Annotated in this window: 55 protein-coding genes and 1 tRNA gene (2 of these 56 running past the window's edge); 31 read left to right on the forward strand and 25 right to left on the reverse strand. The window is 41.7% G+C overall.

Features of this window, described 5'->3' with window-relative positions; translation table 11 throughout:
• From PSE60_RS02680 to PSE60_RS02725, 10 genes are all read right to left on the reverse strand, one after another.
• Nucleotides 1-815 carry the 5' portion of a hypothetical protein gene (locus tag PSE60_RS02680; protein WP_272664497.1) on the reverse strand. 595 nt of this gene lie to the left of the window's left edge, so the window shows 815 of its 1,410 coding nt (coding positions 1-815); the start codon lies at nt 813-815; the stop codon falls past the left edge of the window.
• A gap of 222 nt (nt 816-1,037) precedes the next feature.
• The gene (locus PSE60_RS02685) at nt 1,038-1,487 is read right to left on the reverse strand and encodes an IrmA family protein (protein WP_272664498.1); all 450 of its coding nucleotides are present in this window, start codon (nt 1,485-1,487) and stop codon (nt 1,038-1,040) included.
• Nucleotides 1,488-1,551: 64 nt separating this feature from the next.
• Nucleotides 1,552-2,040: a hypothetical protein gene (locus PSE60_RS02690; RefSeq protein ID WP_272664499.1), complete on the reverse strand. Its 489-nt coding sequence runs from the start codon at nt 2,038-2,040 to the stop codon at nt 1,552-1,554.
• Nucleotides 2,041-2,183: 143 nt separating this feature from the next.
• Entirely contained in the window at nt 2,184-2,657 is a 474-nt protein-coding gene (locus PSE60_RS02695; protein WP_272664500.1) for a hypothetical protein, read from the reverse strand.
• Between the two features lie 4 nt (nt 2,658-2,661).
• The gene (locus PSE60_RS02700) at nt 2,662-2,838 is read right to left on the reverse strand and encodes a hypothetical protein (RefSeq protein ID WP_272664501.1); all 177 of its coding nucleotides are present in this window, start codon (nt 2,836-2,838) and stop codon (nt 2,662-2,664) included.
• Nucleotides 2,835-3,542, reverse strand: coding sequence for a WYL domain-containing protein (locus PSE60_RS02705; RefSeq protein WP_272664502.1), 708 nt, complete (start codon nt 3,540-3,542; stop codon nt 2,835-2,837). The genes PSE60_RS02700 and PSE60_RS02705 overlap by 4 nt, the downstream gene beginning before the upstream one ends.
• Before the next feature lie 211 nt (nt 3,543-3,753).
• Nucleotides 3,754-4,590, reverse strand: coding sequence for a DUF932 domain-containing protein (locus PSE60_RS02710; protein ID WP_272664503.1), 837 nt, complete (start codon nt 4,588-4,590; stop codon nt 3,754-3,756).
• A gap of 13 nt (nt 4,591-4,603) precedes the next feature.
• Nucleotides 4,604-5,029, reverse strand: coding sequence for an antirestriction protein (locus PSE60_RS02715; RefSeq protein WP_272664504.1), 426 nt, complete (start codon nt 5,027-5,029; stop codon nt 4,604-4,606).
• A 91-nt stretch (nt 5,030-5,120) separates the two neighbouring features.
• The gene (locus PSE60_RS02720) at nt 5,121-5,984 is read right to left on the reverse strand and encodes a GTPase family protein (RefSeq protein ID WP_272664505.1); all 864 of its coding nucleotides are present in this window, start codon (nt 5,982-5,984) and stop codon (nt 5,121-5,123) included.
• A 52-nt stretch (nt 5,985-6,036) separates the two neighbouring features.
• The gene (locus tag PSE60_RS02725; RefSeq protein WP_272517996.1) at nt 6,037-6,804 is read right to left on the reverse strand and encodes a hypothetical protein; all 768 of its coding nucleotides are present in this window, start codon (nt 6,802-6,804) and stop codon (nt 6,037-6,039) included.
• A 489-nt stretch (nt 6,805-7,293) separates the two neighbouring features.
• Between PSE60_RS02725 and PSE60_RS02730 the strand changes: the two genes are divergently transcribed.
• The 10 genes from PSE60_RS02730 to PSE60_RS02775 all read left to right on the forward strand — a co-directional run bounded on the left by PSE60_RS02730 (nt 7,294) and on the right by PSE60_RS02775 (nt 21,714).
• Nucleotides 7,294-7,881, forward strand: a complete 588-nt coding sequence (locus tag PSE60_RS02730) for an inovirus Gp2 family protein (protein ID WP_272664506.1) — start codon at nt 7,294-7,296, stop codon at nt 7,879-7,881.
• A gap of 105 nt (nt 7,882-7,986) precedes the next feature.
• Nucleotides 7,987-8,196: a helix-turn-helix transcriptional regulator gene (locus tag PSE60_RS02735; RefSeq protein ID WP_154602982.1), complete on the forward strand. Its 210-nt coding sequence runs from the start codon at nt 7,987-7,989 to the stop codon at nt 8,194-8,196.
• 192 nt (nt 8,197-8,388) lie between these two features.
• Entirely contained in the window at nt 8,389-8,778 is a 390-nt protein-coding gene (locus PSE60_RS02740) for a hypothetical protein (RefSeq protein ID WP_336298603.1), read from the forward strand.
• Nucleotides 8,779-9,028: 250 nt separating this feature from the next.
• Nucleotides 9,029-11,878, forward strand: coding sequence for an SNF2-related protein (locus PSE60_RS02745; protein ID WP_336298604.1), 2,850 nt, complete (start codon nt 9,029-9,031; stop codon nt 11,876-11,878).
• 21 nt (nt 11,879-11,899) lie between these two features.
• Entirely contained in the window at nt 11,900-12,877 is a 978-nt protein-coding gene (locus tag PSE60_RS02750) for an AAA family ATPase (protein WP_272664509.1), read from the forward strand.
• 12 nt (nt 12,878-12,889) lie between these two features.
• Nucleotides 12,890-15,277 carry a S8 family peptidase gene (locus PSE60_RS02755; RefSeq protein ID WP_272664510.1) on the forward strand — a complete coding sequence of 796 codons (2,388 nt, stop codon included), beginning with the start codon at nt 12,890-12,892 and terminating at the stop codon, nt 15,275-15,277.
• 9 nt (nt 15,278-15,286) lie between these two features.
• Nucleotides 15,287-16,900 (forward strand): site-specific DNA-methyltransferase, encoded by a 1,614-nt coding sequence (locus PSE60_RS02760; RefSeq protein WP_272664511.1) that lies wholly within the window; start codon nt 15,287-15,289, stop codon nt 16,898-16,900.
• Complete coding sequence (locus PSE60_RS02765) at nt 16,897-19,755, forward strand: DEAD/DEAH box helicase (protein ID WP_272664513.1); 2,859 nt, start codon at nt 16,897-16,899, stop codon at nt 19,753-19,755. Before PSE60_RS02760 ends, PSE60_RS02765 begins: the two co-directional genes overlap by 4 nt.
• 242 nt (nt 19,756-19,997) lie before the next feature.
• Nucleotides 19,998-21,164, forward strand: coding sequence for a hypothetical protein (locus PSE60_RS02770; protein WP_272664514.1), 1,167 nt, complete (start codon nt 19,998-20,000; stop codon nt 21,162-21,164).
• A 16-nt stretch (nt 21,165-21,180) separates the two neighbouring features.
• A complete protein-coding gene (locus PSE60_RS02775; protein ID WP_272664515.1) occupies nt 21,181-21,714 on the forward strand; it encodes a hypothetical protein in 534 nt (177 codons plus the stop codon).
• 253 nt (nt 21,715-21,967) lie between these two features.
• Here PSE60_RS02775 and PSE60_RS02780 read toward each other — a convergent pair whose 3' ends face one another.
• A complete protein-coding gene (locus PSE60_RS02780; RefSeq protein ID WP_272664516.1) occupies nt 21,968-23,224 on the reverse strand; it encodes a tyrosine-type recombinase/integrase in 1,257 nt (418 codons plus the stop codon).
• A 197-nt stretch (nt 23,225-23,421) separates the two neighbouring features.
• Nucleotides 23,422-23,506, reverse strand: a tRNA-Leu gene (locus PSE60_RS02785).
• A gap of 414 nt (nt 23,507-23,920) precedes the next feature.
• Here PSE60_RS02785 and ampH point away from each other — a divergent pair.
• Both ampH and PSE60_RS02795 read left to right on the forward strand, forming a co-directional pair.
• Nucleotides 23,921-25,144, forward strand: a complete 1,224-nt coding sequence (gene ampH, locus PSE60_RS02790; RefSeq protein WP_210835624.1) for a D-alanyl-D-alanine-carboxypeptidase/endopeptidase AmpH — start codon at nt 23,921-23,923, stop codon at nt 25,142-25,144.
• Nucleotides 25,145-25,346: 202 nt separating this feature from the next.
• Nucleotides 25,347-25,790, forward strand: a complete 444-nt coding sequence (locus PSE60_RS02795; RefSeq protein WP_272664517.1) for a hypothetical protein — start codon at nt 25,347-25,349, stop codon at nt 25,788-25,790.
• A 636-nt stretch (nt 25,791-26,426) separates the two neighbouring features.
• Here PSE60_RS02795 and lptG read toward each other — a convergent pair.
• Nucleotides 26,427-27,503 (reverse strand): LPS export ABC transporter permease LptG, encoded by a 1,077-nt coding sequence (lptG, locus tag PSE60_RS02800; protein ID WP_004907535.1) that lies wholly within the window; start codon nt 27,501-27,503, stop codon nt 26,427-26,429.
• Complete coding sequence (gene lptF, locus PSE60_RS02805; RefSeq protein ID WP_004907533.1) at nt 27,503-28,600, reverse strand: LPS export ABC transporter permease LptF; 1,098 nt, start codon at nt 28,598-28,600, stop codon at nt 27,503-27,505. Before lptF ends, lptG begins: the two co-directional genes overlap by 1 nt.
• A 339-nt stretch (nt 28,601-28,939) precedes the next feature.
• On the opposite strand from lptF, the gene pepA reads away from it, so the two are divergent.
• The 4 genes from pepA (at nt 28,940) to PSE60_RS02825 (ending at nt 34,858) form a co-directional block, all read left to right on the forward strand.
• Nucleotides 28,940-30,451: a leucyl aminopeptidase gene (pepA, locus tag PSE60_RS02810; protein WP_004907531.1), complete on the forward strand. Its 1,512-nt coding sequence runs from the start codon at nt 28,940-28,942 to the stop codon at nt 30,449-30,451.
• A 384-nt stretch (nt 30,452-30,835) separates the two neighbouring features.
• Nucleotides 30,836-31,285: a DNA polymerase III subunit chi gene (locus PSE60_RS02815; RefSeq protein WP_210835681.1), complete on the forward strand. Its 450-nt coding sequence runs from the start codon at nt 30,836-30,838 to the stop codon at nt 31,283-31,285.
• Nucleotides 31,286-31,322: 37 nt separating this feature from the next.
• Nucleotides 31,323-34,193: a valine--tRNA ligase gene (locus tag PSE60_RS02820; protein ID WP_272664565.1), complete on the forward strand. Its 2,871-nt coding sequence runs from the start codon at nt 31,323-31,325 to the stop codon at nt 34,191-34,193.
• A gap of 161 nt (nt 34,194-34,354) precedes the next feature.
• Nucleotides 34,355-34,858, forward strand: a complete 504-nt coding sequence (locus PSE60_RS02825) for a GNAT family N-acetyltransferase (protein ID WP_272664518.1) — start codon at nt 34,355-34,357, stop codon at nt 34,856-34,858.
• 70 nt (nt 34,859-34,928) lie between these two features.
• Here the strand turns inward: PSE60_RS02825 and rraB are convergent, their stop codons facing one another.
• The gene (gene rraB, locus PSE60_RS02830; protein ID WP_272664519.1) at nt 34,929-35,342 is read right to left on the reverse strand and encodes a ribonuclease E inhibitor RraB; all 414 of its coding nucleotides are present in this window, start codon (nt 35,340-35,342) and stop codon (nt 34,929-34,931) included.
• A 169-nt stretch (nt 35,343-35,511) separates the two neighbouring features.
• On the opposite strand from rraB, the gene argF reads away from it, so the two are divergent.
• On the forward strand, nt 35,512-36,537 hold the full coding sequence (gene argF / locus PSE60_RS02835) for an ornithine carbamoyltransferase (RefSeq protein ID WP_272664520.1): 1,026 nt from the start codon (nt 35,512-35,514) through the stop codon (nt 36,535-36,537).
• A 45-nt stretch (nt 36,538-36,582) separates the two neighbouring features.
• On the opposite strand, the gene phnX is transcribed toward argF, so the two are convergent.
• Together phnX and phnW are read right to left on the reverse strand one after the other, a co-directional pair.
• On the reverse strand, nt 36,583-37,392 hold the full coding sequence (gene phnX / locus PSE60_RS02840; protein ID WP_272664521.1) for a phosphonoacetaldehyde hydrolase: 810 nt from the start codon (nt 37,390-37,392) through the stop codon (nt 36,583-36,585).
• 9 nt (nt 37,393-37,401) lie between these two features.
• Entirely contained in the window at nt 37,402-38,505 is a 1,104-nt protein-coding gene (gene phnW / locus PSE60_RS02845) for a 2-aminoethylphosphonate--pyruvate transaminase (protein WP_272664523.1), read from the reverse strand.
• Nucleotides 38,506-38,643: 138 nt separating this feature from the next.
• Here phnW and phnR point away from each other — a divergent pair, with 138 nt between their 5' ends.
• From phnR to phnV, 5 genes are all read left to right on the forward strand, one after another.
• Complete coding sequence (gene phnR / locus PSE60_RS02850) at nt 38,644-39,363, forward strand: phosphonate utilization transcriptional regulator PhnR (protein WP_004907519.1); 720 nt, start codon at nt 38,644-38,646, stop codon at nt 39,361-39,363.
• 127 nt (nt 39,364-39,490) lie between these two features.
• On the forward strand, nt 39,491-40,504 hold the full coding sequence (gene phnS, locus PSE60_RS02855) for a 2-aminoethylphosphonate ABC transporter substrate-binding protein (protein ID WP_272664524.1): 1,014 nt from the start codon (nt 39,491-39,493) through the stop codon (nt 40,502-40,504).
• Between the two features lie 6 nt (nt 40,505-40,510).
• Nucleotides 40,511-41,620: a 2-aminoethylphosphonate ABC transport system ATP-binding subunit PhnT gene (phnT, locus tag PSE60_RS02860; RefSeq protein ID WP_272664566.1), complete on the forward strand. Its 1,110-nt coding sequence runs from the start codon at nt 40,511-40,513 to the stop codon at nt 41,618-41,620.
• 1 nt (nt 41,621) lies between these two features.
• A complete protein-coding gene (gene phnU, locus PSE60_RS02865; protein ID WP_272664525.1) occupies nt 41,622-42,482 on the forward strand; it encodes a 2-aminoethylphosphonate ABC transporter permease subunit in 861 nt (286 codons plus the stop codon).
• A 2-nt stretch (nt 42,483-42,484) separates the two neighbouring features.
• Nucleotides 42,485-43,282, forward strand: coding sequence for a 2-aminoethylphosphonate ABC transport system, membrane component PhnV (gene phnV, locus PSE60_RS02870; protein ID WP_210835638.1), 798 nt, complete (start codon nt 42,485-42,487; stop codon nt 43,280-43,282).
• 61 nt (nt 43,283-43,343) lie between these two features.
• On the opposite strand, the gene PSE60_RS02875 is transcribed toward phnV, so the two are convergent.
• Nucleotides 43,344-43,700: a hypothetical protein gene (locus tag PSE60_RS02875; protein ID WP_272664527.1), complete on the reverse strand. Its 357-nt coding sequence runs from the start codon at nt 43,698-43,700 to the stop codon at nt 43,344-43,346.
• 276 nt (nt 43,701-43,976) lie between these two features.
• Here PSE60_RS02875 and PSE60_RS02880 point away from each other — a divergent pair, with 276 nt between their 5' ends.
• The 6 genes from PSE60_RS02880 to nrdG all read left to right on the forward strand — a co-directional run bounded on the left by PSE60_RS02880 (nt 43,977) and on the right by nrdG (nt 49,146).
• Nucleotides 43,977-44,108 carry a hypothetical protein gene (locus PSE60_RS02880; RefSeq protein WP_272664528.1) on the forward strand — a complete coding sequence of 44 codons (132 nt, stop codon included), beginning with the start codon at nt 43,977-43,979 and terminating at the stop codon, nt 44,106-44,108.
• 34 nt (nt 44,109-44,142) lie between these two features.
• A complete protein-coding gene (pyrB, locus tag PSE60_RS02885; protein WP_272664529.1) occupies nt 44,143-45,078 on the forward strand; it encodes an aspartate carbamoyltransferase in 936 nt (311 codons plus the stop codon).
• Between the two features lie 13 nt (nt 45,079-45,091).
• Nucleotides 45,092-45,556 carry an aspartate carbamoyltransferase regulatory subunit gene (gene pyrI, locus PSE60_RS02890; protein ID WP_004907509.1) on the forward strand — a complete coding sequence of 155 codons (465 nt, stop codon included), beginning with the start codon at nt 45,092-45,094 and terminating at the stop codon, nt 45,554-45,556.
• 162 nt (nt 45,557-45,718) lie between these two features.
• On the forward strand, nt 45,719-46,105 hold the full coding sequence (gene ridA / locus PSE60_RS02895; RefSeq protein ID WP_004907508.1) for a 2-iminobutanoate/2-iminopropanoate deaminase: 387 nt from the start codon (nt 45,719-45,721) through the stop codon (nt 46,103-46,105).
• 433 nt (nt 46,106-46,538) lie between these two features.
• On the forward strand, nt 46,539-48,677 hold the full coding sequence (gene nrdD / locus PSE60_RS02900) for an anaerobic ribonucleoside-triphosphate reductase (protein WP_272664530.1): 2,139 nt from the start codon (nt 46,539-46,541) through the stop codon (nt 48,675-48,677).
• Between the two features lie 4 nt (nt 48,678-48,681).
• A complete protein-coding gene (nrdG, locus tag PSE60_RS02905) occupies nt 48,682-49,146 on the forward strand; it encodes an anaerobic ribonucleoside-triphosphate reductase-activating protein (RefSeq protein ID WP_210835642.1) in 465 nt (154 codons plus the stop codon).
• On the opposite strand, the gene PSE60_RS02910 is transcribed toward nrdG, so the two are convergent.
• Nucleotides 49,143-49,580 (reverse strand): YhbP family protein, encoded by a 438-nt coding sequence (locus tag PSE60_RS02910; RefSeq protein WP_272664531.1) that lies wholly within the window; start codon nt 49,578-49,580, stop codon nt 49,143-49,145. The genes nrdG and PSE60_RS02910 overlap by 4 nt on opposite strands.
• Before the next feature lie 291 nt (nt 49,581-49,871).
• Nucleotides 49,872-50,123, reverse strand: coding sequence for a multiple stress resistance protein BhsA (gene bhsA / locus PSE60_RS02915; RefSeq protein WP_272664532.1), 252 nt, complete (start codon nt 50,121-50,123; stop codon nt 49,872-49,874).
• 270 nt (nt 50,124-50,393) lie between these two features.
• On the opposite strand from bhsA, the gene PSE60_RS02920 reads away from it, so the two are divergent.
• A complete protein-coding gene (locus tag PSE60_RS02920) occupies nt 50,394-50,732 on the forward strand; it encodes a GIY-YIG nuclease family protein (RefSeq protein WP_210835651.1) in 339 nt (112 codons plus the stop codon).
• Here the strand turns inward: PSE60_RS02920 and PSE60_RS02925 are convergent.
• Together PSE60_RS02925 and ubiT are read right to left on the reverse strand one after the other, a co-directional pair.
• Complete coding sequence (locus tag PSE60_RS02925) at nt 50,705-51,208, reverse strand: GNAT family N-acetyltransferase (RefSeq protein ID WP_004907498.1); 504 nt, start codon at nt 51,206-51,208, stop codon at nt 50,705-50,707. The genes PSE60_RS02920 and PSE60_RS02925 overlap by 28 nt on opposite strands.
• Nucleotides 51,202-51,726 (reverse strand): ubiquinone anaerobic biosynthesis accessory factor UbiT, encoded by a 525-nt coding sequence (gene ubiT / locus PSE60_RS02930; RefSeq protein ID WP_272664567.1) that lies wholly within the window; start codon nt 51,724-51,726, stop codon nt 51,202-51,204. The genes PSE60_RS02925 and ubiT overlap by 7 nt, the downstream gene beginning before the upstream one ends.
• A gap of 514 nt (nt 51,727-52,240) precedes the next feature.
• Here ubiT and ubiU point away from each other — a divergent pair.
• On the forward strand, nt 52,241-53,236 hold the full coding sequence (gene ubiU / locus PSE60_RS02935; protein ID WP_210835653.1) for a ubiquinone anaerobic biosynthesis protein UbiU: 996 nt from the start codon (nt 52,241-52,243) through the stop codon (nt 53,234-53,236).
• A 17-nt stretch (nt 53,237-53,253) separates the two neighbouring features.
• Entirely contained in the window at nt 53,254-54,129 is an 876-nt protein-coding gene (locus PSE60_RS02940; protein WP_272664533.1) for a U32 family peptidase, read from the forward strand.
• Nucleotides 54,130-54,413: 284 nt separating this feature from the next.
• Here the strand turns inward: PSE60_RS02940 and PSE60_RS02945 are convergent, their stop codons facing one another.
• The 3 genes in view from PSE60_RS02945 to PSE60_RS02955 are tightly spaced (at most 11 nt apart) and all read right to left on the reverse strand, a layout consistent with a single transcriptional unit that may run on beyond the window.
• Entirely contained in the window at nt 54,414-55,568 is a 1,155-nt protein-coding gene (locus PSE60_RS02945; RefSeq protein ID WP_004907491.1) for an ABC transporter permease, read from the reverse strand.
• Nucleotides 55,568-56,713, reverse strand: coding sequence for an ABC transporter permease (locus tag PSE60_RS02950; RefSeq protein ID WP_004907489.1), 1,146 nt, complete (start codon nt 56,711-56,713; stop codon nt 55,568-55,570). The genes PSE60_RS02945 and PSE60_RS02950 overlap by 1 nt, the downstream gene beginning before the upstream one ends.
• Nucleotides 56,714-56,724: 11 nt before the next feature.
• Nucleotides 56,725-57,671: the 3' portion of an HlyD family secretion protein gene (locus PSE60_RS02955; RefSeq protein ID WP_004907488.1), read on the reverse strand. It continues 25 nt past the right edge of the window; only the last 947 of its 972 coding nucleotides appear in the window; its start codon lies off the right edge, out of view; its stop codon occupies nt 56,725-56,727.

The following is a 57,671-nucleotide window of genomic DNA, read 5'->3' on the forward strand; positions in this document are numbered from 1 at the left end:
ATATTAAGTGCTCTCTTCATATTTTCATACGCTCTAGCATCAACACTTAAACTAGACTTTTGAACAAACTTATCAATAGCATCAAGCTGTTTTGCAATAGGAATTATGCAAAATTGTTTTAACTCAAATGAAGATGAAATTATGCGAGGAGCCATCATGTCACTACAATTAGTGTAAATCTTTATTAAATCATCATTTAAAGCAATAAACTCATTAGTTTTCTCAAGTGTCACATTTTTTTGTTCTGATAGCTTATTATAATTATTTAAATAATTATATGAACCTAAAATACTCCCTGTAATAAAAAAACAGGTGATTGCAATCATCACACTATATTGTTTTACAGAAAACCGTTTAAAAAAACCATTATAGAATTTACGTTGTATAGACTCATTTTCACGAATAATATTTTCTATCGACTGCCAACCAAGTATATGTACTGTGAAACTACCAATTTCACGATGATCATGGTTAATTTCAAAAACTCTTTTTTCTAACTTTGTATCATCCGGCCCTGTAGTCAAAATATAAAACTGATCAATTTTAACAGGAAAACTTTTAGTACTTTTTACTGCTTTATCAATATCTTCTAATAATAAATGACTACCATATCCTTTAGCCCTTCCTTTACACTGAACAGCAATAAATTGCCCGTTATACCTGCAATATAGATCAACACCATCCTGACGTTGCCCGTTTCTACCATATTGCCGGAAACGTTTGTTAAATAATGAAGTCATGATTGCAATACTCAAACGTTCAAAGTGCTGCCAATCTGCAGGACTCGGATAATTTACTGTATTCGGCGTTGTCATTAAATATCCTAGAAAATAAATATACAATAAATATAATTTGTCTATTCATTATATTATAACTTAACATAAATTAACCAGTTTAAGTTCTTTTAATACTGAACTAATAAAAGTTATTTATTGATTTCATTAATAAAATCAATTCGTTAACCCCACCTTATTCTTTAGAGTACGGTGAGGGTTAACGAACACAATGAGGAACATTAAAACCAACAATACATTACTTTACTTATCTGCAACTGAAACCTTAGCCAACTCTGGATTATTGGCCTCAAAGATCGATAGCGGCAATTCAACCTTACGACCATTCTGATCCTCCTCCGCTTTAACCACTTCAAATTCAGCAACATCTTCACAAGGTATTTCCAATCCTGCAAACGTGGCTCGGGTTGCGCTAGAATCGCCAAAAGGTTCTACTTCCAGTACCGTATTCCCTAATACTTTTCCTTTTCCATCTTTCATTCGCAGCGTTAGTTCTAGCGCGCCAAATTCAGCGTGGTCTAAAACCATATGGCTACCGCCATTATCAAGTGTAAATGAGTAGCCACAGTAGCCTTGGTTAATAAAGTTTGAACTTGTATGTGTGATGCTCGCATAACGCTGTTGCTCTTCAGCTGAGCTAAATGCACTGACTGCTAATAAACTCATCGCAAATATACTTTTTATCTTATTCATTACGTTACCTTTTATTATCTTTTATTGTTCTCGCTACCGTAATTAGCGATAGCGAGACTGTTATTTATTGTTGATTGGTTTGCAATCCACCTTTAGTACGGTCTTTTTCTTTCCAGCGTGGTCGATTCTTGCCTGAGAACTCTTTTTGCATACTCCAATACCCAATGGGATAACGAGCTACAATTGTCCCACCAACACCAATATCGACCGAGGAGTACTGACCGTTATTAATGTATCCTTTTTGGACATAAGCATTAGGGCTGCAAGTCCCTGTATCGCGTTGTTGCCAGTTTCCGTCAGTTCTTGCCACGATATAAAAATCACCAAATGCACAACCTGATGCGGATTTATGATTCAGTACAGCAACATAATGCTTGGTTGAGCCCACAATCCTACAGGTACTGTTTTGGCTCCCACATGCTTGCCATAAGGTTTTATCGCCATCGCCTTTATATTCCCAAATGGTATTTTTAGGGGGCTGGCTGGTGGCAGAGGCGGGTGATGTCATCAACCACAGTGAGGCTAATACAGTTACAACTACATATCTTTTCATTATAAATTCCTATCAACATAAATAGAAACGTCAGATTGACGCTTGATGAACACCGTCTAATGGGTGTTTGTTTTTCCCTGACATGGCGTATTCGGTGGTTATCTGGTGAATAAGGCATTCACAACAAAAATTGCTGATCATGTTTAATGTGATGAATGATGGTTTAGTCGCACTGAAATCCAGTGACGAATTCGTCGATGAAGATAAAAGGCAATACCAGTGGCGATAAGCAAATCAACCAGCAATATCGTGGTGGCGATACCTTCAGTAAAACCGTATAGCCAAGCGGATGACATGATAATCAGTAGGGAAGAGAGGACTAATCCAATGATGATAGAAGAGATAATGGCAACTAATTTGGGGTTGAAATGGATTTTATAATCAACCCCCTTAAAAGCACTCAAAACCCATAAGCCTAATTGCGCCAAGAGTTGTGGGATAACCAAAGCCAAAAGATATAAAACGAAGTACATCAATGTGGTCCCATATGGGTTCATGATGAGAGCGATAAGCTGGAAATGTGTTAATAATACGCCAGTGATCCAAAGGTATAGCAACATACTGATAACAATAGCGATCCGTTCTAAACCCAGTTGTAAGTGTGAAACGGTGTTCATATTTTTAAGCTTCCTTATGTGGTGATGAATTCACGGTGTGAGGGTGATTTTGAATAGGTATGATCCATTCGTGACCGCAATCGCGGCACATCCAGCCAGAGCCCCATGCAATGATGTCTTGCTCAGAAGAACAGTGAGGGCAATGTGTGGGATGCGATGCTGGTGGGGTTAATAGCGTCATGGTCGGCTCCTTTCTTTGTGTGATGGAAGAGCGGTAAGTACTTGTGATATCAATCTAAAATGCGGTAATGCCGCGATAAAACTGTTTTGTTGTGACAATTGCATCACTGCGTGTTTCGGTGTGAAGGGGGTATTTAGCGGCTGAACTTGTTGGATATCCTCTAACAGCAAAACATGCACTTGCTGGTGGTATTCCGCCAGTAAATACCACTGGCCTTCGCGGTAAATCAGTTGATAAGGTTGTAGTGGATTAAAACGACGCTCTGGTGTGAGTAAGCTAATAGATTGCTTACTGGTAATGGCATACACCAATTGATAGAAATGGTCGGCATGCAAAGCCGAAATCTTATGGGCATGATGCCAAATCAAACAAGGTGCATGGGGTTGTTGGGTTAACAGTAATCCCAGTAAGCGGCTGTCTAGCCCCGGAAACAATCGAGTCATCCCAATCTGTTTCACAAAAGTTAGAATATCTTTGTCTCGGTAAGCTTTTAGCGTATTGATGGGCAAGCGATAACAACCTTGCCGACTTTCTACACCCAGATAAGCCAAGCGTTCACGTAAATCCCGTTGTAACGTGCGTTCAGAAACATTGAACTCTTGAGCTAAACATGAGAGCACAAGGCTTTCTCCTGCCATTAAGCGGGCAATCAGCGCAGAGAGTCGCACAGCAATGCGGTCATATTTTCGGTTAATCTGAAACATAACGTATTACTCTCAATAACAGACGTTAGGAAATTAAGAAGTGAGGGAGTTTAACTTAGGGGATTGACAGGTTATGTCTGTTGGGAAAAATTCTCATTGGGCTTTTTAGTGAAAAATCACTATAAGTAATTTATTGATAAATAACGTTATGCTGTTTATTTAAACAATGCGAGTGTGACGGGTAGCGACACAACCTGTCAGGGCGGGAAAATTAGTTGGGTTGGCGAGGAGCGAGTTGGTTAAATAAGGTATCCGCCATTACCCACAGCGCTTTATTAAGTTTGATATCACCATCAATACCATTGACTGAACGAGTACGAGCACGTTTTCCTTTTGCGGTTCTGCCTGATAATCCTCCTTTAATCAGGTTTTCTTGTAAACGCTGGTATACCGTCCAAAGGTCTTCTTTCTTATCTTCAAAGCGTCGAGGCTGTAGAATTTGCTCTCGTGTAACGGGCTGGAACTCTTCACCAAAGCGGTAGGTTAAAGCTGCTTCAGCAAAGGCTTGCTGGACGGGTGAAGGCAATAATAACGACTGCATACCTTCGCGTTTTTCAGCCACTTGCTCAAAGGTATCGAGTACCTCATAGGCCCCTTCAATTACTTTCCCCACGACATCCCCTTTATGGGGGACACGGACTTCACCTAATACATCGCCACATACCAAACCATTGGAACACACGGCTCTAAAGAGTCCCGGTAACATCTGATAGCTGCTTGAGCCATCATGGCTATTCAACAAAATAATTTCAGGAACTTGTATACCCGTGATTTGGTCATGACGACGCAGCCTCAACATATGCTTGGTGTGCTCTCGGCGACTGATATCACGCACCCGAGTCTGGCAGGCAAAGAACGGATAGAAGCCTTCTTTTTGCAGGCTATCTAACAAGGTAATGGTCGGAATGTAGGTATAGCGTTCACTGCGAGAATCGTGCTTTTCTTCAGAAAACACACTCGGTACAGTACGGAATAACTCTTCGATAGTGAGTGGACGCTCACGACGAATACTGTTAGCAGAGCCAAAACGCGAAGCTAATAAACTCATGATAGACTCCTGATTAATCAATTAAGTGGAAAATGGCAGCGGATTCGGGATGTTGTGAAGCGTAGTCACGCAATTGATAAAAACGGTCGCACATCACTTCGCTTTCCGTTTGGAACGACCAGATGCTGTACAGGATCAGACACACCACAATCCCTGCCGCTTCTTGACTCACAGTGGCTTCATTGCCGTTGTGCATGTTGAATAGGGTTAAGGTGTCTGCGTTGATATCGGGATAGATAAAGGCACCGCCATTATTGAGCGAGCCGTACTCCCAGTAACCGCCATGATACTCATTGCAGAATTGACCCATCGTGGTGAAGATCACCACTTCAAAGGTAGCCCAGCCTTTCACTGCACCAAAATGGTTGAGCCAAAAATCAAGGCGTTGTTCATCGGGAACGAGAGTCACTGCAATAGTGGATTCGGTTGAATGATTCATAAGTTGATACTCCAATAAAAAGAAATAAAAAAGCGCCAATCCCGTTAAGGACTGGCGCTAGATGTCATCAATGTTGTGTTAATTTAAGAAGCTAAAAGAACAGGCTCCACAGGGATTTAGCGACGGAAACGATGCTGTTTTTGACTGTACCAATCGTGCTTTTTATCAAGACAGGTAGGGGAAGGATGTCTATCAGCGTATCGACGATATCGCTGACACATTGCCCAAAATCGTTACGTGCAGAATTTTCCACAGATTGCGTACGGTAAGTGCTGTTCAGTTGCCTAGCGACACCGCTACTGGCTTGCGCTGGTAACGCCTGTATTAATTGCTCTGCTAATTCAGTGAGTTGAAAGCCTTCTGCCGCAGAAACGGCCATCACAGGATGATGCGGCTTAAATGCGGTTATCACGGCTTGTTGCTTCAATTCTAAGTTAGCTACCTGTTCAAGGGATGGCTGGTGGTTGTGTTCATCCCACTGGCGACAGGGCTCTATTTTGTCGGCCTGATTCAATACAAACAGAAATCGTTCAGATTGGTAGCCACATTGCTCAGTGAGAAAGCGATAACACTGTTCATCAGAAGACCACGCCCTATCATCCGCCTTGAGTACCCAGATGATTAAATCCAGTTCTGGCAATAAGTTACGATATAGCTGGTGGTACTCTTTATCTCGCTCGAGGCTTTCCCCTACACCGGGTAAATCTACAAAAGTGAGGGTATGGTTGCTCATTGTTATACTGAAGCGTTGAGCTTGGCGTGTGCAGCCAGAGACATTACTCACAGGCGATAGTTGGGATTGGAATAGGGCATTGATTAAGCTGGATTTTCCAGCTCCAGTTTTTCCCATTAGACCTATGGTGGGGGAGTAATTGATAAGTTTATTCAAATGAGATAAAAACACATCCTTAGTCCCTTTAGGGAGGAAAAGAAAATGATTTTCGAGTTTATTCATCGTTGCAACCTTAATATATGTTAAGTTCGCATAGATGATATATATTTGAAATTTATTTCATTTTTTCATATTCATCAATAATGAAGCTATTTAACCACTCCGACGCGGGTACACCATAGTTAAGGGCTAACTCTGTCAATTTAGTTCTTGCCTCTGCTGAAAGTTGAATATCTTTCGGTGTTTTTTTTGGTCTTACCAAACCTTTTGATTGAGTAGTTGTTCTGTGTTTTCGCTCATTTCGAGCTAGGAGTAATTTTTTATAGCGCTTATCTTTTTCATCTTGGGGTGATTGCCATAAATAAAAACCAGTCACAATGTAAAGATAAAGCTCTTCACTATCCTGATATTCGGTTTTAGTCAATGCTTTACTTTTGACCAGATAGTTATAGACCCACTTGCACATTTTTATATCGGATGGTTTTAACCAATCAAAGTACTTGTAATGGCAGGTTTTCTTAATTACGTCATTTCTTAAGTAGTCAAGCATACTATATATATCAGTAACATAATCTGAGTATTGAAAAGCATTAAGCCTAGCTACAACAAAGTTAATATATTCAATAGATTCTACATATCGCCCTTCATGACTCTTCGGTGCAAAAATAAATTTCTTATCAAAAAAACCGTTCGTTACTGTTTTTATAACACTACTAAAGTCGTCCTTAACTGTGAGATCTGTTAAGTAGTTTCGTATTTTAAACATATAAAAATTAGCGTCTTTGCTGTTGCTCAACACACGCCATATGAGGTAACAAAAAACTTTATTCTTTCTCATATAACCATAAATTTCGTTCTCTATATATGAATAATTCATCGTCATGAAAGCCTCATTTTTTTATCAATTAAAATATGATTATTATTTTATAATACGGTAATAAAAAACTATTAAAACCACCAATAAATAGCTAATTAAAATACATTTTTATTCATGATTTAATCGTGATATTCATGTTCTTTCATTCCTTAATTTTAAAGGGTTATACATAGATTATTAGGCTTATACTAATACAATAGTGCTGTTTTTATTGATAAGCATACTAAAAAAATAATTCTAATATTGTGAAAGTGACGCTGTTATCCACTTCGCGTTAGAAAATTAATATCAGAGTACTTTTTAATGAGATGAGTCACTGAGCCTCTGACAAGCAGGACTTCTGTGTGTAAAAACGGTGCTGGTATAGTTATATATTTAATAGAGTAAGAATGGCATTTTATAGACCTAAAGATCACTCAAGTAATCTTGACTAACTTATCTATTTTTTACATCCATCGAACTAGATATGACTTAAAAAACCTTAAGGAATAAATCATGTCTAGTTATACCTACAATGAGGACTATCTTCGTCAGATAGACCGAACAGTCCGTAAATCACTATTAACCTATAATCGTGTCACAGCTATTCGCGTCGATTTACGCTTCCCATCATCGACAACTTGTTACCATAAGGATTCAACTGTCATAACTCGTTTCATTGAATCCCTAAAAGCAAAAATAGATGCTGACCTAAAACGTAAAAATAAAGCATGGAAACGTAACCATTCATGCCCCTTGTTTTATGTATGGGTCAGAGAGTTTGGTGAGATAAACAACAAAAAACATTACCATGTAATTTTGCTATTAAATAAAGATGTCTATTGGGGTCTTGGCGACTTTATTAAAACCGAAGGAACGCTTTATGCATTAGTACAACAAGCATGGTGTAGTGCAATTGGTGTTAACTACTCTACGGAGCGTTATTTAGTTCATATCCCAGATAACGCTGTTACTTGGCTAGATAACAATAATGCCAACAATGAAAGTACGATATTCGAATTAAACCAGCGCTGTCGTTACTTAGCCAAAGAACATACAAAATATTATGGTGATGGTGAGCGTTCTTTTGGATGCAGCCGTTAATCTACCAATAAAAAACATGAAGGGGATATCTTTTGGAAGAGAGATATCCCTAAACACTTATCGATATCCCTTCTGCCTTTTAACTTTAAAGACAGGAGTTCAATAATGAGCACTCAAGCTATTCCCTTATTAAATGACCAATTCGTTGATATGAAATTTATTACCCGTTTAACTGGGTTAACTGATAAATGGTTCTATAAATTGATACAAGATGGAGAGTTCCCTAAACCAATAAAATTGGGGCGTAGCTCTCGTTGGTTAAAGAGCGAAGTTGAAAGTTGGCTACAAGCACGTATTGCCGAATCCAGAGCTTAATCATCACATCACTACCCTATTCTTCGTTAGCAACACCAACATTTAAATCACACCAGAAATTTAACCATGAAAATGTATCATTCCTGTCATGAGGTATAGCTACACCATTACCAACACTAATTGAATAATTTTGCTAAACTCGCTATTTGCCAGGGAATGTGCCATCCCTTCATAAAGAATAGCCACCAGCTGATGGTGGCGAACATACGCTTTCCAGATACCGACAGCGTACCCGCTGTCGTCTCCGTATGTTTGTACCGCTTAATACACGGTAAAACGTTTCCTGAGCCGTTATCTGTTCAAGCTGATATGGATGTCAGCTTAATCGTTGATAACCGTTTACTGCGCTACTACCCGATGCTAGAGGGTATTCTTCTTAGCGAGTGCATGCTACTTGGACAACGTTCGTTTGCCAACAAGCTCATTAGCTTGTTTCAGCAATTCAATAACCCTGAGCTACGTCCCAAACTAATGTGGCTGTGTTGGTATGATTTGATGATAGGTTTTCCATTAGACGATTTGCTGAATAGCCTAAAGATGAAAACTGAAGAACAGCTGGAGGAGTGGATCATAGGCAGGTAAATGGAAAACTGGGGGCTTGAGAGGATCATGGATGATTATGTGTTGTTTGAGTGTTAACAAAAATAGAATGCATTTTTATACTAGACTCAATTCTAAACTTTATTGATCTACAGATTGTCTTTTAACAGCAAAAACATCGATAACTAATGCGATATTAGATTTGGCTAATTAAAAGCTTTCATTGTATTTTCAACAATAGTGATAATATTTAATACTATTTCTGATTAATTTTTTCTCTTTAGGACTCAAAATGTATTCATGTTACCAACGTAATTATCTTGCTAACTGGTTAATATTAAAAGGTAAAGCTGAAGACTCACTAACACAGACAATTGCGAGTGCTCGAGTTGATATGAATCCACATCAAGTTGAGGCCGCAATGTTTGCGCTGGCATCACCTTTATCAAATGGCGTTATTCTAGCTGACGAAGTAGGGTTGGGAAAAACCATTGAAGCTAGTCTGATTCTGGCGCAAAAGTGGGCAGAACGACGCAGAAAGCTATTACTCATTGCACCAGCAACCCTACGTAAGCAGTGGAGCCAGGAACTAGAAGAAAAATTTTCACTACCTTCTCGCATTATTGAAGCAAAAAGCTTCAATGAAATGATCAAGGAAGGGTGTGGTAATCCATTTGATATTGAAAACGCGATAGGAGAGGCTGCTATATGCATTTGTTCATACGAATTCGCTTCCCGTAAAGAACATGAATTAGCACGAATTCCATGGGATCTGGTCGTCATGGATGAAGCCCATAAATTGCGAAATATATACAAAAACGATGGAGCTAAAACGGCAAAAAAACTCAGTAACGCATTATCTGGTAGGAAAAAAATTCTACTTTCCGCAACTCCTCTTCAAAACAGTATCCTTGAGCTTTATGGCCTAGTTTCCGTTATTGACCCTCATTTTTTCGGCAATCAGGCCTCGTTTAAGGCCCGCTATTCTCGGCAGAATATTGACGATGCAGAATTGGCGTTATTAAGGGTACGATTAAATAAGATCTGTAACCGCACACTTCGTAGGCAGGTTCAGCAAGAAGGAGGCATCAGTTTTACTCGTCGTCATTCCATAACTGAAGATTTTCGACCAACAAAAGATGAAGACGCGCTCTATAAACTGGTTTCATCATATTTGCAGCAAGATGATCTGTTGGCAATAAAAAGTGGTGCCCGTCATCTGGTAACACTAGTTATCCGTAAAATTTTAGCCTCATCATCCACGGCAATTCAGGGGACGCTAGAAACCATGATTCATCGTCTAGAAAATAAAATGCCAGTTTTAGATGCTCTGACTGATTATGAAAATTATGATGATTACAGTGATGAAGATGGCATCGAGGATGAAGATACCATAGATCCTCGGGCGCTACAGGCGGAAATTGATCAGTTAAAAAGTTATAAAGCACTAGCTGCATCAATAACTAAAAACGCCAAGGCAGAGGCACTGCTAAACGTTCTTAGCAGAGCCTTCAAATTCACAGTAGAACTGGGTGGGTTGCGTAAAGCAGTTATTTTTACTGAGTCTGTGCGTACTCAAACCTGGCTAGCACAACTGCTTTCAGACAATGGATATGAAGGTGAAGTAGTGCTGCTTAACGGTAGTAATAGCGATACTACGTCGAAAAAAATTTATAACGATTGGCTAGAGAAACATCAGAACTCTGGCCGTATTTCCGGTTCTCGCACGGCAGATATGAAGGCTGCACTGGTCGAAAAATTTCGAGACGAAGCTACTCTGATGATTTGTACTGAGGCAGGTGCTGAAGGTATCAACCTTCAATTCTGCTCTTTATTAATCAATTACGATTTACCATGGAATCCACAGCGTGTGGAGCAACGGATCGGACGAGTTCACCGATATGGGCAAAAACACGATGTCGTGGTGGTTAATTTTATTAATAAAGGGAACCGGGCTGATCAACGTGTATTTGAATTATTGAATCAGAAGTTTCAGCTTTTTGAAGGCGTATTTGGCGCATCCGATGATATCCTCGGTTCAATTGAGTCAGGTGTAGATATTGAACGCCGTATCCATGAAATTTATCAGCATTGCCGCTCTGATGAGCAAATAGAACAAGAATTTAATCAGCTTCAGGATGAACTAAAAGAGCATCTCGAAAGCAGGGAGAATGAAACTCGTCGCTCGTTATTTGAACATTTCGATGTGGATGTAGTGCGAAATCTAAAAACTCGGCGTACAACAACCACCGCCCAGTTAAACGATTACCAAGAAAATCTGTTACTACTAGCGGAAATGTTCTTGGGCGAAAATAGTGATTTTCTACGCTCTGAGACTGGTTTTCGTTCCGGTGGAAAATATTTTGATGTTAGCTGGCCTATAGCCGACGAAAAAAACGCAGAATTTTTCCGATCAAACCAGGGATATGGAAAGCAGCTGATTGATATTGCCATGCATGAGGGAACAAGCCTTTCCACCTCACCAATTTGCCAAAAACTCCATTTTTTATACCAACCCAGAGTTGGACAATTGGCTGATGTAAAACTTCTTTGTCAACAATCAGGACAGCTGTTACTGACAAAAGTCAGTATCGGGAATCAAGAACAACAACGAGAGCAACTACTTGCCGCTGCCGTGACAGAAAATGGTGAAATAGTGGCGGAGGAAACCGTATCCCGCCTGCTTCGCTTACCGTTGTCAAAGATAACATCTATCATAGAACAACCTTTGTTACCCACTTTAACGGCTCAATGTGAAGCTTTGCGAAATTCGTTTATACAGCAAGTGGAATGTGATAACGAACTTTATTACAATGAAGAAGTAGAAAAACTTGAACGATGGTCAGAAGATCGACGCATTGCACTGGATATACGTATTAAACAGTTAGACACAGAAATTAAAGATGCACGTAAAACAGCCCGCCAGCTTCCTTCATTGAAAGAGAAAATGGAAGCAAAACGTGCGCTTAAAGCGCTGGAGCACGAGCGGGACAACATCATGTTGCAGTACCATGATGAAAAAAAGAAAATCGAGCAAGAAGAAGATCGCCTACTGGAAGAAGTTGAACAAAAGCTGGCGATAGAAATAACCTCCAGCCAATTATTTGCGGTGAGCTGGACGTTAAATGCACCTTCCGCATAGAGTGTTGTTGAGGAGTCAATAATGGCTAATGGAAAAGTATTAAGACAGCTTATAAAAGCGGGCGCGACAGGCGATACCGCCACATTCCGTCGTGTTTCGGAAGCCATTATTGATGAGGAACGTCAGAAACAGCACCACCTTTTGGCTAACGATCTGGAGCATATTCTTTATGGTGATCACATTGTTCAGGCTTCGCGTTCACCTTCGTTGCCTCCAGCACCAGTAGATAAAGAAAGGGGCCTGCCACTGCTGGATTTACGGCTACCGCAGCGCAGCCTCGACGAAATGATCCTTCCAGCTATCAGCGTTACAATGATTGATGAGCTTCTTGAAGAGCACAGACGTAGCGATGTATTGCATAGCTACGGGATGAAACCAGCGAATAAAATCATGTTTTTTGGACCTCCGGGCTGTGGTAAAACACTGGCGGCAGAGATCATTGCTTTTGAGCTGGATATACCACTAGCGATCGTTCGTATCGACGTACTAGTGTCCTCCTTTTTGGGGGAAACTGCAGCCAATCTGCGTAAGATTTTCGATTTTATTGCCCAACACTCGCTGGTAGTGTTATTCGATGAATTTGATGCAATAGGAAAGGAGCGAGGCGACAGCGGTGAACACGGCGAATTACGCCGAGTCGTCAATGCTGTTTTACAAATGATGGATGCATATCAAGGTAAGAGTCTGATTCTTGCAGCTACTAACCACGAGCACATTCTCGATAGTGCCATCTGGCGTCGGTTTGATGAAGTGATTGAATTTCCGCTGCCGGATCAGACACAGTTACGTGAATTGCTGGCACTAAAGTTACGCGGTATTCGCCGTCAGTTTGAACTGGATGATAATGAATTGTTATCCTTACTTCATGGGAAAAGTGGGGCGGACATCGAGCGTATTGCTCGCCGTGCCACCAAGCACATGATCCTTCGTAATCAGGAATTCCTGATGCTTAAAGATTTAAAAAATGCGATACAGCGAGAGAACGCTAGAACTCCTTGATAAGGGACTACCATGACGGTGAATTATCAACATTTAACAATTGCAAAATCCCCTCTTCAAAACGACCGACGAACCCGCAGAGTCAATATGCCTCGTATTCGCAGAGGCGATTTACGCCAGCATGGGCAGATGCTATTAAACCAGCTCCAGACTTTGCGTTCGATGCTGGCCCAGATACCAGGCAGTGCCGATGATGGTCGGTATATCCTCAAACTTAACTACAGCGGTACAATGAATTTTTCTGCGCTGATACATCATGGTGTAGAGTTTATCAGCCAGGAAAATAAACAAGTATGCGTTGTCTTTGGTGATGAGCAAGGGCTGGCTACATTTGCAGAACACCTGGCATCTCTCGGTCTAACCAATGCAGAACTAACCTACAAACAGATCCTAGAGGCGCTTGACGGTATTGAAGGCTGGTCGACGGAAGATCGAAAAAGCTGGGCTATCAGACGTTATGGTCTCCCTGTAACAGAACGCTTTAAACTCGATGTGGAACTTTGGCCTATCGAGGTTGCACATCATCCCAAACGTATCGATCTATATACACGTTTTGAGCACTGGTTACAGGAGCAGGGTATTTCCCGCCAGGATAAAGTCAATTTGGACAGCCTGTTGATGTACCGGGTCGAAGTTTCATTCGCGCAAGCGGAACACCTGTTAGCTCATAGGGACGTCAGGTTTATAGATTTGCCACCGTCTAGTGGCATTAGCTATCAACAGATTAACCGGGACATAAACACACTTCCATCTCGTCTGAGTTCGCCTGCGGAAAACGCGGCCAGGATATGTATTCTTGATAGTGGTATTAATACTAACCATCCATTACTAAGTACTGCAATTGCCGAAAGCGCCAGCTTTATTCCAGGTCAGGATGCGTTTGATGAACAGGGACATGGCACGGCTGTTGCCAGTATTGCGCTCTATGGTGATGTTGATGCTTGTAACCAGAGCAATTTCTGGCAGCCTCAACTATGGTTATATAACGGAAAAGTTCTGAACGAGATGGCTGAATTCAATGCTGAAACAATTGAAGCTACGCTTTCAGCTGCGGTTGCGTATTTTACTGATCTTGGTTGCCGTATTTTCAACCTGTCGTTAGGAAACGCTAATGCGCCCTACGATGGCAAACATATCCGCGGTATTGCGTACTTATTAGATACGCTATCAAGACAGTACAATGTGCTCTTTGTTGTTTCTGCAGGGAATTTTACAGGTAGTGATGAACCTCCCGTACCACAAAATAGCTGGCGGGATGAGTATCCTGATTATCTGTTGCATGAAACAAGCGTTATTATCGACCCTGCACCTGCACTAAATGTGCTAACCGTGGGTAGCATTGCCAGATATAATGCAACGCAAGATGCGCAACGAAGACCTGAGGATATCCAGCACCTCTGTCCGGCAACAGAAAACCAACCTTCACCGTTTACCCGACATGGTCCATCGGTAAAAGGCGCATTTAAACCTGATGTCGTGGCGCACGGTGGCAATGTCGCTTCAAATGTGCGGCAACAGCAATGGCAGGCACATATGCGAGGTCTGGGCGTATTAAGCTGCCATCATCAATTTCAAGGCAATACCTTATTTAAAGAACTTAGTGGCACTAGCTTTGCCACACCTTATATCACGCATCTGGCAGGCCGCTTGTTGAATGAGTACCCTGAAATGTCAGCCAATATGTTAAGAGCAATGCTAGTTAATCATGCATCCCTTTCTCAGGAGATGATACAAGCTTTTCCACAGACGATGCGAGATAGTTATAAAAATACGCCTGCGACAAGAAAACGAGAGATAGAGCGTGATGTAACTGGTTATGGCATCATTGATGAAGATGCGTTATACCGTTCCTCAGAACATGTTGTTGTCATGCGATGTGAAGAGCAGATAGAAAATAACACCCATCAATTTTTTGAACTTCCCTTCCCTGTTTCATTTTTACGATCGCAGCGGTCCACTCGTGAGATCCGCGTTACGCTGGCTTATTCACCAGTCGTCCGCACCACTCGGCTGGATTACACTGCCACGCGAATTAGTTTCCGGCTGGTTAAAGGTCGCTCGCTGGATGAAGTGCAGGCCAGTTTTAATCACCAGACGCAGAATGAAACAGAAACCCGCGCTGATGATGCCCAAACAAATCGAGCTGTATCTGCCCAACAGAGGGAACGCGGTACAGTACAGTCGTCGGTATGGACTTTCCGCCAACGTAACCCGGATGAAAAATGGTTCATCGTTATTACCCGTCAGGACAGAGATTGGGGCGAAGCGTTCAGTAGCGAACAGGAGCCTTACGCACTGGTAGTAACCGCGACCGATCGCGATAATGAACAGGCTCAGCTTTATACACAAATTCAGGCGCAGATCCGAGAACAGGAACGCGTGCGAGCACGTATTGGATAAAAATAAATTATGTCAACTAAGCAAAAATTAGAACTCAACTGGATTGGTAAGCACAAGCGCCCTCGTCTGGAACCGCGTATTCTGCTTGAAGACAAAGAGTTGTCTTATGGTGATGCGGATAATGAAAATCTACTGATTCATGGTGATAATCTGCTGGCGTTGAAATCTCTGGAGCAGCAGTATGCGGGGAAGATAAAATGTATATTTATCGACCCACCTTATAATACAGGTAGTGCTTTTGGTCATTATGATGATGGAGTAGAGCATTCTCTTTGGTTATCACTTATGAGAGACCGTTTAGAATCGCTTCAACGATTACTTCATGAGTCTGGTTCTATATGGATATCCATTGACGATAATGAAATGGCATATTTGAAAGTATTAATGGATGAGGTTTTTGGAAGAGGGAATTTTATCACGACTATTTGCTGGGAAAAAATTTACACATTAAAAAACACAGCAAAACATTTTTCAACAATGCATGACTTTATTCTTGTCTACTCAAAAGACATAAATAAATTCACTATGAATCAATTACCTAGAACTGAAAAACAAAATAGCAACTTTAAAAACCCCGATAATGATCCAAGAGGTTCTTGGATAGATAGTGCCATGCACGCTCGCAATTATTACAGCAAAGGAACATATGAAGTAATTAGCCCTTCTGGCAATACATTCACGCCTCCACCGGGTAGATACTGGTCAGTGTCAAAAGAAAATTTCGATGCTCTAAATGCTGATAATAAAATCTGGTGGGGGAAAGATGGCAAGAATACTCCTAGAAAGAAAACTTTTTTGACAGAAGTCAAACAAGGGATTGTGCCTGGTACAATTTGGGGATATGAAGATGCCGGTCAAAATGCAGAAGCAAAAAATGAAATAAAGGCTCTTTTTGCCGATGATGGAGGTGTATTCATTACACCAAAACCAGAGAAGCTTTTGCAGAAAATAATTACAATTGCAAGTAATGAGGGAGATTTTATTCTTGACTCATTTGCAGGAACTGGAACAACTGGTGCAGTAGCTCACAAAATGAACCGTCGTTGGATTATGGTGGAATTAGGTGAACACTGTCATACACATATTGCCCCTCGTTTAAAGAAGGTGATTGATGGAAAGGATAATGGGGGAATTTCCAAGACTGTAAACTGGCAGGGTGGAGGCGGTTTCCACTATTTGCGTCTGGCTCCCTCGCTACTGAAAAAGGATCATTGGGGCAATTGGGTAATCAACAAAGAATACAACGCTGAAATGCTGACAGAAGCCATGTGTAAGCATATGAATTTCACGTATGCACCAAGTCAGACTCAATACTGGAATCATGGCTACAGTACCGAGACTGACTATATCTACGTCACTACCGGTTCTTTGGCTTATGAACAACTTAAAGTTATAAGTGAAGAAGTAGGGACTGAACGAACATTGCTGATCTGCTGCAAGGCCTTTATGACAGAGGGTGCTGATTTCCCTAATTTGACGCTAGTAAAAATTCCGCGCGCCATCCTAAACAAATGTGAATGGGATCAAGACGACTATAGCTTTACGCTAAACGTACTTTCTGATTCAGAGCAACCTGACGATATTGATTACGACGAAGATACTGAAGGCGAAGAACAACTATGAGCCAAAGCAGCGCCATAAAAATTGCCAATCGGATTAGTGCACGACTGTCACTGCGCGATCCGCAGGATGAATCATTGCGAATATTATGCGACGTTCTCGAACAGTTCGGTCTCAGTAAAGATCCCGATCTTAATCGCTGGATTGAATTATTACATAAACAGTATCCCACAGTGAAAGGGTTTGAACGTGCCTTCCCTTCTCTATGCTTTGCACTGGCTACTGGTGTAGGTAAAACTCGCTTAATGGGAGCAATAATTGCTTGGCTATACTTAACTGGACGCAGTCGTCATTTTTTTGTACTAGCTCCGAACTTAACCATCTATGAAAAACTTAAGATGGATTTTTTACCTGGTTCACCAAAATATGTTTTCCAGGGTATTCCTGAACTGGCACAAACCCCCCCTGTTCTAATCACTGGTGACGACTATCAGGAAGGACGAGGCATTCGTCTAGATTATGCGATTACCGAAAGTAAAACGGGTGATCTTTTTGGTAGCGAAACCGCTCCACACATTAATATCTTCAATATTTCCAAAATCAACGCGTTGGAAAATGTTAAAGGTGCGGCTAAATCCAAAGTCGCTAAAATTCGCCGTATTCAGGAGTACGTTGGAGAGTCTTATTTCAGTTATCTGGCGAACCTACCCGATTTAGTTATTTTGATGGATGAAGCCCATCGTTACTATGCCAGTGCGGGTGCACAGGCTCTTAACGATCTAAATCCAGTACTGGGTATAGAATTAACGGCTACGCCGAAAACTGTAGGCACAAACCCGCGTGATTTTAAAAATATTATTTATCACTATCCTCTATCACGAGCGCTAAAAGACGGGTATATTAAAATTCCAGCCGTTGCTACACGCAAGGATTTCCGTGCCACCAATTACTCTGAAGAGCAATTGGAAAAAATAAAGCTGGAAGATGGTATCCACCATCACGAATATGTGAAAACAGAACTAACCAGCTTTGCCAATAATACCGGAAATAAACTAGTTAAGCCTTTTATGTTAGTCGTTGCTCAGGATACCGATCATGCAGACAGGCTAAAAATACGTATTGAACACGACGATTTCTTCAATGGTTCTTACAAAGGCAAAGTAATCACCGTTCATTCAAACCAAACAGGTGAAGAATCAGAAGAAACTATGCAGCGACTTTTGGCAGTTGAGCATGATAAAGACACTGAAATCGTTATTCATGTCAATAAGTTAAAAGAGGGATGGGATGTTACTAATCTATACACTATTGTTCCACTGCGCGCTTCCGCTTCTGAAATTCTGACGGAGCAAACCATAGGACGAGGGCTACGCCTACCATACGGTAAAAGAACAGGCGTCGAAGCTGTCGATCGCCTGACAATTATTGCCCATGACCGTTTTCAGGACATTATTGACCGGGCCAATAATGATGACTCAATTATTAAGAAAGTTCTTTATATAGGGTTGGATGATGATGAAAATGGCATTCCAGAAGTAAAGCCTCAGCAAATTATAGTACCATCAATGGCTGAATTTCTATTGGGAAATCAAGTCATAGATAATAATTTGCAGGTGTGTGAACCTCAAGCAATATATCAAACGAATTCTATATCAAAACCGGTGCTCACCACGGACACAGAACGTAAAGTTGCAGAACTCACGTTCAAAGTAGTCTCAGAAGAAGCTAAACGGTTAACCAGTAGCCAGCAACTCAGCACGCCAGAGGTGAAAGCAAGCGTAACTCGACGAGTACAACAAGCCTTACGTGAATGGGAAGTTGCCCAATCTCAAATTTCATCCACTTCGGAACAGATCGATCTGACAGAAATAATTGAAAAGCAAGTTGAACAGCCGAATTTCCTATCAATGGAAGATACGGAAGTTCAGGAGTTAGTCGGAACGATTACCGAAAAACTGATGGAATATACTATCGATATTCCCCGAATCGTAGTTTTGCCAGAGCGCGAAGTCAATTACGGATTTAATGATTTCAACCTTTCCCAGCTAGATCGTATTGCGCTAAAACCAGGTAGCAAAGAACTCTTACTCACGCATCTGGAGAATAACGAACAACGTACAATCAGTTGGCAGGAAGGCGGAGAAGAGGAAGAACGACTTGAAAATTATCTCATTCGCTATCTACTCGATCACGATGAAATTGATTACGATGAACATGCCAACATGCTCTATAAACTGGCCGGACAAATGGTGAGTCATTTATGTAGTTATCAGTCCCAAGAAGACGCTGAATCCGTTCTGAAAAATGCAGGGCGACAGTTGGCAGAATTTATATGGGTGCAAATCAAACAAAATATGTGGACAACGCCAACGGGCTATACTGGACGCATAACACAGGGTTTTGATGTAATACATCCAGCCACGTTCAATTTTGCTGGTAATGAAAGACCGAGAGATTTCCGTGTTGTGATTCCAGCAGGAGAGAAAAATAAAGTTCGCCAGATGATTTTCACTGGTTTTACTAAGTGCTGTTATCCTTATCAGAAATTTGACTCTGTAGATGGGGAGCTCCGTCTCGCACAAATACTTGAGAATGATCCTTCTGTGATTCACTGGATGAAACCTCGGCCAGGTCAATTCCGCATTGAATATGCTAATGGTAAAAATTATGAACCTGATTTTGTTGTCGAAATGGATAATGGCTATTGTTTAATCGAGCCGAAAAAAGCGACAGAAATCGACACGCCTGAAGTTAAAGCCAAAGCACAAGCGGCTATCCGGTGGTGTGAGTTTGCAAATCAAAATGCAGATAAACTTAAAGGGAAAACTTGGCAATATGCCCTTATTCCTCATAATGAGATTGAATTGAGTCGTTCAATTTCCGGTTTGCTGACTGATTTTAAGATGTTATATCAATAAGATATTAATTTATAGCCTGTTCAGCCATCGTTACATCCAGATGTAACGATGGCTTTTTACTTGTCTCTCTTACGCCCCATATAATCCGCATACCATTGCATCATTTTTCTACACCTATCCATATATTAAGCATGACCATTCACTTCTTTCAAAAGAACTGTCTTTACGTAGATGAGGGAAATGATTAGTATATTATCAATATATTAACAATTGAGCTTATTAGATAAAAAAGATAATTTATTATGGATAACGGTTCTATTACTTTTTTTGATATTAACGCATTTGGTTTTTACCGATTAAAACATAAAGCTAAAGATCTTGATTATAAATTTGGTTCGTTAGAAGAAATTTTTAGCGAATTTGAAACTTGGTTAAATGGTAAAGCGATCGAAGAAACCATCCCATGGGATGTTGATACTAACCCAATGCGTTCTAAAACATATTGTCGTGGAGTTGCGATTGATCCTCAAACGAATGACATTATAATGGTTTTACTTAGGGCAGTTGGTGATGGTTCAGGTAATTTACATGGTGTTAAAATGGGTTCTGCCGTTGGGGCCAAGGAAAATGCTACTGTGAAAGCTGGAACTTCGGTAAGAGGCGAGCGAGTAATTTGGGGTGAACCATGTTATTACTGGATTATCCCAGAGCATAAAAAAATTGCTTCGATAATCTTTCCTCACTCGGGTGCTGATACTAGTAGATTTTGCCAGTACATTACTACATTTGTGAACAACCATTCCGATGTTAATAGTAGAAGAAAACAATCAACTACTAGCTATCAGCATAGCCGTGATCCGAGCCAAATGGTTAATGTAGTCAAAACAATGTTTGAGTATGGAGAAGGACAAAATAAATGCAATTGTATATTTAAATTTAATGTTGAACAGACAAAAATAAAAACTGCGGTTGGCAATTTGGAAAATATTATTCCACATATAACTCAAACCATAATCCGAGATATTGCCACATCTCGAGTAGATGATGAGCGTAGCCCTTTTCTTCAGCTAGCTAGTGAATTTATGCCTTCCCTTTTTGGGGATGCACCTCTCTTACAGTCGCCTAAACGTATCGAAGTACGCATCGATGGTGCTCCAACTGTTGAGGAAATAGCTCAATTATTTGCACAACGTTCTGAGAATACTGATTGGTCTGATGTCGGTTTTAAAGTTAAAGACTCTGAAATTCCAATATGGCTTACTAAGTATGTTGTGAAATCTACATTACTTATCGATTCTGATGGGCTTTCACATTATTCCCCAGAAAAATTATTAGAAGAAATTAACAATATCAGAGCAGATATCCTCAATTCCGTCGTGGCTCAAGAAGAAGCTATTGAAGAAGATGCTCACTTAGATGTCACCGTCGAAGATGCCAATGGTCAACTCTTTGTTAGCGGTCAAGCTTAAATAATAGGAGAATAATATGAGTCCCAAAATCAGGAAGGCATTATCAAACCTGATCAATGGCGCCAAATGGGATGTTATTGCTCTGGTTATTATCGCTATATTGATATATTTTTTAAAAGACTCTCTAAGATTTAGAGATATCAAAGATGTAGTTGGAACCTTGCAAAACATCTCTGCGGCAATATTTACTATCGTTGGGTTGTGGGTTGGTTTTTTGTATCCAAATGCAATTCAAGGAATTGTTAGTGATAATATAGATTATATTAAAAATACGAAGGATGTTCCAAGGATAGAACGATTAATATATGTAATTATCGTTTCTGCATTAGTTATGCTCGGAACTCTTGTTTTTTATATAGTTAAGGCGTTGATAGGCAATTTAAATATATATAATGAATTCAAGTGGTTCATTAAATATATTGCATTAGTTTTTGTTTTTAGTTTGTGCTGGCTACAAAGCCGTTGTATTTTTAGTGTTATCATTAGTAATTTCCGGTTCGCTAATAATTTATACTCGCGTATAAATGAATCAAAGTTAAAGCATGATTGAACTTCCTCCTCCATACAATATCGGAGGAGGAATAGAAATGCAGGTGGGAGTAATTATGAGGGATAATATCTTCTTTACATATATAGCAAAATCTCTCTTTAAAAAATAATGACCCTGTAAATAATTCTGTGTAATTACCTCCGCGTTAAAGGTGACCGCTTAAGCGGTCGCCTGAAATCAATAATAAAGCGTGTCCTGTCAGCCTTCCTTTATATCCAATCAATCCAATAATTGCCGTTGTATAATTTCACTATTAAGTACTCGACTTCGCATAGCTAAACGGCGAAATTTCCTTCCCCATGTTCGCATCCAGATAATCAGCCCACCACTGCACCATCAATCTTCGTTCCTCAATATGCTCTGCCTTGTGAATATAAGCAGCTCTTACTGAGTTGCGCTCTTGGTGGCTCATCTGCCTTTCTACTGCATCCTTCGACCACAAACCTGACTCAATCAACGAACTACAGGCCATTGTTCTAAAGCCATGCCCACAGACTTCCGTCTTAGTGTCATAACCCATCACACGTAATGCGTTGTTTACCGTGTTCTCACTCATGGGTTTTCTAGGGTTATGATCACCGATAAAGATCAGTTCGTGGTTGCCGCTGAATTGATAGATCTGTTTTAAGATCTCAATGGCTTGTCTGCTTAAAGGAACTAAATGGATAGTACGCATTTTTGATCCGCGATGTGAGTGTTTAACCCCTTCTATCGCTTCACGTTCAGCGGGGATCGTCCACATGGCATTTTCAAAATCGATTTCATCCCAACGAGCAAAGCGCAGTTCACTGGAACGAATAAAAACTAACAAGGTCAGTTTGACTGCAAGTTTAGTTAAAGGTCTTCCCTTATAATCATCGATGCGTTGTAAGAACTCGGGTAGACGTTTAAGTTCCAATGCAGCTCTATGGACTCGTTTACCTGTCGCAACAGCCCCCGCCATATCTTGTGCTGGGTTATAGTCAATTAAACCACTTTGTACCGCATAGCGCATAATGGCTGTCACACGCTGTTGTAAACGTGCCGCAACCTCAAGACGTCCAGACATCTCGACGGCTTTAATCGGTTCAAGGAGATCACGAGTTTTCAGTTCGGCAATATTACGTTTACCAATAGCAGCAAAGACATTGTCTTCAAGACTTTTTAATACTCGATGGCTATGACCTTCAGACCACTTCTTATTGGTTGCATGCCAATCGCGAGCAACCTTCTCAAAGGTATTAAATTCCTTTTGTTGCTCTTCCTTCACTTCTTTGCGTTTTTCACTTGGATCTATCCCGCTAGCGACAAGCTTTCTTGCTTCATCTCGTTTTTCGCGGGCATTCGCTAGGGAGACATCAGGATACACGCCAAATGCTAACATCTTTTCTTTACCGCCAAAGCGATAACGGAAGCGCCAATATTTAGAGCCATTAGGATGAACCAGAAGAAATAGTCCGTTACCATCTGTCAGCTTATATGCTTTATCTTCAGATTTTGCAGAACGAACCTTAGTATCGGAAAGTGCCATTTTAACTATCCTCGCAGCCGAATTGCGGGTACAAAACTTTATCGAATCGGCATATACCCGCAAATGTACCCACATCATTAACTTGATGTCGGTTGAGTTGAGTATACGTTGGTAGAGTTAAAATGCGAGAGGAACCTTGCAAACACTGGATTTCAGATACAAAAAAAGACGTCGGTTGACGTCTCTTGATGTTCTTATGGTGCCGAAGGCCGGACTCGAACCGGCACACCCGAAGGCGGTTGATTTTGAATCAACTGCGTCTACCAATTCCGCCACTCCGGCACGAAGTGATGTGTTTCTTGGAAAACGCTGTCATTATACTTGCCTTGTGTCTACTGGCAACACTTATTCGTGAAGATTCAGTTTGTTCGCTTAAAAAAAAAGCATATTCCTTAGAACTAATAAAATCACAGGGAAAGCTTCTTTTGTTTATATATCTATTAATGAGTATGTTAACTTCTCCCAAATTATTTTTCTTATCGCGAGGCTCTGTGACTGGCGGCAGGTCATTATTTTTGTTAGTTTATCTGCAATCTAATGTCAATATTTAAGGTTTAATCATGGGTTTTGTTGGGTGGATAGCAACAGGTATCTTTATTGGCATCTTAATTGGTGTGGTAATGAAGATTTTCGCGAAGAAAAAATAATATTGGCTGAAAGGCCATTTGCAAACAATCATATCGGCTGGCTTCCAACATGAAGAAATCATTTCTAAAAGTTCTGTCTGTATCTGCATTATCCTTAGCGTTAATGGCCTGTTCAAGTAAGACAGAAAAAGCACCAAAGTTTTTGCAAAGTAATGATATTGAATCCTCTGACTGGCAAGTTTTTGAGGGAGATAGAAGGACTTACGAGCGCGTCGCTAAGATTGTCGATTTATACGCTAATCGCATTTTTAATGAAAGCAATGCACGGGGCATGGCTATCATTGTTATCGATAATAATCAGGCGTTATCGCGCTATTATGGTGAAACTGCACCTGGTAATGGTAAAAAACCTGGCCCAAATTCATTAATTCGCATTGCATCAATTACCAAGTTAATGACAAGCGAAATATTAATTAAGCTTGAACAAGATAAGAAACTGCTAATTACGGACCCATTACAACAATACGCCTACCATGGCGTTACTGTTCCTGATAATGCCAGTGGGCAAGCTATTCGCTTATATCATTTAGCAAGCCATACCAGTGGCTTACCTCGCGAACAACCTGGTGGGAAATGGGGACGCCCTGTTTTTATTTGGCCAACTCAAGATAACCGCTGGACCTGGCTAAAAACAGGTAAGTTAGATGCAACACCGGGAACAGAAGCTTCTTATTCCAACTTAGCGTATGACTTATTGGCAGATGCGATGGTTAAAGCTTCAGGAGTCTCTTACCCTCAGCTATTTAACCACTATGTTACTTCTCCCGCCAAAATGACGAATACCACTTACACCCCCAATAATGCACAATGCGCACGGTTAATGGAAGGAACAAAACCTAGCCCTTGCCATAACACTCTTGCAGCTGCAGGAAGTGGTGGTGTGTATTCCACCCCTGCAGATATGCAAAAATGGATGCAACAATTTTTATCGACAGACAGTAACCTAAGAAAAGTCACAGCTGCCCGTGAACAAGGCATCTATTTTCCACGTGAAAAACTTTTAGAAATTAAAGGGATGGATGTTGCAGGCCATGCTGATGGGCTAGGGCTTGGATGGGTGTATATGAAACCGAAAAATGGCATTCCTGGTATTTACCAAAAAACAGGTGGTGGCGGTGGGTTTAATACCTATATGGCGATGATCCCACAGCAAAATATCGGTGTATTTGTCGTAATGACTCGCAAAGATGGAAGTAAATTCAGTAAGTTAACGATTGGTGTTAATGAACTAGTCGCCTCATTATCTACTAACCATGCGTATGGGAAACATTGAAGGAGTACCGCCGAAGCATTACAAACAATGGCGAGCTACACCCCGACTCTAAAACGTGGATTTACCCGCGTTATCACATTAATCGCGACAACAGCCTGAGATATTCAGGCTGTTTTTGATAATTTTACTATTCATTTTTAAAATCAATTCATTCAAATTCCCGATAATCTTTTAGCCTTCCATTAACGCATGAAGGACTAAAATGAGAACAAAAAACCACGCGATAACATCAAGCTGTCAGGCTACACAATACCCGAAAATTAGCCAATTTGAATTAGTAGAAATTTTAAATAACATTAAAGGGCATTGTGCTAAAAACCCAGAATATGTAGAAAATAAGTCTATTGCTACTCAATATCCCTACAAATATTTCGACGGCTCAGAATTACACGCTATCAAAGCTTACCGACAAGAAGAAAGACGAATATATCGGGAAAAGTGCCAAACGGCTTTTAAATTTAAACGACAGAATAGTATGAGAGGTGGAATTTTTTCGCTTGCTCAGCAATTAGCAAACCGGAGTCGCCAAAATATTTTAGCTATCGATAACCAAAGTAATATCTCAGGTACCAGAAAAAAGTTATTTCAACCGCAAACAAGGATAGTAGCCTTTATCAGTGCATTAGGTTACGCAATAGTTGGTTAATAATAACAATATTAATGTGCTATTATTCAAGCTAGTTCAAGGCTAATCTTAATCCCTCTTCAACTTCGTGAATAGGAATTAAAATGCGTATTTCTCCATTTTTTTACATCATATAACACGGCCCTGTACCACTAAACAGGGCAAAGTTTCTGAGTTAGTTCTTCAACTTAGAAAAATCTATAACCACCAAAACACATTCCCCGCCCCACAAAAACCAACATCAATAGAAATAGATCTAGAATCACTCAATGCTCATCCCTTAAAAAACAATCACAAGAAATTAGAACAAACACCTGAATATAAAAAACTTGTCAGTGAAGCACGGAAAGAATCACAAACTTCATTCACAGAGCAAGAATGCAAAAAAACTTATCTTGTTCGCCAGTCATATACGGCGAATGGCGGTATTTTTTCTTATGCTCAACAGTTAGCTAATAAAAGTCGATTTAATGTTGTTGGGATCAAAGGCCAATATATCAGTACATCTGCAAATAATAGACAACAACAAGTTTTATTCCGCCCTCAAAATAACCTATTAAGTATTATCAGTAAATTAGGGAATTTATTACTCAGTAAATGACAATAAAAAAGGCTGTGATACCCAAAGATACACAGCCTTTAATAAGCTATAAAACGTTATTTTCGTTTTACTAATAATACGATACTAACAATTAAAAACAGTAAGCTTGGCAAAATTGCCGCAACAATAGGTGGCACTGAATAAACTAGACTCCAGTTACCAAACCCTTGGTTAAGTACGTAGAAGAGGAACCCCCCCACAATACCTGAAATAACACGTACCCCCATAGGAACGGTACGCAATGGCCCAAAAATAAATGAAACGGCCATTAACATCATGACGGCTGCAGATAATGGCGCTAATATTTTTTTCCACATACTGAGCTCATAAACCGCAGCAACTTGGCCACTTTCTTTTAAGTACGAGACATATTGATACAGGCCACGGATGGAAAGCGAGTCAGCATTCAGTGAAACTATCCCTAGTTTTTCTGGAGTTAAATTGGTTTTCCAATCAACCGTTAATCTCTGTGAACCTGTGATTTTTTTCTCACTACTTAGAATTGACTCGTCCACTTGAGATAATACCCAAAGCTGATTTGTCGAGTCATACTCACCGTTCGCGGCAAACATCACTGACTTCAATTTACGTTGGTCATCAAAACGATATACCGACACATCTTGAATCGATGTCGCATTATTAATCCGCTGAATGTGGATAAAATCATTGGCATCTTTTGCCCACATGCCTTCATCTGTCACAACTAATGAGTTACCCACAATTTTTTCTGCGCGATAATTTCTTGCCCACTGCTCACCTGCAGGAGCAATCCATTCACCAATAAACATGGCGACAATGACCAATGGTACCGCCGTTTTCATCACCGATAATGCGATTTGCAAGCGAGTAAAACCGGAAGCTTGCATGACCACCAACTCACTACGTGAAGCCAGCGCTCCTAACCCCATTAGTGCTCCCAACAACGCCGCCATTGGAAAGAAAATATCAATATCTTTTGGAACAGTTAATAAGGTGAATACACCCGCACTCAATGCCGTATAGTCGCCATCACCCACTTTGCGAAGCTGCTCGACAAATTTAATGATCCCTGCGAGGGAAACGAGCAAAAATAGCGTCACTAAAATCGAATTTAAGATGGTTCGACCGATATACCTATCTAAAACACCAAACATCAGGCAACCCCTTTACTCAATTTAAGACGCATACGGCGCATTGGGACGGTATTCCACGCATTTAGGACTATCGCTAATACCAAATACCCCACGTTCACCGCCCACATGGTATATCTTGGGTCAAGGTCGCCCTTATCAGCACTGTTACGCAATGTACTTTGTAATAAAAAGAAAATGAGGTACAGCAACATTGCTGGAAGCATACTGAGTACCCGCCCCTGACGTGGATTAACCTCGCTTAACGGCACAACCATCAAAGCCATGACGACAACGGAGAAAACAATGGTTAAACGCCAATGAAACTCAGCGTTCACCTCAGGCGTATTTTCAGACCACAGTTGTAGCATATTTTTTTGCTCAACTCGGTCACTACGCGTTTCTGCAGTTTGGTGATCAACGATGGCTTGGTAATTAACAAAGTCAGTTATGCGAAAATCGCGTAGTAACGCGGTTCCTTCATAACGAGTACCTTCATTTAAAACAACGACTTGTCGACCATCAGGGTCTTCTTTCATATAGCCGCTGTCCGCAACCACAACAGAAGGTCGTTGTTCATTAGCGGCGCGTAGCTGTGCAAGAAACACATTCTTGAAGTTGTTACCTTTTACATCACCGATGTACAGCACATAGTTGCCATCTTTAGTGGTTTTAAACTGCCCTTCCACCATTGCAGCTAACCCGGGATTGGCTTTCGCATCAGCCAATACCTGCTCTTGGTATTGGGATGACCACGGCAACATCCACGTAATGTTAGCAATCGCGACCATCGCGGTAATGACTGCAAGAACTAACGCGGCTTTCACTAAAACACTTTTACCTAAACCGCAGGCGTGCATTACCGTGATTTCACTTTCAGTATAAAGTTTACTGTAGGTCATCAAAAGCCCAAGGAATAGGCTCAAAGGTAAGATAAGCTGCGCCATTTCAGGCACACCTAACCCCAGTAAAGGAAGTACTAAGTTTGAGGGAATATTGCCCTGAACCGCAGCGCCAAGAATATCTATCGACTTCTGACTAAAAAAGATTAGCATCAATACAAAAAGTATGGCTAACTGACTTTTCAGGGTTTCCCGTACCAAATATCTAATAATGATCACGCTTATTACGCCTGTGAAAACTTGTCTTTTGGGAAGAAAATGGCTAAGTTCGTTCGATGTCTGCCATTTACTAACATATACTCTAGTTTATTGTATGGCTAGAATGATATAAAAGCATTATCTATACTGATTGAAATATCAGAACATGCTTAATATTCGAGAAACCGGATATACCCGCCATACTTCATGGTGTATCGCGATTAACAGCATACAACGTGAGCTATTTCGCGTATAGATGGTTAGTTTAACATAAAGAGTTCATTCTCTATGAGGTAGATCATGCGAAACGCTAATTTTAGCGGGAGCATCGGCCTTTGTCTTTAAGATTCAGGAGAACGCATGGAGTTTAGTGTAAAAAGTGGTAGCCCGGAAAAACAGCGCAGCGCATGCATTGTTGTCGGAGTCTTTGAACCACGCCGTCTGTCCCCAATTGCTGAACAGCTGGACAAAATAAGTGACGGATATATCAGCGCCCTGCTGCGCCGCGGCGAACTTGAGGGTAAAGTGGGGCAATCCCTGCTACTCCATCATGTACCCAACGTTCTGTCTGAACGCATTCTACTTATCGGTTGTGGTAAAGAACGTGAATTAGATGAGCGCCAATTTAAACAAATTATTCAGAAAACCATCAGCACACTGAATGAAACTGGCTCAATGGAAGCTGTCTGTTTCTTAACTGAATTACACGTCAAAGGCCGCAATAATTACTGGAAAGTGCGCCAAGCCGTCGAAACAGCCAAAGAGTCGCTGTATGTATTTGATCAACTAAAAAGTAATAAAACAGAGCACCGCCGTCCGCTGCGTAAACTGGTTTTCAACGTGCCAACTCGCCGTGAATTAACCAGTGGTGAACGTGCTATTTCCCACGGCTTAGCGATTGCTTCAGGTGTTAAAGCGGCGAAAGATTTAAGCAATATGCCGCCAAACATCTGTAATGCAGGTTATTTAGCATCTCAAGCTCGTCAATTAGCTGATATTTCAGACAGTAAACTCACCACTCGAGTGATTGGTGAGGAGCAAATGAAAGAACTTGGAATGAATGCCTATCTAGCGGTCGGTCAAGGTTCACAAAATGAATCGCTAATGTCCATCATGGAATATAAAGGCAGTCCAGACCCAGAAAGCAAACCTATCGTTTTACTTGGTAAAGGCCTAACCTTTGACTCCGGCGGTATTTCAATTAAACCATCCGAAGGCATGGATGAAATGAAATACGATATGTGCGGCGCTGCAAGTGTATATGGCGTCATGCGCTTTATCACTGAATTGCAATTACCAATTAATGTGATTGGGGTTCTTGCTGGCTGTGAAAACATGCCTGGTGGCCGTGCTTATCGCCCTGGTGACATCCTCACTACGATGTCTGGGCAAACTGTTGAAGTCCTCAATACGGATGCCGAAGGCCGTTTAGTTCTGTGTGATGCACTCACCTATGTTGAGCGTTTTGAACCTGAGCTGGTTATCGATATCGCCACCTTAACAGGGGCTTGTGTGATTGCATTAGGTAGCCATTACACTGGGTTGATGTCAAACCATAATCCACTGGCTCACGAGCTGTTAAATGCTTCTGAGCAAGCAGGCGACCGTGCATGGCGTTTACCATTAGCAGATGAATATTTTGACCAAATCACACCAAATTTTGCTGATTTAGCCAATACCGGTGGACGTCCAGCGGGTGCTATCACTGCAGGTTGTTTCCTGTCTCGCTTTGCAACGAAATATAACTGGGCACACCTTGATATCGCAGGAACTGCTTGGCGCTCTGGTGCCGCGAAAGGTGCCACTGGCCGCCCTGTTTCCATGCTAGCGCAGTTCTTGTTGAACCGTGCAGGCCTTAATGGTGATGAATAACCCGATTTAGCATTTTAGCTGTACATCACTCATAAAAATATCCCGATGAGCACTTATGCGATTCGGGATATTATTTTTGGCTTTTCGATACACATAGAAGCCATTTTGAGGCAGCAATAAAAAAGGTTATAATTCAACATAGACATCATTCAGCGCTTGATCACCAAAAACGTGTAGCCCACATCTCATACAAAAGTATGTGACTAAGGCGATAGTGTGTAGCCAACACCCTACAAATTGAAGGATAGCCCTTTAAGCTATACCCTAAATAATTCAGTTTGTAGGTAGGCGGCAAGCAATTGAGACCTTAGGAGCATACAAAAGTATGTGACTCAGGCGAAAGCGCGTAGCCAACACCCCTACAAATTGAAGTATGACGGGTATATGAAAAAAGGTACGTTTTACCAACTAGAACAGGCATCACCACATCCTGAACTTGAAGCCCATGAATGGCTGGCTTGTGAGCTTGCTGCGCAAATGTGGCGCAGTGGAAAGCGTGTTTTGGTTGCTTGCGAAACACAGCAACAAGCTGAAAAGATTGATGAGGCCCTTTGGCAGCGTGATCCACACCAATTTGTCCCGCATAATTTAGCTGGGGAAGGCCCGCGTTATGGTGCACCAATTGAAATTTGCTGGCCAGCCAAAAGAGGCACAACACCTCGCGATATACTGATTAATTTACAAAATCAGTTCGCAGATTTTGCCACGGCTTTCCATGAAGTGATAGACTTCGTACCTATTGATGAAACTTTAAAACAGTTGGCGCGTGAACGGTATAAAACGTACCGTAGCGTCGGCTTCAATTTGACTATGGCGACGCCGCCAACTTACTGAATACAAAAAGATAATGGAAAAGAAACCAGATAGCCCAATGAATGAGCCCTCGCTCGATAAAACATATAACCCCGCAGAGATTGAGCAATCACTGTATGCTCACTGGGAGAAAAGCGGTTATTTTAAACCTAATGGGGATACCACCCAAGACAGCTTCTGTGTCGTCATTCCGCCACCGAACGTCACTGGTAGCCTGCACATGGGGCATGCCTTCCAGCAAACTATCATGGATACCATGATCCGTTACCAACGTATGCAAGGTAAAAATACCTTATGGCAAACGGGAACAGACCATGCGGGTATTGCAACTCAGATGGTCGTTGAGCGCAAAATTGCAGCCGAAGAAGGTAAAAACCGTCATGACTACGGCCGCGATGCGTTCATTGACAAAATCTGGGAATGGAAAGCGGAATCTGGCGGTACAATTTCACAACAAATGCGCCGTTTAGGCGACTCTGTTGATTGGGATCGCGAACGTTTTACCATGGATGAAGGCTTATCTAAAGCGGTTAAAGAAGCGTTCGTTCGTCTCTATAAAGAAAACTTAATTTATCGTGGCAAACGCTTAGTCAACTGGGACCCGAAACTGCACACGGCAATTTCTGACTTAGAAGTTGAGAACCGTGAAGTTAAAGGTTCTATGTGGCACCTGCGTTACCCACTGGCTGATGGTGCAAAAACCGCTGAAGGCAAAGACTATTTAGTGGTCGCAACCACTCGCCCTGAAACCATGTTAGGGGATACCGGTGTCGCCGTTAACCCTGAAGATCCACGCTATAAAGATTTAATTGGCAAAGAAATCATTCTGCCAATCGTTAACCGCCGTATTCCTATTGTGGGTGATGAACATGCCGACATGGAAAAAGGTACTGGTTGTGTGAAAATCACACCAGCTCATGACTTTAATGACTATGAAGTTGGTAAACGCCATCAGTTAACGATGATTAACATGATGGACTTAGACGGTAACGTTCGTAACGAAGCGGAAGTTTTCGATACCAACGGTAACCCATCCACCGCTTATAGCTGCGAAATTCCAGAAGCGTATCGTGGCATGGAACGTTTCGCGGCGCGTAAAGCTATCGTGGCAGAATTTGAGCAATTAGGCCTGCTGGTTGAAGTTAAACCGCATGACTTAACTGTGCCTTACGGTGACCGTGGTGGCGTAGTTATTGAACCTATGCTGACCGACCAATGGTACGTGCGCACCGAGCCTTTAGCTCGTGATGCTATCAAGGCTGTTGAAGATGGCCGTATTCAGTTCGTTCCTCGTCAGTACGAAAACATGTATTTCTCTTGGATGCGTGATATTCAAGACTGGTGTATTTCTCGCCAACTTTGGTGGGGTCACCGCATTCCTGCATGGTATGACGAAAAAGGCAATGTCTATGTGGGTCGTGATGAAGACGAAGTTCGTCGTGAAAACAACTTAGGTGCAGATATTGCTCTTCGCCAAGACGACGATGTACTGGATACTTGGTTCTCTTCCGGTCTGTGGACATTCTCTACTCTCGGCTGGCCAGAAAATACCGATGCACTGAAAACATTCCATCCGACAGATGTATTAGTCAGTGGCTTCGATATTATTTTCTTCTGGATCGCCCGTATGATCATGATGACTATGCATTTCATCAAAGATGAAAACGGTGAACCACAAGTGCCATTTAAAACCGTTTACATGACAGGCCTGATCCGTGATGAAGAAGGCCAAAAAATGTCGAAATCCAAAGGGAACGTTATCGACCCATTGGATATGATTGACGGTATTTCTTTAGAAGACTTACTTGAAAAACGCACTGGCAACATGATGCAGCCGCAATTGGCTGAAAAAATTGCTAAACGTACCCGTAAAGAATATCCAGAAGGCATTGAAGCCCACGGTACTGACGCCCTACGCTTTACTTTAGCAGCATTAGCTTCAACAGGTCGTGATATCAACTGGGATATGAAACGCCTGTCCGGTTACCGTAACTTCTGTAATAAATTATGGAATGCGAGCCGCTTCGTTCTGATGAATACCGAAGGCCAAGATTGCGGCCAAAACGGCGGTGAAATGAGCTTCTCATTGGCTGACCGCTGGATCATGGCGCAATTTAATCAGACTGTAAAAGCTTACCGTGAAGCGTTAGATACTCACCGTTACGATATCGCAGCGGGTATTTTGTATGATTTCACATGGAATGAATTCTGTGACTGGTACTTAGAGCTGTCTAAACCTGCAGTTCATAAAGGTAATGAGGCGCAAGTACGTGCAGCGCGTTTCACCTTGATCGAAGTGCTGGAAGGCTTACTACGCCTTGCTCACCCTATCATTCCATTTATCACTGAGACTATCTGGCAACGAGTGAAAGTCGTTAAAGGCATTGAAGCTGATACCATTATGTTGCAAGCGTTCCCTGAGTTCGATGCCGCTAAAGTGGATGAACTTGCGCTAAGTGACCTTGAGTGGATCAAAGAAGCAATTATTGCAGTTCGTAATATTCGTGCAGAAATGAACATTTCTCCAGGTAAACCATTGGATGTGATGCTACGTGGTGCTTCTGCTGATGCGAAACGTCGTATTGAAGAAAACCAAAGCTTTATCAAATCAATGGCGCGTTTAGAAAGCATTCGTGTGCTGGCTGAAGGCGAAGAAGCGCCTGTTTCTGTCACCAAACTAGTTGGTAGTGCAGAGCTCCTTATCCCAATGGCAGGTTTAGTGGATAAAGACGCAGAGCTGGCTCGTTTAGATAAAGAGCTGGAAAAAGTGGTTAAGGAGATTGAAACCATTGAAAGCAAGCTCGCTAACGAAGGTTTTGTAAGCCGTGCGCCTGCTGCTGTCGTTGAAAAAGAGCGTGAACGCTTAACTGCTAATATTGAAGCAAAAGCTAAAATCGAAGCACAAAAAGTGACCATTGCCTCTTTGTAATCATTAAGCTTTAAGTATCTGTCCCTGGCTCGTCGATGATGAGCCAGGGCTTTTTTGTATTAGGGCATTGAAAATATTAAAAATGTGCCAATATCATACATATTGCGACTACCAATGCCGCAATGAAAAACATAATTAATACAAATAAAAGAGATATTTCCATGACAACAGACGCAAACCAAACTGTCCAAGTTCGATTAATTCAACCTAAAGATAACCCAGGGATCGCCGCCGTTATTCGCGAAGTTTCCGCTGAACATGGCTTAACTGCGGACAAAGGCTTTGCCGTTGCTGACCCTATTTTAGATACCTTATTTGAGGTGTATAGCAAACCGCGCAGTGCTTATTGGGTGGTTGAAATGGATGGCGAAATTGTTGGCGGTGGCGGTGTTTCACAAGTTGCCGGTGGTGATAACGAAACAGCAGAATTACAGAAAATGTACTTATCTTCCGTACTACGCGGCAAAGGCTTAGCGAAGCAAATCGTACTGATGTCTCTGGAGTTCGCTAAACAGCAAGGCTACACCCGTTGCTACCTAGAAACAACCAAAGAGCTTCAAGCGGCTATTAAGTTATATGAAAAATTAGGGTTTGAATTTATTGATGAACCACTGGGTAATACTGGCCACAGTGACTGTGAAATTCGCATGTTAAAAGCGCTATAGTTCCTGATAAAGGCAACAAATAATAAAGGATAGCCTTCGCTATCCTTTATAGTCGAACATCAATTAAACATTAATGTACACGATCTTCAGGGTCGGTATCGTCACCGTCTTCGTCGTCATATTCTGCATCTGGGTCTTCAAAATACGTGCCCCAACCATCGTAGTTGATGCCCATTTTCTCAGCCAGTTTCATTAGTTGCTCAACTTGTGCGTCAATCAGCTCTGCATTTAAGGCACTTTCACTGATTACATCACAGCACATCAGGGTTTCACCTGTTTCAATTTCGAGTTCTTCCGCATCCGTGACTTCATAGCCTAGTTTAAAAGCTTCAACAGCCGCTTTTTCTAACAGTGCAAAGTTGTCAGCAGAGAAATGATGCTCAATCGCATACAATGCATCAGGATCGCTGCCATCTTCCAATAATTCTTCGATAATTAAGCGAGTTTCTTCGTACTGCGCATCCAATTCAGCTTTATCTACCATATCCACACCCCTTTTATTTCTTTGTCGCTCGTCTTTCTTTGCGCCATTCTCCCATACGGTTGACAGTGAAACCATATATTTAAAGATAATTTCTTTTGCATTTGGGGTTGATTTTGAATTTTTATGAATATAAATTGAATATTAATTCAAAACAAAAAGGCTACCAATTATGAATCCCCTATATAATAAACCTTTTCTAAGGTTACTTGATTTTACTTCTAGCGAAATTCATTCACTTTTAAAACTCTCTTCTTGGTTAAAATCAGAAAAAAAAGCCGGTACAGAACAGCCCCTCCTTTCAGGTAAAAACTTTGCGCTTATTTTTGAAAAAGATTCAACACGGACACGCTGTGCATTTGAAGTTGGTGCATTTGACCAAGGTGCTAGAGTCACTTATTTAGGGCCTTCTGGTAGCCAAATCGGCCACAAAGAAACCATGAAAGATACCGCTCGAGTATTGGGCAGGATGTATGACGGCATTCAATACCGTGGGTTCGCTCAAAACACAGTAGAACTCTTAGCCGCGCACTCGGGAGTGCCTGTATGGAATGGACTAACTAACGAATTCCATCCCACACAGTTATTAGCCGACCTGCTGACCATTCAAGAGCACCGACCAAATACCCCCTTCTCAGAAATTAAATTTGCCTATTTAGGCGATGCACGCAATAACATGGGTAATTCGATGCTAGAAGCCGCTGCGCTTACAGGTTTAGATTTACGCCTTGTTGCGCCAAAAAGCTGCTGGCCAGAGGAAGAATTGATCAATACCTGCCAAGAACTCGCGAAAAAAACGGGTGCGAAAATCACACTCACGGAAGATGTCGCTGAAGGTGTTAAAGATGCTGATTTTATCTATACCGACGTGTGGGTATCGATGGGAGAAGCCAAAGAAGTATGGGCACAGCGCATTAATTTATTAAAACCATACCAAGTGAATATGGATGTGATTAAGCTCACTGGCAACCCAAATGTGAAGTTCTTACACTGCTTACCTGCATTCCATAATGAAGACACCACATTGGGGGCGCAACTTGCTAAAGAATTCAATATGTTTGGTGGATTAGAAGTCACGGAAGAAGTCTTTGAATCACCTTACAGCATTGTCTTTGATCAAGCAGAAAACCGTTTACATACCATTAAAGCGGTAATGGTGGCGACATTAGCGCCAGAACTTCCTATTAATGTTTTTTAAATTCCTACCCTCAACTCAACCAAATGAGTTGAGGGTAACCTATCATTATGGATGTTCACCTTTCGCCAAACGCTGATTGATACAATCAATCACCGATGGCAAATCCGCTAACGTATCAATCACATAATGAGCACCAGCAGCATATAATTTCTCTGCGGCTTGTTGTTTTAACGAGTTAACCGCATCAACAGTCATCTCTTGATACGCTTCCCATGTTGTACCAAACTCATTGCCTGAGATAGACAAACCAACACTCCACATTCCGGCATTACATCCTTCTTCAATACCAGGAACGGCATCATCCACCTTAATACAAGCTGATACGGAGCCGATACCTAACTCAATCACGTTCTGAAGTGCCATCCAAGGCCCCGGTCGCCCACCCGCGGGAATATCATCGCTCGCGACCCAGTAGTCGGGTTGGTAGCCCAACACCTTTGCTGCTGGAACTAACTTCTCCATCACGGCACGAGGGTAACCTGAACAAGAGCCAATTTTAATATTTTGGCTGCGTAATGTAGCAATTGTGTCGATAACTCCAGCGATTGGCGCAGCAAAGTCGACCACTTTAGCAATTTGCAATGGCATAAAGGCCGCATAGATTTTATCGATATCCTCACTACTCATTGAGCGGCCAAACTTCGCGTTCCATAAAGCGTCTACCTCAGGCAATTTACCCAGTGCTTCAATATGCTGCCATTTTCCTAGCCCCATAGGAATGCGCGCTTGAGCCAGTGTGATATCCATATCGAACACAGATTTAAATGCTTCAATGAAAATCTGAGTAGGCGCAAAAGAACCAAAATCAACAGTGGTACCCGCCCAATCAAGAATAACGGCTTCAATACGGTTCATTTCTTTCCCTTATTTTTCCCAGTAAATGGCTTTTTCTATTGCTACCAACAAGGCATCAATGTCTTTTTCATAAATTTCACCAATGTTTCCAATGCGGAAACAATCACTTTGCGAGACCTTGCCCGGATAAATGACAAAGCCGTGTAATTTTAAATTTTGATAAAATTGCTTGAATTGGTAATCAGGCGAATTTGGCGAATAAAATGCGGTGATAATCGGCGAATGGAGACTATCTTCTAACAATGTGGTAAAACCCAATTGACGCATACCGACCACCAGCTTGTGTTGATTTTGTCGATAACGTTGAAAACGCGCGGCTACGCCACCTTCTTGAGCTAACTCTTTAAGTGCCTGGGCAAATGCTAATACCGTATGGGTTGGAGAAGTAAAACGCCATTTACCATGGAAATCTTCCATACAGCGCCACTGCGCATACAAATCTAGCGATAATGAACGGGAACGCCCTTTACAGACCTCAAGTGCATCAGCACGAGCAATGACAAAAGCAAACCCCGGAACTCCCTGAATACACTTATTTGCCGAACTAATGAGAAAATCAATGTTAAGCTCAGCAATATCCATGGGGATCCCGCCAAAACTGCTCATTGCATCCACGATAAAACATTTTTGATACTGTTTCGCTAACTTCGCGACTTTCTCTATCGGGTTTAAAATTCCTGTCGTGGTTTCACAATGTACCATCGCAATATGGGTGATTTGGTTATCTTGTTGTAATAACTGCTCGACCCGTTGCAGATCAGGCAAAGCTACTTCACCACAATCATAAACACAATGGGCAACACCTAAGCCTTGAGCCATTTGTGCCATTCGAGCCCCATAGGCGCCATTACTGATAATCAAAACTTTCTCTTTATCACCGATTGCACTACCTAAAACAGCTTCAACCGCATAGCTTCCACTTCCTTGAAGTAGTACCGAGGAATACCCTGCTTTGGCCGTTGCCAGTGCCACTAATTGTTGGCGAATATGTTGTACAACGCCTAAATTGTAATCATCATCCCATGTGCAGCTATCAAACAACATGGCTTCCTTCACCGTTTTAGATGTCGTGAGCGGTCCCGGTGTTAATAGCAAATAATTATTGTTTGTCATTCAATTCACCTTTGGTCTATACCAGATTGCTATTATAATGGTCGTAGGTGATTCAAAAGGTCAAAGGAAAAGTGTGCGTGAAACAAAAAATTCATATAACTATGTATAATATGACTGAAACAATGATAGGAAATAATCATGAAATTATCAGCGGATGAAACCCCACAATACTTGCTTATCAAAGCTCAACTACAGGAAAGGATTCAAAATGGTTCGTTAAAATGTGGTGATAAACTTCCCTCTGAACGCGAACTTTGCGCCATTTTCAATACTACTCGCGTCACTATTCGCGAAAGTTTGGCACAGTTAGAATCCAGTGGAGTCATTTACCGCTCTGAACGCCGCGGTTGGTTTGTCACACCTGAGCGCCTCTGGTTAGATCCTACCCAAAATACCAATTTCCATAAACTTTGCCTTGAACAAGGTCGCCAACCGAAGACAGTCTTACTGGATGGAAAGGTCATTCCCGTTCCTCTCGAAGCGATGACTCCCTTAAAACTCCAATCATTTGAACAAATTTATTTACTCACCCGCCTACGTTTTGCGGATGACAGACCTGTTTGTTACTGTGAAAACCATTGCTTACCTGCTCGCGTTCCTGAGCTGCTACGTTACGATCTCAATGGCAGCCTAACCGAGGTATACGAAGCCCATTTCAATTTAATTTATACCAGCATGCATTTGTCTTTTTACCCAACAGCAATGCCGGCGCAAGCAGCACAAGCACTGGGGGTTACCGTTGGTCGCCCAGCCCTATTGTTGCAGCGCTTAAACTATGACCAACATGGGCGAATTTTAGATTATGATGTTGAGTACTGGCGTCATGATAGCTTGCGCATCGAAGTCGATACTTTGTGATTATTTCTGCCTATAGAAAATAATTTTAGCTATTTAGCTGCATTTCATCTTTCTGTCATATAAACCCGTTAGCGTAAAAAACATCTGGTATATACCAGAATACATTTTACCTTAACAGGAGAAAACCATGAAACGCACCTACTTAGCTGGCCTATTAATGGCAACCCTTTGCTCTACCTCTGTTTTTGCTGCTGATGTTGTGACTGTTTACTCCGCTGATGGGCTTCACGATGGCAACAACAGTTGGTATAAAAATCAGTTCGAAGCATTTACCAAACAAACCGGTATCAAAGTACAGTATGTCGAAAGTGGTTCAGGGGCGATAGTTGAAAGGCTAGCTAAAGAGCGTACCAATCCACAAGCCGATGTGCTGATTACTGTTCCTCCCTTTATTCAACGTGCCGCAAAAAATCAGTTATTAGCTGAATTTACGCCAGAAAATGCAGCAAATATTCCTAATTCAAATCACTATTACACACCGTTAGTCAATAATTACCTGACCTTTATCTATAACGCTAAACTACTTAAATCCCCTCCTGAAAATTGGACTGCCCTACTCGATTCTCGCTTTAAAAATAAACTGCAATATTCAACACCGGGGCAAGCAGGTGATGGCACTGCAGTGATGCTTCAAGTTTTCCACAGTTTTAATGGCAAAGATGCCGGGTTTGATTACCTCGGCAAATTGCAAGCTAATAACGTTGGCCCATCGGCCTCCACAGGTAAGCTCACCGCACTTGTCAATAAAGGGGAACTGTATGTCGCTAATGGCGACTTACAAATGAATTTATCTCAAATGGCACGTAACCCTAATGTCCAAATTTTCTGGCCAAAAGATGCCAATGGTGAACGTAGTGCACTGGTTTTACCTTATGTTATCGGTTTAGTGAACAACGCCCCTGAAACAGAAAACGGCAAAAAGCTGATTAATTTCCTTTTAGATAAACCCTCACAAAGCCGGGTCAGTGAGCTTTCATGGGGAATGCCTGTTCGTTCAGATATCACACCATCTGATAAGCAATACCACACTGCTGTCCAAATGTTAGACGGTGTGAAAACTTGGCAACCCAATTGGGATGACGTTGAAGTTTCCCTATCCGATGATATTTCACGTTGGCAAAAAGTCACTGACGGTGAGTAACTTGTGATGTTGATGAAACGAAAAGTCACTACAGCAATGCGACAAACCGAGCACTCAGGGATCACATTAGAATCTTTACGTGTCTCGTATCATAATAATGTCGTGCTAAAGCCCCTAGACTTAACTATAGAACCTGGGGAAATATTGGTGTTGATTGGCCCATCAGGTTCAGGGAAAACGACGGTATTACGTGCTATTGCCGGGTTTGCTCAACCTGATAGCGGGCGCATCTTATTAGGTGATATGGATATCACCCACCTTCCTCCCTACCAACGTGGACTTGGTATGGTCGTACAAAACTACGCATTATTTCCTCACATGAAAGTGGAAGAAAATGTGGCATTTGGTTTACGAGCTCAAAAGCAACCTAAAGCACTCATTAATGAGCGAGTCGTTGAAGCCCTTAAAATCGTCGGAATGACGGATTACGCAACCCGCTATCCTCACCAACTTTCAGGGGGACAACAACAGCGTGTTGCAATTGCTAGAGCGATTGCCGTAAGGCCTAGAGTCCTGTTACTCGACGAACCGCTTTCCGCACTAGATGCGCAAATTCGCCATAATATGGTCGAAGAAATCGCCCGTTTACACCGCGAACTGCCTGAATTGACCATCCTTTATGTCACCCATGACCAAACGGAAGCTCTCGCGCTTGGTGATAAAATTGGCATTATGAAAGAGGGCTATTTAGTCGCGCATGGCGAAAAAAATGCCTTATATCACCGCCCTCCCAACCGTTTTGCAGCTGAGTTTTTAGGCCGGGCCAATATTCTAGCCGCGACAGCACTTGGCTTTTCAACAAATCCCGGAAAAGTCAATGTCAGTTGTGGTGGAACATTGCTGGAAGCTCATACATTGGGCATGCGAGCTGGCAGCCAAAAATGGGTGTGTATCCGCCCACAGCACATCACACTAGTGCCAAACTTCAATGCCACCAATCAACTGCAAGCCACATTAACGTCTACTCGCTGGCAGGGGGATTTAACACATTTAATTTGTGATGTTGCAGGTGAAACCGTGAGTGTCGCCGTCACTCACTTGGTCTCACCGCCTAAAATAGGTGAAAAACTCACCTTATGGTTTTCACCTGCGGATACCGTTTTAATTGAGGAATAACATGTCACATATTAGCGTGCCAAAAGGTTCATCAATAACGATAAAATCCATTTATTGGATATTGCCGCCATTACTGGTGTTAGTTACGCTGTTTTTTTATCCCTTATTGTTGATAGCGCAACAAGCACTACAAAATGAGGCGGGAAAATGGGGATTGGACGCATTTTGGCAACTTATTGAGTCAAAGCGCTTTATTAATGGGTTATGGAACACACTCTACATCACCATTTTAGCCACTTTAGGTTGCCTTGTGATAGGCAGTGTCCTATCGCTTATCTTAGTGTTTATTCCTTTCCCGGGAAGCCGGTTTATCACACAAGTGATTGATACTTTTATTGCTCTACCTACCTTCTTGATAACCCTCGCTTTTACCTTCATTTATGGTTCTGCAGGGCTACTCAATGGCACCTTGATGGCATTGTTTGATTTCGAATTGCCGCCCGTTGAGTTCCTTTATTCAATTCATGGCGTGATCTTAGCAGAAATTACCGTTTTTACCCCTTTGGTCATGCGTCCCCTTATGGCGGCGCTGCGCCAAATCGACAAGAGCCAGTTAGAAGCCGCAAGTATTTTAGGTGCACATCCTGCACGAGTTATTGCGCAAGTTATTTTCCCAGCAGCACTTCCCGCTCTATTAGCAGGGGGTAGCCTGTGCCTGCTGTTAACTACCAATGAATTTGGCATCGTACTGTTTATCGGGGCGAAAGGCGTCAATACCTTACCGATGATGGTCTATAGCAAGGCAATATTAGAGTCAGATTATGCAGTAGCATGCATGATTGCCTTAATTAACATCTTGCTTTCACTCGGGTTATTTTTTCTCTACAGAATGGCAACTACTCGGCTTGGGGGAAGGAATTAATGATGTTGATTTGGTCTAAAAAAGGGCGAGCAACTGCCACTATCATTGCCATCACCTTATTCAGTTTATTGTTTTTACTGCCTTTAGTGATGATTTTAATGTCAAGTTTCAGCCGCCAATGGAATGGTATTTTGCCTTCAGGGTTTACTCTTGAGCATTTTGTGAACGCGTTTAGTGGGCCAGCTTGGGACGCTATTTTATCCAGCCTAGTGGTTGGTTTTAGTGCCAGTCTATTTGCGTTGTTTTGTGGGCTTTGGGCTGCGTTAGCACTAAGAAGACATAGTGGGAAAATACAAAAGTGGCTGAGTATTGCATTTTACCTCCCTAGCGCCATTCCTTCTGTTTCTATCGGGCTTGGGATCCTTGTGGCATTCAGCCAAGGCTATTTACAGATGAACGGCACCTTTTGGATTGTATTTAGTGCCCATTTTGTGTTGATTTCAGCTTTTACTTTTAGCAATGTTTCTACTGGGTTAGCGCGTATTTCTCCCGATATAGAAAACGTGGCTTTTAGCTTAGGCGCTTCTCCTTGGTATCGTTTATGCCATGTGACCTTACCACTATTAATGCCATGGATGATTTCAGCATTGGCATTAAGCCTCTCATTGTCTTTAGGGGAACTTGGCGCCACGATGATGTTATATCCCCCCGGCTGGGCGACATTACCTGTTTCCATTTTCAGTTTAACCGATAGAGGTAATATTGCAGATGGTTCGGCACTAACGATTGTATTAGTTTCGATTACATTATTACTAATGATGAAATTAGAGAAAGTAGCGAAAAGACTTGGACAAAAATAAAAGTTGTCACGCTAAATAGCCTAGTAAGCCCTACCTACTGGGCTATTTAGCGGCTTGTGTGCTATTCCCACATATACTTATCTTTTTTTGTCCAGCCTTTGGATACCATGCATTCCAAGTAATAATTATTACGGGTGTCTTCATTGACATCAATCACATAGCTTTCCATAACTGGTGTTTGTTCTTTATAGGTTTTGTCTTTGCCACAATCATCATCTTTTTTGCATTTTTTTTCGACATAAGACATAACAGAGCGCTGTGCAACTTCATTTTTGATTGGGTACAAATGAAGGGCTTCAGGTTTACAAACTGCATTCGCCTCAGCTTGAGTGAATTTTGAGCCACCAGAAACAGGTACCCAAACAGATGAACAGCCAAAAAGAAGGAATGCCAATAGAATAAAAAGTCGTGATTTCATAATGATCATATTTAATTAAAAAGAAAAAATATCTTACTCGTACATAAAATGTGTGTAAATAAATGTACTGTATATTCAATCATGTGATTTAATTTTGGTTTAAAAAACACCAATGCTCAGCACATTTCCTATTGAGAGATACTATTTCTCCCATTTTTCAGTTAGTTCAAATATTCACCAAAACGCAAAAATAAAAAAAATGTATTTTTCTTTATGCAAACGCTTGCGTCATAGAATCAGATGCGTATAATGCGCCACAATTTGCCGGGAGAAACCATGAACGCTGCTGCTCTATTTTTTACAGAGAACACCTCCACTGCACTGCCTTCTGGCGGTCTGGACAGCCTGTTTTTCCCCTTCTTATTTATAAAAAAGCCCCTCAATGAGGGGCTTTTTTTTGGCCTATAGACCTAACATGTCTTGCTGACACAGGAGAACAACAATGCCGAACCCTTTATACCACCGCGATATCATCTCGATTAATGATTTAGACCGTTCAGATCTTGAATTAGTACTTAACGTCGCTGCTTCATTAAAAAAACAGCCACAACCCGAGTTCCTAAAACATAAAGTTATCGCAAGTTGTTTCTTTGAGGCCTCGACACGCACGCGCTTGTCATTTGAAACAGCTATCCACCGTTTAGGCGCTTCTGTGGTTGGCTTCTCTGACAGCACCAATACCTCCCTCGGTAAAAAAGGGGAAACCTTGGCCGATACCATTTCTGTCATCAGCCAATATGTGGATGCTATCGTCATGCGCCATCCACAAGAAGGTGCCGCACGTCTCGCTAGCCAGTTTGCAGGCCACATTCCTGTCATTAATGCAGGTGATGGCTCGAACCAGCATCCAACGCAAACATTACTCGACTTGTTTACTATCCAAGAAACGCAAGACCGTTTAGAGAACCTACAAATTGCCATGGTCGGTGACTTAAAATATGGCAGAACCGTGCATTCTCTTACGCAAGCGCTGTCTAAATTTAAAGGAAATCACTTCTACTTTATTGCTCCTGAAGCGCTTTCAATGCCAAATCATATTCTGCACATCTTAGAAGAAAAAGGCGCAACCTACAGCCTGCACAATAACATTGATGAAGTGATGCCAGAACTCGACATTCTGTATATGACTCGTGTACAAAAAGAGCGTCTAGACCCTTCTGAATACGCGAATGTGAAAGCACAATTTATTTTAAGTGCTGCTGACCTGCATTGCGCAAAACCGAATTTAAAAGTCTTACATCCATTACCTCGAGTTGATGAAATCGCGGTTGATGTGGATAGCACCCCATATGCTTACTATTTTCAACAAGCAGGAAATGGGATTTATGCAAGGCAGGCGTTGTTATCTCTGGTTTTAAATAAAGAATTAGCTATCTGAGGAGGAAATCATCATGACACACGACCATAAATTACAAGTTGAAGCAATCAGCCACGGTACAGTGATTGACCACATTCCTGCTCAAATTGGTTTCAAATTACTAAAGTTGTTTAAACTAACAAAAACAGATGAACGCATCACAATTGGCTTAAATTTGCCATCAAGCAATCTAGGTAAGAAAGACATTATCAAAATTGAAAATACCTTTTTAACCCCAGAGCAAGCTAACCAATTAGCCATGTATGCCCCTGAAGCCACCGTTAATCGTATTGAAGATTACCAAGTGGTAGAAAAGCTTGAACTCACTCTGCCTCAGTATATCGACAATGTATTAATTTGCCCAAACAGCAACTGTATTAGCCATAATGAGCCCGTATCAAGCAGTTTCCGTGTGAAAAAAATCGGCAAAGAAGTCGCACTGACGTGTAAATTCTGTGAAAAAGAGTTCGATAGAGACGCTGTGATCAATAACCAGTAAGTTGTTTTTGCGTAGACTGCGGTGTTGTCTAGGTGCAATCCATGTTTATAATAGCGCCTAATACCCCATAAAGTTATACTCAAAGTCACACCAAGCCACAAACACCGCTGTGGCTTGCCACATGACGAGTATTTTCTCTTTACGTGATGAAACGGAGTAGTTATGTCATACGAAATCAATACAGAAAACGCACCAGCAGCGATCGGTCCTTACGTTCAAGGCGTAGATTTGGGTAGTATGGTTATCACATCAGGTCAAATCCCTGTTGACCCTAAAACCGGTGAAGTGCCTGAAGATATCGCAGCACAAACTCGCCAATCACTGGCTAATGTAAAAGCGATTTTAGAAAAGGCAGGCTTAAGTGCGGCCAATATCGTGAAAACAACGGTATTTGTAAAAGATTTAAATGACTTCGCGACAGTGAATGCCACCTATGAAGAGTTTTTCAAGCAGCATAATGCACCATTCCCAGCTCGCTCTTGTGTTGAAGTTGCTCGTCTGCCAAAAGACGTAAAAATTGAAATCGAAGCAATCGCAGTACGTAAATAACGATTAGTTCGAACCAAACACCCCATGCTTTGAGTGGGGTGTCTTTATTTTTCTCCGCTGATTTTGTAATCCCCCAAACGTATTACCGTCCTCATATAACTTCCCGATTTTACACTACAGCTCTACTTTTCCTGTTTTCCGTTGATGGAAATTCGATTACACACACTTTATTTCCATGACTAAAATGAATACTGGCAACTGAAAAGATTTATTTCCTCTGCGCTTTTGATCTTCATACAAATTATTTTTTTCTTTGTTTTAAATCAAATGTTGGCGATCTAAATAAAAGCAATATCCCACATATTGTGCTTTAATTACACCAATTGACACAATATATAGTATTTATTCACATTTTATCCACAGATTAGTACCCGTGATAAACATGGCAAATAGCTGAAGTCGTATTGTGGATAACTTAACAAGGAGAATGCCCGTGGGAACGGTTGTTATTAAAAGAGATGGTTGTCAGGTCGGTTTTGACCTTCCACGAATTCAGGAAGCCGTTAAACGTGCAGCGGCTGCTGTGAATGTTAAGGATGACGATTATTGTCTTCAGATTGCTTCTGTCGTCACAGAACAACTTTGCAGCCGTGACCGAGTAGATATCGCTGACATTCAAGATGCAGTTGAAGACCAACTGATGGCTGGGCCTTATAAAGACTTAGCCCGTGCTTATATTGAATATCGCCATGATAGAGACAGCGAACGCGAAAAACGTAGCCAATTGACTCATGACATTCGTGGGCTAATCGAACAAAGCAACGTCTCTTTACTCAATGAAAATGCCAATAAAGACAGTAAAGTGATCCCGACACAACGCGATTTACTCGCGGGCATTGTTGCTAAACACTATGCAAAACAGCATATTTTACCAAGAGATGTCGTTATCGCACACGAACGCGGTGAAATTCACTATCATGACCTCGATTATGCTCCCTTCTTTCCAATGTTTAACTGTATGTTAATTGACCTTGAAGGCATGTTAACTAACGGGTTTAAAATGGGAAATGCCGAAATAGAGCCGCCAAAGTCTATTTCAACCGCAACCGCCGTTACTGCACAAATTATTGCCCAAGTCGCGAGCCATATTTATGGGGGCACAACCATTAACCGTATTGACGAAATTTTAGCGCCATATGTCGCAATTAGCTTCGAAAAGCACCTAAAAGTCGCCAAGGAATGGGGAATTGCAGACGCAGAGGGCTATGCACACAGTCGTACCGATAAAGAGTGTTATGACGCCTTTCAATCTTTAGAGTATGAAGTTAATACACTTCACACCGCCAATGGCCAAACCCCGTTTGTTACCTTTGGTTTTGGCCTTGGAACCTCTAAAGAAGCACGGTTAATTCAGCAATCTATTCTGAAAAATCGCATTGCCGGCCTTGGTAAAAATCGTAAAACGGCAGTTTTTCCTAAGCTCGTATTTGCAATTAAAGATGGTCTAAACCACAAATTAGGTGACCCTAGTTATGATATTAAACAGCTCGCTTTAGAGTGTGCCAGTAAGCGCATGTATCCCGATATTCTTAACTACGACCGTGTCGTTGATGTCACTGGATCATTTAAAACACCAATGGGCTGCCGCAGCTTCCTGGGTATCTATGAAGAAAATGGGCAACAAATTCACGATGGGCGCAACAATTTAGGCGTTATTAGCCTCAATTTGCCTCGTATTGCTATCGAAGCACAGGGGAGTGAAGATGCGTTTTGGGCATTACTGGATGAACGTTTAGCCATTGCCAAAAAAGCCTTAATGACTCGCATTGCCCGTTTAGAAACCGTAAAAGCACGTGTTGCCCCAATTTTGTATATGGAAGGCGCCTGCGGAGTTCGCTTAAAAGCGGATGACAACGTTGCTGAGATCTTCAAAAATGGTCGCGCGTCCATTTCGTTAGGTTACATTGGGTTGCATGAAACCATCAATGCACTTTTTGGCACACAGACCCATGTCTATGATGACGAAAAATTACGTGAAAAAGCTGTCGAAATTGTCAACCACTTACGCCAAGCCACCGATGAATGGAAAGCCCAAACAGGCTATGGTTTCAGTTTATACAGCACACCAAGTGAAAACCTATGTGACCGATTCTGCCGTCTCGATACCGCTGAATTTGGTGTGATACAAGGTGTTACCGACAAAGGTTACTATACAAACAGCTTCCACCTAGATGTTGAAAAACAGGTGAATCCTTACGATAAAATTGATTTTGAAGCGCCTTACCCTGCACTCGCGAATGGCGGTTTTATCTGTTATGGCGAATATCCAAACTTACAACATAATGTTAGAGCCTTAGAAGACGTGTGGGACTACAGCTATCAACATGTGCCTTATTATGGTACTAACACACCCATTGATGAGTGCTATGAATGTGGTTTTTCCGGTGAGTTTTCCTGCACCAGTAAAGGCTTTACCTGCCCTGCTTGTGGTAACCATGATACTAACCGAGTTTCGGTTATCCGCCGTGTGTGTGGCTATTTAGGCAGCCCAGATGCAAGGCCATTTAATGCAGGTAAACAAGAAGAAGTAAAACGCCGTATTAAGCATTTAGGTAACGGCCAAATAGGTTAATACTATGAATTATCACCAATATTATCCTGTCGATGTCGTCAATGGCCCCGGAACTCGCTGTACACTGTTTGTAGCAGGGTGTGTTCATCAATGCCGTGGTTGTTACAATCAAAGTACATGGCGAGTAGATTCAGGCGTGCCATTCACCCAAGAAATGGAAGATCAAATTATCCAAGATTTGCAAGACTCGCGTATCCGTCGGCAAGGGCTTTCCCTCTCCGGCGGAGACCCGCTACACCCAGCCAATTTGCCTGCGGTGCTCAAGTTAGTAAAACGCGTAAAAGCCGTCTGCCCAGATAAGGATATTTGGTTATGGACAGGATACATATTGAGTGATTTGACGCTTGAACAACAAAAAGTGGTGAGTTTAGTTAATACCGTAATTGACGGTAAATTTGAGCAGGATTTACATGACCCACGCTTAATTTGGCGCGGTAGCTCCAATCAAGTGATCCACAAATTGCGTTAAATTTGGCATTCCCAATGTAGTTTGGTACCAAAACCTAACTTGTTATCGACCATTTTGACATTCTGCAAGTGAAGCTGCCAAACAGGCAGTTTCGCTGCTAATGCCACAGGAAAACGACGGCAGTAAAAACCGCGGGCAAGCTGTTCTTCCTCACCTTTTAATATTTTAATTTCACCTGTAAATTGAATACCTTGTATTGCATTAACGACTTTGGTCTGCGCTGATATTGTGCCAGCAACTTGCGGGTTAGCCACCATCAATTGCCCATGCCTTGAATTCGGGTCTGTCATTAAAATCAAGCACATCGTTTTCGCATCAAATGCATAGTAACAACTGGCAGGCCAGATATCATTGTGATGGTGGGTAAAAAGAGAGAAAACGTGTTGGCGGGCAATATAGCGTTGGATGTGTTTTAAAGTTTGTTCAGGCGTCATAGCGGTTTCCATATAAACCCGTTCAGAACAAGCTTTTGGGGGACTCCCCTAAGCTTGCTTAAACTGTTCTGAACGTAGGCGTAAATTCGCTATTACTATACTCTAACTAGCTGAAATATTAACCTAAGTATTTTTAGACCTATACGCCAACTAAATTCGAGTATTTACTCTAAATAATTCGAGTTGTAGCTAGGCGGCAAGTGAACGAGGCGCTAGGAGCATACATAAGTATGTGACTAGTGCGAATGAACGCGGCCAACGACGCTACGGCTCGAAGTATGACAAGTAAATTTATTTATAGATAGCCGCAGTACCACTCATAGAATTCTCACCACCAGCAGAAATCACACGGAATGAAGTTGCACCAGCTTCATCAGCTTTTTTGGCTAATTGTGCGGTCAGGTCATTGACACTCACTGCACCTGTTACTGAGACATAACCCGCAGCTGGCTGACTAGTATGTTGAACTTCCTCAGCAGCCATTGAACCGAATGATACAACACCCAAAGCTAAAGCAGCAGCAAATAATGTTGATTTTTTCATTGTATATTCCTTCTTGTAAACTTGATTTTTAGTTGGGATTTTTACTGTCCCTCTGTGATATGGATCATATTATGCGCTTTAGTTTGAAAAGAAAATTAGCTAATTTTGCTATAATTGTTCAAATAATTTGAATCATAACTTAGATTGAGGTTACAAATTTGTGACACTTTCATATCATTTTTTATTTAAATTTTAATATGTTATAAATATCTTACTTAACGAATATATTCGTTGTTCACCTAATATTTTTCCCTTATAAATCAGCACAGAATGATAAAAACGACACTAAATAATAGCCAATTAAAACAAAATGACTGGTATCTTTACTTGGTGAGAGCGAAAAATAACGCCTTGTATTGTGGTATCACCACCAATGTGCAACGTCGTTTTGAGCAACATAAGGCAGGAACAGGGGCAAAAGCATTGAAAGGAAAAATGCCACTGACATTGGCATTCTCGTGTTTTATTGGTTCTCGTTCAGCAGCGTCGAAAATAGAATATCAAGTTAAACAACTGAATAAAAAAACAAAAGAAAGGCTGGTCATAGACCAGCCCGATGACTTAGTTAACTACTTAGCTAACTATAAATTATTGAAGTGTGAAGAGTAAGTCACCAAACCTTGGTGTTCTCCAATTTCCCCATTCTCTAAGCCACAAACCAAAAAATGAGCTTGTTGTTCAGGCCATTGGCAGCTTATACCGTGGCTTGCTGCGGGTTCAAAACCGAAACGCGAATAGTAGCGTTCATCTCCCAGTACAACAACCGCACCATAACCAAACTCATTGAGGCTATCTAACCCTTCATAGACCAGTTTTTCTGCAATCCCTTGGCCTTGATGCGCCTTATTTACCGCTAATGGTGCAAGACCAACCCATTGCACGTCTTCATCGTTAACGTCGACAGGCGTGAAGCCAACATAGCCAATCACTTCACCATCATCATTTGTTGCCACAACCCCGAGAGTTAGCAAGCCATCCTCACGTAAATGTTGAACAAGATTAGCTTCTGCTTCAGTTGGAAACGTTTCACGCAATAGTTTATCAATACCCATTGCGTCGACAGGGATTTCAACTCGAATTAGCATGAAGTTAACGCAGGCGATTTATGCTCTACGTCCTCACTCTCATGCACGGTTTTAATTACATCTGCCAATTGTAATAAAGCAAAACGCAACGGAGCTGGCATGTTTTCGAGTTCAAAGGCATCCATTAAGTTTTTCACATAGAGGCCAAGCTCTGTATCCCCTTCAATCACCAACCTACGTTGGAAAAAGAGCGTATCAGGGTCTTCTTTACGCGCGGCGATCAGTACTAGATCATTCGCATTACCACTCACACTAACATCAGCCTCTGCATGCTGTTTGACGGACAGTTGGCCACTTTGCAAACTGATAAACCAGACTAACGCTAAGTCACGAACTTCAACCTTTAGCCATTTGTCTTCGAGAAAATCAAGTTCCCCTTCCTTCACTGATTCACGAAATTGCCAGCTTAGCAATTGCTCGAGAACTTGGCGCTGCAATGCGAATGGGGTTACTTTTAAAGGCAGTTTCAAAAATGAAGGGCCTTTCGTGATGAGTTGAGAACGAATTTTACCTAACACAGTACTGACTCCCATAGTAATTGTCTGCCCGTTTTCGTGTAACTACTTAACAGCAGTAGCAGCTCGAATTATTTAGGGTAACATATTGCATATTTAGACGATTAAATTTTCGACGCTAATAACCCCATTTATTGAAGTCATTAACCTAACATTTGACTCACGATAAGTTATCTTGCCAAAAAATGATATTATTGGCTTGATCCTATATCAATTTTTGTCCATCCCGCCAATATTTATTTCTCACTTCCCATTGATAAAAAATTATCCCTAATTACTCATCCATTCCAATAAACGATCAAAAATTAGTCATAAATAATTCATATACCCTATTTATAAAACTTATCCTCTTTCATTTGGTAAAGTTGCTTTATTACCCACCAGCCCCCTTATTTCCCTATCGACCTTAATTAACGAATACTGATATCCATTAACAATTTCTCTGCTCTAAATCAAAATCTATAACAGTTCTGTTGACTAGAATATCAGCTGTTAAATTTTACACAGGGATAGGACAATGGAATTACTCTGCCCCGCAGGGAATTTGCCCGCTTTAAAAGCGGCGGTCGATAACGGCGCTGATGCCGTTTATATTGGACTAAAAAATGATACCAATGCACGGCATTTCGCAGGGCTCAATTTTACTGAAAAAAAACTGCATGAAGCTGAGCGTTATATCCATAACCGTAAACGAAAATTACATATTGCGATTAATACATTTGCACATCCTAATGGTTACGAACGTTGGCAAAACTCCGTCGATCTTGCTGCAGATCTCGGTGCTGATGCCTTGATCTTAGCCGATATTGCCATGTTAGAGTACGCTGCCAATAAATACCCGCATATTGAAAGGCACGTTTCTGTCCAAGCCTCAGCAACCAACACTGAAGCCATCCGCTTCTATGAACGTAATTTCCAAGTCCACCGCGTTGTCCTTCCACGTGTGCTATCTATTCACCAAGTAAAACAGTTAGCCAAAAATAGCCCTGTCCCACTGGAAGTGTTTGCTTTTGGTAGTTTATGTATCATGGCTGAAGGGCGCTGCTATCTGTCTTCTTATCTCACAGGTGAGTCACCAAATACGGTAGGCGCATGCTCTCCAGCCCGTTTTGTTCGTTGGCAACAAACGGAGGAAGGAATGGAATCACGCCTCAATAATGTGTTGATAGACCGTTACCAAAAAGATGAAAATGCAGGCTACCCAACGCTATGCAAAGGACGTTATCTTGTCGATGAACAGAAATATCATGTCCTTGAAGAGCCCACCAGCCTCAACACCATTGAATTATTACCTGAACTGATGGCAGCTAATATTGCCTCGGTCAAAATTGAAGGCCGCCAACGCAGCCCTGCTTACGTGACTGAAGTAACGCGTATTTGGCGCCAAGCCATCGACCGCTACAAATCCAACCCTAACAGCTTTGTCACTGACCCGAAATGGCTAAAAGCGTTAGGCGGGCTTTCTGAAGGAAGCCAAACCACATTGGGTGCCTATCATCGTAAATGGCAGTAATTTAAAAGGTAAATATCATGCAGTACTCGTTAGGATCTATTCTTTATTACTGGCCAAAACAAACGCTGGAAGATTTTTATCAACACGCCATGCAAAGTGACGCTGATATTATTTATCTCGGTGAGACGGTATGTAGTAAACGCCGAGAAATGAAGCCCAATGACTGGATAGAACTCGCACAACAACTCGCCAAGAGCGGCAAGCAAATTGTTCTGAGCACCCTTGCTCTTCTTCAAGCGCCTTCCGAACTTAAAGAGATCAGCAAGTTAGTTGATAATGGTGAGTTTCTCGTTGAAGCCCATGATTTTGGTGTGATCAACATGTTAGCCGAAAGAAACCTTCCTTTTGTCGCTGGTCACGGTTTGAATTGCTATAACGCACAAACCTTAAATATTCTCTTACGCCAAGGTATGGTGCGCTGGTGTATGCCTGTAGAGCTTTCCCGAGATTGGCTAATCAACTTACTCCACCAGTGTGATGACATCGGTATTCGTGGCAAATTTGATGTTGAAGTAATGAGCTACGGTCACTTACCACTTGCCTATTCCGCACGCTGCTTTACTGCACGCTCTGAAAATAAGCAAAAAGACGAATGCGAAACTTGTTGTATAAACTACCCACAGGGGCGCCAGGTGCTTTCTCAAGAACATCAACAGGTGTTCACGTTGAATGGCATCCAAACGCTCAGTGGTGCTTGCTATAACCTTGGCAATGACCTGCACTCAATGCATGAGCTTGTGGATATTGTACGCATATCCCCTGAAGGTATTGAGTCCCTTGAGATATTCAAGCAATTTAAAGCGAATGAAAATGGGGATATTCCATTGAATATTTCAGATAAAAACTGCAATGGTTATTGGCGACAAATTGCAGGATTGTCGATGATACCTTAAATCAATTACCCACCTCATAACCGTCTATCCTCAGGTAGTTATGAGGTAAATAAAATGATTGATATAGACCCAAGCACCGTTTCTTGACGTGCAAAGTCCCGCCTTACCGAATGCAGCCAAACAACTATCCCTGCGGCTATACGTGATGCCTATCAAGTCTTTGCCTCAATGTTAAGTACAGGGACCCCTCCTGATGACTGGGAAACCTTAAGCCAAGAAGCAAAAATGACAACAAAAGCCGTTGATCCTAACTCAGCAATAGGTTTCCTACTCAAAAATGACGGTTAATGCCGATGCCTGCGCCAGCGGTTAAACATATGGCTAATATGACGTAACTCACCATCTCTTAGCATACCAATAAACACACCAATAACCGTGTAAATAACGCCTAGAATCAACATCATCACAATATCCATTAGCACATCACTAAACGGTAAGCCCATTTGATTAAGGCCTGCCATGGCATTCGTCGCCCATGTTGATGGCAATGCTGAAGCAATCATACGCACCCAATCCGGCATCGCCTGTAGTGGCCAAATCGTGCCTGACATATAAAACACCGGGGTGGTAATAAATGCCAAAGTTAAGTAAATCATTTCAACACTACGCAAACATTCCGTTACTAACTTGCCAAGCCCTAAAACAGCCAATAGGAATGGGAACGTGAACATCCAAATCACATACAATGGTGCTTCTTGTCGGTAGCCCAATACCCATGGCCAAAGCGCGAAAAATACAGTAGATAAAAATAACCAGATCGGAATTAAAGCTGATAACGCCCCTAAATAAACGGCTAATGGTGGCTTTCCTTTAGGTGTAGAACGCACCGCGATGCTGACTCGTACACAGGCAATCAGTAAGGAGTGCTGCAATAACATCACCAATAAGCCAGGAAAAACAATCGCTGCAAAGCTGATCCCTGGGTTATACAATGGCTCAGTTTCACTGCGGATAGGGGTAATAATCACTTTAGCCTGCTCTTGGCTATAACCGGCTTTAGTGAGTAATTGGGTGTTATAAGCATTGAGCAAGGTTTGGTAGGCTTTTGATAACTCTTGCTGAATTTGCCCACTCGCTAGCCGGTTGGTTCCATCTCCATACACTGGCACCGTGATATTTTTACCGCTCAGTAAATGTTGTTGAAAATCCGTTGGAATGATAATTATCGCAAATAGCTTTCTCGCAATCATGTCCTGACGTGCTTGAGCAAGGTTATCATAACTTTGCAATTCCACTTTCGGTGTCGCATCGAGGTCACGGATTAACTCGCGGCTTGCTGTGCTGTGGTCCATATCAATCACAGCAACAGGTAAATCCCAAAGAACCGGCTTTGCATACACTAAGCTCATGACGCACAGAGAAACCAACAATAATAGCCACATCGGTTTTTCCAGCATTCCCAGCAGTACTTTACGGAAGGTTGCAAAATAGATCGCCATCAGACAACCCCTCCTTGGTTTTCTAACCGTTTGACTAAACGCTTACGAATTAAAAAGCCAATGACAAATGGGTAAATCAATAAAAATAGACACACTTGAACAATGCGAGCAAAGGAAATTTCCCGCAAGAAAATATCAAACATAGCATTCAATGTATGTGTAAGTGGTTCAATATTCGAAATAATCTGTGCAGGCAATATCATTGATAGTTCCGGTACCGCCATACCCGAAAAGGCCAAAGCGATACTCACCAGCATCCCTATCAAGCTATACGCCATAATGGCACTTGAGGTAAAACTAAACAGCAATAAACCAATACTCTGCGCTGCTATGACATAGAAAAACCCTAATATAATCATATACAACGGATTTCCTACCACTTTAGCATCAAAAATAGTGACTAATGCCGCAATCTCTACCGCAAGTAATATACTGAAAAATAAGGTATAAGGGGCTAATTTCCCAAGTAGCGCCATCACAAACGGCTTAACGCTTTGTAAGGTAGAGCCTCGTGACATCGTATAGATTGTTGCTGTAACAACAAATAGCTGCAGCATATGAATAGTTGCGGCAAACTGTTGATAATAAATATAACTACCGCTCGGGTTGAATAAACTGTCATAAGAAAGTGTCACTTGGGCTAACGGAGGTAACGCCTTTCCCATTGACTTGGCCATTTCTTGGCGATACTTCGCATTCAACTCTGCCACTAACCCACTAAAATCTTGAATCGCATAACTGCCTGATGCATAGAAGAGCGCATTATAATACATACGTAACTCAGGTTGACGCCCCCGTAAGACATCTTCTTCGAAGTTATGAGGAATATACAATAACGCGTAATCCTTTGAACTACCGAGTCTTTTTAATGATGTACTGAGATTGTCATCAATGGTTTTCACATCCGCATGTGGACCAGCGTCGAGGTCACGAATAATTTGCCGAGAAACTGGGCTATGGTTATTGTCCACCACAGAAACGGGTAAATCCATCAATGTCCCCTCTGAAAAGTTAGCACTAACTAACGTAAACAGCATTAATGGAAACAGCCAACTTAACCAATGAAAAACAGGGCTACGAATAGCCATTTGGGTTTCACGGCTAAAGGCGTGCTCAAAACCGTGCCAAGCGAACTTAAATTTCATGGCAACACCTTTTACTTATCCCAGTGCCATAACACACTCATACCAGGCCTTAGCCCTTCAATCGGCTCTACAGGGTATAAACGAATTTCAAATGTTTTTAAATCGAAGTCACCGGTTGCACGTGTCGCTCGTTTTGTCGCATAGTCACCTTTCGGTGCAATATAGCGAACCTCAGCTTCAATCAACTTGTTTCCCAAGGCAGGGACATCCAGCTGCACTTTGTCGCCTTTTTTCACATCAACTAAAATATCTTCTCGCAAGTTATAGACAAAATAAGCTTGAGGAAGTCGAATTAATGAAATTAAAGGACTACCGGCATTGAAGAGCTCACCTATTTCAGCGGGAATAGGGCCAACCTCACCATCTACAGGGGCTTTTACTTGCAAGTCATCAATTTGTACTTGGATTTCAGCAAGTTTATGCTCTGCTTGTTGTAATGCCGCTTCATATTGTTGGCGTTGCTCTATACGGTCACCATGTAAGCCCTCATCTAAACGCGCTTTTGCACTTTGCACTTGCGAAAAAGCCACATCTTTGGCTTTACGTGCATTATCAAGTTCATTCGCGGAAACATACCCTTTACCTTTCAAATTACTCAAACGAGCATATTCACGAGATGCATTTTGATATTGAGAATTGGCTTGTGATAATGAGGCTTGTAAATCGCGGATGGTTTCAACACGAGTCCCATTCATGGATTGTTCTAGTTGCGCTTTTGCTTGGTCTCTCGCGGATTTCGATGCTTCATATTGCGCTTGCAGTTCTGGGCTCTCTAGGGTTATCAGTAATTGCCCTTGTTTGACATCATCGCCACGCTCTACGTGGCGTTCAATCACTCGTCCTTTTGCCTTCGAGGTGACGATGACCTCAGGTGCATCCACCTCTCCCTGTAACAATAAATATTGGTTATGGGAATGAAAAAGTGCCGCTGCTGCGATTAAGATAAGCATCAGCAAAA

Origin of the sequence: Providencia sp. PROV174 (assembly GCF_028480685.1) — a bacterium.
Classification (GTDB): Bacteria; Pseudomonadota; Gammaproteobacteria; order Enterobacterales; family Enterobacteriaceae; genus Providencia; species Providencia rettgeri.

Excerpts from the sequence above, each read along its gene's own strand:
- phnW (WP_272664523.1), bottom strand. The coding sequence starts at position 38,505 with ATGACAAACAATAATTATTTGCTATTAACACCGGGACCGCTCACGACA.
- PSE60_RS02745 (WP_336298604.1), top strand. The coding sequence starts at position 9,029 with ATGTATTCATGTTACCAACGTAATTATCTTGCTAACTGGTTAATATTA.
- PSE60_RS02755 (WP_272664510.1), top strand. The coding sequence starts at position 12,890 with ATGACGGTGAATTATCAACATTTAACAATTGCAAAATCCCCTCTTCAA.
- PSE60_RS02760 (WP_272664511.1), top strand. The coding sequence starts at position 15,287 with ATGTCAACTAAGCAAAAATTAGAACTCAACTGGATTGGTAAGCACAAG.
- phnV (WP_210835638.1), top strand. The coding sequence starts at position 42,485 with ATGTTGATTTGGTCTAAAAAAGGGCGAGCAACTGCCACTATCATTGCC.
- PSE60_RS02910 (WP_272664531.1), bottom strand. The coding sequence starts at position 49,580 with ATGACGCCTGAACAAACTTTAAAACACATCCAACGCTATATTGCCCGC.
- argF (WP_272664520.1), top strand. The coding sequence starts at position 35,512 with ATGAATCCCCTATATAATAAACCTTTTCTAAGGTTACTTGATTTTACT.
- PSE60_RS02820 (WP_272664565.1), top strand. The coding sequence starts at position 31,323 with ATGAATGAGCCCTCGCTCGATAAAACATATAACCCCGCAGAGATTGAG.
- PSE60_RS02735 (WP_154602982.1), top strand. The coding sequence starts at position 7,987 with ATGAGCACTCAAGCTATTCCCTTATTAAATGACCAATTCGTTGATATG.
- PSE60_RS02690 (WP_272664499.1), bottom strand. The coding sequence starts at position 2,040 with ATGAAAAGATATGTAGTTGTAACTGTATTAGCCTCACTGTGGTTGATG.
- rraB (WP_272664519.1), bottom strand. The coding sequence starts at position 35,342 with ATGGTAGATAAAGCTGAATTGGATGCGCAGTACGAAGAAACTCGCTTA.
- pepA (WP_004907531.1), top strand. The coding sequence starts at position 28,940 with ATGGAGTTTAGTGTAAAAAGTGGTAGCCCGGAAAAACAGCGCAGCGCA.
- PSE60_RS02695 (WP_272664500.1), bottom strand. The coding sequence starts at position 2,657 with ATGAACACCGTTTCACACTTACAACTGGGTTTAGAACGGATCGCTATT.
- PSE60_RS02685 (WP_272664498.1), bottom strand. The coding sequence starts at position 1,487 with ATGAATAAGATAAAAAGTATATTTGCGATGAGTTTATTAGCAGTCAGT.
- PSE60_RS02730 (WP_272664506.1), top strand. The coding sequence starts at position 7,294 with ATGTCTAGTTATACCTACAATGAGGACTATCTTCGTCAGATAGACCGA.
- lptG (WP_004907535.1), bottom strand. The coding sequence starts at position 27,503 with ATGTTTGGTGTTTTAGATAGGTATATCGGTCGAACCATCTTAAATTCG.
- PSE60_RS02795 (WP_272664517.1), top strand. The coding sequence starts at position 25,347 with ATGAGAACAAAAAACCACGCGATAACATCAAGCTGTCAGGCTACACAA.
- ridA (WP_004907508.1), top strand. The coding sequence starts at position 45,719 with ATGTCATACGAAATCAATACAGAAAACGCACCAGCAGCGATCGGTCCT.
- PSE60_RS02925 (WP_004907498.1), bottom strand. The coding sequence starts at position 51,208 with ATGCTAATTCGAGTTGAAATCCCTGTCGACGCAATGGGTATTGATAAA.
- phnT (WP_272664566.1), top strand. The coding sequence starts at position 40,511 with ATGTTGATGAAACGAAAAGTCACTACAGCAATGCGACAAACCGAGCAC.
- PSE60_RS02770 (WP_272664514.1), top strand. The coding sequence starts at position 19,998 with ATGGATAACGGTTCTATTACTTTTTTTGATATTAACGCATTTGGTTTT.
- PSE60_RS02950 (WP_004907489.1), bottom strand. The coding sequence starts at position 56,713 with ATGAAATTTAAGTTCGCTTGGCACGGTTTTGAGCACGCCTTTAGCCGT.
- PSE60_RS02815 (WP_210835681.1), top strand. The coding sequence starts at position 30,836 with ATGAAAAAAGGTACGTTTTACCAACTAGAACAGGCATCACCACATCCT.
- PSE60_RS02750 (WP_272664509.1), top strand. The coding sequence starts at position 11,900 with ATGGCTAATGGAAAAGTATTAAGACAGCTTATAAAAGCGGGCGCGACA.
- PSE60_RS02775 (WP_272664515.1), top strand. The coding sequence starts at position 21,181 with ATGAGTCCCAAAATCAGGAAGGCATTATCAAACCTGATCAATGGCGCC.
- PSE60_RS02740 (WP_336298603.1), top strand. The coding sequence starts at position 8,389 with ATGGTGGCGAACATACGCTTTCCAGATACCGACAGCGTACCCGCTGTC.
- PSE60_RS02940 (WP_272664533.1), top strand. The coding sequence starts at position 53,254 with ATGCAGTACTCGTTAGGATCTATTCTTTATTACTGGCCAAAACAAACG.
- PSE60_RS02710 (WP_272664503.1), bottom strand. The coding sequence starts at position 4,590 with ATGAGTTTATTAGCTTCGCGTTTTGGCTCTGCTAACAGTATTCGTCGT.
- PSE60_RS02945 (WP_004907491.1), bottom strand. The coding sequence starts at position 55,568 with ATGGCGATCTATTTTGCAACCTTCCGTAAAGTACTGCTGGGAATGCTG.
- PSE60_RS02725 (WP_272517996.1), bottom strand. The coding sequence starts at position 6,804 with ATGACGATGAATTATTCATATATAGAGAACGAAATTTATGGTTATATG.
- PSE60_RS02720 (WP_272664505.1), bottom strand. The coding sequence starts at position 5,984 with ATGAATAAACTCGAAAATCATTTTCTTTTCCTCCCTAAAGGGACTAAG.
- PSE60_RS02780 (WP_272664516.1), bottom strand. The coding sequence starts at position 23,224 with ATGGCACTTTCCGATACTAAGGTTCGTTCTGCAAAATCTGAAGATAAA.
- phnS (WP_272664524.1), top strand. The coding sequence starts at position 39,491 with ATGAAACGCACCTACTTAGCTGGCCTATTAATGGCAACCCTTTGCTCT.
- PSE60_RS02715 (WP_272664504.1), bottom strand. The coding sequence starts at position 5,029 with ATGAATCATTCAACCGAATCCACTATTGCAGTGACTCTCGTTCCCGAT.
- PSE60_RS02705 (WP_272664502.1), bottom strand. The coding sequence starts at position 3,542 with ATGTTTCAGATTAACCGAAAATATGACCGCATTGCTGTGCGACTCTCT.
- ampH (WP_210835624.1), top strand. The coding sequence starts at position 23,921 with ATGAAGAAATCATTTCTAAAAGTTCTGTCTGTATCTGCATTATCCTTA.
- PSE60_RS02875 (WP_272664527.1), bottom strand. The coding sequence starts at position 43,700 with ATGAAATCACGACTTTTTATTCTATTGGCATTCCTTCTTTTTGGCTGT.
- PSE60_RS02765 (WP_272664513.1), top strand. The coding sequence starts at position 16,897 with ATGAGCCAAAGCAGCGCCATAAAAATTGCCAATCGGATTAGTGCACGA.
- PSE60_RS02825 (WP_272664518.1), top strand. The coding sequence starts at position 34,355 with ATGACAACAGACGCAAACCAAACTGTCCAAGTTCGATTAATTCAACCT.
- PSE60_RS02920 (WP_210835651.1), top strand. The coding sequence starts at position 50,394 with ATGATAAAAACGACACTAAATAATAGCCAATTAAAACAAAATGACTGG.
- nrdG (WP_210835642.1), top strand. The coding sequence starts at position 48,682 with ATGAATTATCACCAATATTATCCTGTCGATGTCGTCAATGGCCCCGGA.
- bhsA (WP_272664532.1), bottom strand. The coding sequence starts at position 50,123 with ATGAAAAAATCAACATTATTTGCTGCTGCTTTAGCTTTGGGTGTTGTA.
- pyrI (WP_004907509.1), top strand. The coding sequence starts at position 45,092 with ATGACACACGACCATAAATTACAAGTTGAAGCAATCAGCCACGGTACA.
- pyrB (WP_272664529.1), top strand. The coding sequence starts at position 44,143 with ATGCCGAACCCTTTATACCACCGCGATATCATCTCGATTAATGATTTA.
- PSE60_RS02880 (WP_272664528.1), top strand. The coding sequence starts at position 43,977 with ATGAACGCTGCTGCTCTATTTTTTACAGAGAACACCTCCACTGCACTG.
- ubiU (WP_210835653.1), top strand. The coding sequence starts at position 52,241 with ATGGAATTACTCTGCCCCGCAGGGAATTTGCCCGCTTTAAAAGCGGCG.
- phnR (WP_004907519.1), top strand. The coding sequence starts at position 38,644 with ATGAAATTATCAGCGGATGAAACCCCACAATACTTGCTTATCAAAGCT.
- phnX (WP_272664521.1), bottom strand. The coding sequence starts at position 37,392 with ATGAACCGTATTGAAGCCGTTATTCTTGATTGGGCGGGTACCACTGTT.
- phnU (WP_272664525.1), top strand. The coding sequence starts at position 41,622 with ATGTCACATATTAGCGTGCCAAAAGGTTCATCAATAACGATAAAATCC.
- PSE60_RS02700 (WP_272664501.1), bottom strand. The coding sequence starts at position 2,838 with ATGACGCTATTAACCCCACCAGCATCGCATCCCACACATTGCCCTCAC.